50 protein-coding genes, 3 tRNA genes and 3 pseudogenes (2 of these 56 running past the window's edge) are annotated in these 57671 nt (G+C 53.6%); 36 read left to right on the top strand and 20 right to left on the bottom strand.

What is annotated here, in order from left to right:
* A protein-coding gene (locus NMUL_RS08440; RefSeq protein WP_041352494.1) for a flagellar brake protein crosses the window boundary here: on the bottom strand, positions 1-233 show its 5' end (the start). It extends 520 nt beyond the left edge of the window; 233 of the gene's 753 nt are visible here — the first part of the coding sequence; the start codon lies at positions 231-233; its stop codon lies beyond the left edge, outside the window.
* A 1192-nt stretch (positions 234-1425) separates the two neighbouring features.
* Between NMUL_RS08440 and NMUL_RS08430 the strand changes: the two genes are divergently transcribed.
* The gene (locus NMUL_RS08430; protein ID WP_011380933.1) at positions 1426-3492 is read left to right on the top strand and encodes a putative bifunctional diguanylate cyclase/phosphodiesterase; all 2067 of its coding nucleotides are present in this window, start codon (positions 1426-1428) and stop codon (positions 3490-3492) included.
* Positions 3493-3757: 265 nt separating this feature from the next.
* Here the strand turns inward: NMUL_RS08430 and NMUL_RS08425 are convergent.
* Positions 3758-3832 (bottom strand) — tRNA-Val (locus tag NMUL_RS08425).
* Between the two features lie 198 nt (positions 3833-4030).
* On the opposite strand from NMUL_RS08425, the gene gltX reads away from it, so the two are divergent.
* The 5 genes from gltX (at position 4031) to NMUL_RS08405 (ending at position 7251) form a co-directional block, all read left to right on the top strand.
* On the top strand, positions 4031-5428 hold the full coding sequence (gltX, locus tag NMUL_RS08420) for a glutamate--tRNA ligase (protein WP_011380932.1): 1398 nt from the start codon (positions 4031-4033) through the stop codon (positions 5426-5428).
* A 263-nt stretch (positions 5429-5691) separates the two neighbouring features.
* Positions 5692-5767 (top strand) — tRNA-Ala (locus tag NMUL_RS08415).
* Between the two features lie 58 nt (positions 5768-5825).
* Positions 5826-5901: transfer RNA gene (locus NMUL_RS08410), tRNA-Glu, on the top strand.
* Between the two features lie 722 nt (positions 5902-6623).
* Entirely contained in the window at positions 6624-6773 is a 150-nt protein-coding gene (locus NMUL_RS15950) for a hypothetical protein (protein WP_167535568.1), read from the top strand.
* Between the two features lie 169 nt (positions 6774-6942).
* Positions 6943-7251 (top strand): hypothetical protein, encoded by a 309-nt coding sequence (locus NMUL_RS08405; protein ID WP_041352492.1) that lies wholly within the window; start codon positions 6943-6945, stop codon positions 7249-7251.
* A 215-nt stretch (positions 7252-7466) separates the two neighbouring features.
* Here NMUL_RS08405 and NMUL_RS16345 read toward each other — a convergent pair whose 3' ends face one another.
* Positions 7467-7643 (bottom strand): hypothetical protein, encoded by a 177-nt coding sequence (locus NMUL_RS16345; protein WP_176980940.1) that lies wholly within the window; start codon positions 7641-7643, stop codon positions 7467-7469.
* An 83-nt stretch (positions 7644-7726) separates the two neighbouring features.
* Between NMUL_RS16345 and NMUL_RS08400 the strand changes: the two genes are divergently transcribed.
* The 6 genes from NMUL_RS08400 to NMUL_RS08370 all read left to right on the top strand — a co-directional run bounded on the left by NMUL_RS08400 (position 7727) and on the right by NMUL_RS08370 (position 13395).
* A complete protein-coding gene (locus NMUL_RS08400) occupies positions 7727-7912 on the top strand; it encodes a CsbD family protein (protein ID WP_011380930.1) in 186 nt (61 codons plus the stop codon).
* Between the two features lie 308 nt (positions 7913-8220).
* A complete protein-coding gene (locus tag NMUL_RS16340) occupies positions 8221-8427 on the top strand; it encodes a hypothetical protein (protein WP_041352490.1) in 207 nt (68 codons plus the stop codon).
* Positions 8428-8849: 422 nt separating this feature from the next.
* Positions 8850-9263 carry a nitrosocyanin gene (locus tag NMUL_RS08390; RefSeq protein WP_011380929.1) on the top strand — a complete coding sequence of 138 codons (414 nt, stop codon included), beginning with the start codon at positions 8850-8852 and terminating at the stop codon, positions 9261-9263.
* Positions 9264-10156: 893 nt separating this feature from the next.
* Positions 10157-10837: an HNH endonuclease gene (locus NMUL_RS08380; RefSeq protein WP_011380927.1), complete on the top strand. Its 681-nt coding sequence runs from the start codon at positions 10157-10159 to the stop codon at positions 10835-10837.
* A gap of 45 nt (positions 10838-10882) precedes the next feature.
* Positions 10883-12658, top strand: a complete 1776-nt coding sequence (locus tag NMUL_RS08375) for an ABC1 kinase family protein (protein ID WP_011380926.1) — start codon at positions 10883-10885, stop codon at positions 12656-12658.
* Positions 12659-12744: 86 nt separating this feature from the next.
* The gene (locus NMUL_RS08370; RefSeq protein ID WP_041352486.1) at positions 12745-13395 is read left to right on the top strand and encodes a hypothetical protein; all 651 of its coding nucleotides are present in this window, start codon (positions 12745-12747) and stop codon (positions 13393-13395) included.
* 266 nt (positions 13396-13661) lie between these two features.
* On the opposite strand, the gene NMUL_RS08365 is transcribed toward NMUL_RS08370, so the two are convergent.
* Positions 13662-14423, bottom strand: a complete 762-nt coding sequence (locus NMUL_RS08365; RefSeq protein WP_011380924.1) for a GNAT family N-acetyltransferase — start codon at positions 14421-14423, stop codon at positions 13662-13664.
* Positions 14424-14703: 280 nt separating this feature from the next.
* Between NMUL_RS08365 and NMUL_RS08360 the strand changes: the two genes are divergently transcribed.
* The 11 genes from NMUL_RS08360 to NMUL_RS08310 all read left to right on the top strand — a co-directional run bounded on the left by NMUL_RS08360 (position 14704) and on the right by NMUL_RS08310 (position 26634).
* Positions 14704-15012: a hypothetical protein gene (locus tag NMUL_RS08360; protein ID WP_041352485.1), complete on the top strand. Its 309-nt coding sequence runs from the start codon at positions 14704-14706 to the stop codon at positions 15010-15012.
* A gap of 47 nt (positions 15013-15059) precedes the next feature.
* On the top strand, positions 15060-16403 hold the full coding sequence (gene astB, locus NMUL_RS08355; protein WP_011380922.1) for an N-succinylarginine dihydrolase: 1344 nt from the start codon (positions 15060-15062) through the stop codon (positions 16401-16403).
* Positions 16404-16500: 97 nt separating this feature from the next.
* Positions 16501-16878, top strand: coding sequence for a VOC family protein (locus NMUL_RS08350; protein ID WP_011380921.1), 378 nt, complete (start codon positions 16501-16503; stop codon positions 16876-16878).
* Positions 16879-17089: 211 nt separating this feature from the next.
* The gene (locus NMUL_RS08345) at positions 17090-17605 is read left to right on the top strand and encodes an NlpC/P60 family protein (RefSeq protein WP_011380920.1); all 516 of its coding nucleotides are present in this window, start codon (positions 17090-17092) and stop codon (positions 17603-17605) included.
* Between the two features lie 389 nt (positions 17606-17994).
* Positions 17995-21069, top strand: a complete 3075-nt coding sequence (locus NMUL_RS08340; RefSeq protein ID WP_011380919.1) for a monovalent cation/H+ antiporter subunit A — start codon at positions 17995-17997, stop codon at positions 21067-21069.
* Positions 21069-21410 carry a Na+/H+ antiporter subunit C gene (locus NMUL_RS08335; protein ID WP_011380918.1) on the top strand — a complete coding sequence of 114 codons (342 nt, stop codon included), beginning with the start codon at positions 21069-21071 and terminating at the stop codon, positions 21408-21410. Before NMUL_RS08340 ends, NMUL_RS08335 begins: the two co-directional genes overlap by 1 nt.
* The gene (locus NMUL_RS08330; RefSeq protein WP_011380917.1) at positions 21407-23071 is read left to right on the top strand and encodes a monovalent cation/H+ antiporter subunit D; all 1665 of its coding nucleotides are present in this window, start codon (positions 21407-21409) and stop codon (positions 23069-23071) included. The genes NMUL_RS08335 and NMUL_RS08330 overlap by 4 nt, the downstream gene beginning before the upstream one ends.
* Complete coding sequence (locus NMUL_RS08325; RefSeq protein WP_011380916.1) at positions 23068-23556, top strand: Na+/H+ antiporter subunit E; 489 nt, start codon at positions 23068-23070, stop codon at positions 23554-23556. The genes NMUL_RS08330 and NMUL_RS08325 overlap by 4 nt, the downstream gene beginning before the upstream one ends.
* Positions 23553-23834 carry a K+/H+ antiporter subunit F gene (locus tag NMUL_RS08320; RefSeq protein ID WP_011380915.1) on the top strand — a complete coding sequence of 94 codons (282 nt, stop codon included), beginning with the start codon at positions 23553-23555 and terminating at the stop codon, positions 23832-23834. Before NMUL_RS08325 ends, NMUL_RS08320 begins: the two co-directional genes overlap by 4 nt.
* Positions 23831-24181 carry a monovalent cation/H(+) antiporter subunit G gene (mnhG, locus tag NMUL_RS08315; RefSeq protein ID WP_011380914.1) on the top strand — a complete coding sequence of 117 codons (351 nt, stop codon included), beginning with the start codon at positions 23831-23833 and terminating at the stop codon, positions 24179-24181. Before NMUL_RS08320 ends, mnhG begins: the two co-directional genes overlap by 4 nt.
* 80 nt (positions 24182-24261) lie before the next feature.
* A complete protein-coding gene (locus tag NMUL_RS08310) occupies positions 24262-26634 on the top strand; it encodes a Tex family protein (RefSeq protein ID WP_011380913.1) in 2373 nt (790 codons plus the stop codon).
* Positions 26635-26700: 66 nt separating this feature from the next.
* On the opposite strand, the gene NMUL_RS08305 is transcribed toward NMUL_RS08310, so the two are convergent.
* The 3 genes from NMUL_RS08305 to NMUL_RS08295 form a co-directional block, all read right to left on the bottom strand.
* A complete protein-coding gene (locus NMUL_RS08305; RefSeq protein WP_011380912.1) occupies positions 26701-27132 on the bottom strand; it encodes a YciI family protein in 432 nt (143 codons plus the stop codon).
* Positions 27133-27364: 232 nt separating this feature from the next.
* Positions 27365-28453, bottom strand: a complete 1089-nt coding sequence (locus NMUL_RS08300) for a tetratricopeptide repeat-containing protein (RefSeq protein ID WP_011380911.1) — start codon at positions 28451-28453, stop codon at positions 27365-27367.
* Between the two features lie 156 nt (positions 28454-28609).
* Positions 28610-29740: an alpha/beta fold hydrolase gene (locus NMUL_RS08295; RefSeq protein ID WP_011380910.1), complete on the bottom strand. Its 1131-nt coding sequence runs from the start codon at positions 29738-29740 to the stop codon at positions 28610-28612.
* Positions 29741-29884: 144 nt separating this feature from the next.
* On the opposite strand from NMUL_RS08295, the gene NMUL_RS08290 reads away from it, so the two are divergent.
* Positions 29885-30343: an SRPBCC family protein gene (locus NMUL_RS08290; RefSeq protein WP_011380909.1), complete on the top strand. Its 459-nt coding sequence runs from the start codon at positions 29885-29887 to the stop codon at positions 30341-30343.
* A gap of 62 nt (positions 30344-30405) precedes the next feature.
* On the opposite strand, the gene NMUL_RS08285 is transcribed toward NMUL_RS08290, so the two are convergent.
* Positions 30406-30816, bottom strand: coding sequence for a hypothetical protein (locus NMUL_RS08285; protein ID WP_011380908.1), 411 nt, complete (start codon positions 30814-30816; stop codon positions 30406-30408).
* An 8-nt stretch (positions 30817-30824) separates the two neighbouring features.
* The gene (locus NMUL_RS08280; protein WP_011380907.1) at positions 30825-31169 is read right to left on the bottom strand and encodes a hypothetical protein; all 345 of its coding nucleotides are present in this window, start codon (positions 31167-31169) and stop codon (positions 30825-30827) included.
* 347 nt (positions 31170-31516) lie between these two features.
* Between NMUL_RS08280 and NMUL_RS08275 the strand changes: the two genes are divergently transcribed.
* Complete coding sequence (locus tag NMUL_RS08275) at positions 31517-32920, top strand: hypothetical protein (protein WP_011380906.1); 1404 nt, start codon at positions 31517-31519, stop codon at positions 32918-32920.
* A 77-nt stretch (positions 32921-32997) separates the two neighbouring features.
* On the opposite strand, the gene NMUL_RS08270 is transcribed toward NMUL_RS08275, so the two are convergent.
* Together NMUL_RS08270 and NMUL_RS08260 are read right to left on the bottom strand one after the other, a co-directional pair.
* Positions 32998-33459 carry a ferritin-like domain-containing protein gene (locus tag NMUL_RS08270; protein WP_011380905.1) on the bottom strand — a complete coding sequence of 154 codons (462 nt, stop codon included), beginning with the start codon at positions 33457-33459 and terminating at the stop codon, positions 32998-33000.
* Positions 33460-33777: 318 nt separating this feature from the next.
* A complete protein-coding gene (locus tag NMUL_RS08260; protein WP_011380904.1) occupies positions 33778-34089 on the bottom strand; it encodes a hypothetical protein in 312 nt (103 codons plus the stop codon).
* Between the two features lie 181 nt (positions 34090-34270).
* Here NMUL_RS08260 and NMUL_RS08255 point away from each other — a divergent pair, with 181 nt between their 5' ends.
* Positions 34271-35281 (top strand): zinc-dependent alcohol dehydrogenase family protein, encoded by a 1011-nt coding sequence (locus NMUL_RS08255; RefSeq protein WP_011380903.1) that lies wholly within the window; start codon positions 34271-34273, stop codon positions 35279-35281.
* 47 nt (positions 35282-35328) lie between these two features.
* On the opposite strand, the gene NMUL_RS08250 is transcribed toward NMUL_RS08255, so the two are convergent.
* Entirely contained in the window at positions 35329-35883 is a 555-nt protein-coding gene (locus tag NMUL_RS08250) for an NADPH-dependent FMN reductase (protein ID WP_011380902.1), read from the bottom strand.
* A gap of 240 nt (positions 35884-36123) precedes the next feature.
* On the opposite strand from NMUL_RS08250, the gene NMUL_RS08245 reads away from it, so the two are divergent.
* From NMUL_RS08245 to NMUL_RS14945, 4 genes and pseudogenes are all read left to right on the top strand, one after another.
* Positions 36124-36717: a polysaccharide deacetylase family protein gene (locus tag NMUL_RS08245; RefSeq protein WP_011380901.1), complete on the top strand. Its 594-nt coding sequence runs from the start codon at positions 36124-36126 to the stop codon at positions 36715-36717.
* A complete protein-coding gene (locus NMUL_RS08240) occupies positions 36704-37216 on the top strand; it encodes a hypothetical protein (RefSeq protein ID WP_011380900.1) in 513 nt (170 codons plus the stop codon). The genes NMUL_RS08245 and NMUL_RS08240 overlap by 14 nt, the downstream gene beginning before the upstream one ends.
* A 191-nt stretch (positions 37217-37407) precedes the next feature.
* Positions 37408-38511 (top strand): annotated as a pseudogene (locus NMUL_RS08230) (IS3 family transposase).
* A 76-nt stretch (positions 38512-38587) separates the two neighbouring features.
* A complete protein-coding gene (locus NMUL_RS14945; RefSeq protein ID WP_146063207.1) occupies positions 38588-38977 on the top strand; it encodes a hypothetical protein in 390 nt (129 codons plus the stop codon).
* 206 nt (positions 38978-39183) lie between these two features.
* Here NMUL_RS14945 and NMUL_RS16595 read toward each other — a convergent pair.
* Positions 39184-39372 (bottom strand): annotated as a pseudogene (locus NMUL_RS16595) (hypothetical protein); the annotation flags it as partial.
* 397 nt (positions 39373-39769) lie between these two features.
* Here NMUL_RS16595 and NMUL_RS08215 point away from each other — a divergent pair.
* Entirely contained in the window at positions 39770-42979 is a 3210-nt protein-coding gene (locus NMUL_RS08215; protein WP_167535567.1) for an autotransporter outer membrane beta-barrel domain-containing protein, read from the top strand.
* Between the two features lie 149 nt (positions 42980-43128).
* Here NMUL_RS08215 and NMUL_RS08210 read toward each other — a convergent pair whose 3' ends face one another.
* The gene (locus NMUL_RS08210) at positions 43129-43347 is read right to left on the bottom strand and encodes a hypothetical protein (RefSeq protein WP_041352481.1); all 219 of its coding nucleotides are present in this window, start codon (positions 43345-43347) and stop codon (positions 43129-43131) included.
* 20 nt (positions 43348-43367) lie between these two features.
* On the opposite strand from NMUL_RS08210, the pseudogene NMUL_RS16335 reads away from it, so the two are divergent.
* Positions 43368-43609: pseudogene (locus tag NMUL_RS16335) on the top strand (transposase); the annotation flags it as partial.
* A 39-nt stretch (positions 43610-43648) separates the two neighbouring features.
* Here the strand turns inward: NMUL_RS16335 and NMUL_RS08205 are convergent.
* On the bottom strand, positions 43649-47032 hold the full coding sequence (locus NMUL_RS08205) for a hypothetical protein (protein WP_011380896.1): 3384 nt from the start codon (positions 47030-47032) through the stop codon (positions 43649-43651).
* Between the two features lie 400 nt (positions 47033-47432).
* Between NMUL_RS08205 and NMUL_RS08200 the strand changes: the two genes are divergently transcribed.
* On the top strand, positions 47433-47666 hold the full coding sequence (locus NMUL_RS08200) for a hypothetical protein (protein ID WP_041352479.1): 234 nt from the start codon (positions 47433-47435) through the stop codon (positions 47664-47666).
* A gap of 348 nt (positions 47667-48014) precedes the next feature.
* On the opposite strand, the gene NMUL_RS08195 is transcribed toward NMUL_RS08200, so the two are convergent.
* The 5 genes from NMUL_RS08195 to NMUL_RS08175 form a co-directional block, all read right to left on the bottom strand.
* Entirely contained in the window at positions 48015-48332 is a 318-nt protein-coding gene (locus NMUL_RS08195) for a DUF190 domain-containing protein (RefSeq protein WP_011380895.1), read from the bottom strand.
* Between the two features lie 65 nt (positions 48333-48397).
* Positions 48398-48784: a fluoride efflux transporter CrcB gene (crcB, locus tag NMUL_RS08190; RefSeq protein WP_011380894.1), complete on the bottom strand. Its 387-nt coding sequence runs from the start codon at positions 48782-48784 to the stop codon at positions 48398-48400.
* Between the two features lie 22 nt (positions 48785-48806).
* Positions 48807-49829, bottom strand: a complete 1023-nt coding sequence (locus NMUL_RS08185; protein ID WP_011380893.1) for a class I fructose-bisphosphate aldolase — start codon at positions 49827-49829, stop codon at positions 48807-48809.
* Between the two features lie 77 nt (positions 49830-49906).
* Positions 49907-52051, bottom strand: a complete 2145-nt coding sequence (locus tag NMUL_RS08180) for a hypothetical protein (protein WP_011380892.1) — start codon at positions 52049-52051, stop codon at positions 49907-49909.
* Positions 52052-52292: 241 nt separating this feature from the next.
* On the bottom strand, positions 52293-54404 hold the full coding sequence (locus NMUL_RS08175; RefSeq protein ID WP_011380891.1) for a bifunctional diguanylate cyclase/phosphodiesterase: 2112 nt from the start codon (positions 54402-54404) through the stop codon (positions 52293-52295).
* A gap of 189 nt (positions 54405-54593) precedes the next feature.
* Between NMUL_RS08175 and NMUL_RS08170 the strand changes: the two genes are divergently transcribed.
* From NMUL_RS08170 to NMUL_RS08160, 3 genes are all read left to right on the top strand, one after another.
* On the top strand, positions 54594-55538 hold the full coding sequence (locus NMUL_RS08170) for a histone deacetylase family protein (RefSeq protein ID WP_011380890.1): 945 nt from the start codon (positions 54594-54596) through the stop codon (positions 55536-55538).
* Between the two features lie 334 nt (positions 55539-55872).
* Positions 55873-57198: an ABC transporter substrate-binding protein gene (locus NMUL_RS08165; protein WP_011380889.1), complete on the top strand. Its 1326-nt coding sequence runs from the start codon at positions 55873-55875 to the stop codon at positions 57196-57198.
* 4 nt (positions 57199-57202) lie between these two features.
* A protein-coding gene (locus NMUL_RS08160; RefSeq protein WP_011380888.1) for a PAS domain S-box protein crosses the window boundary here: on the top strand, positions 57203-57671 show its start. Its footprint extends 3725 nt past the window's final position; the window shows 469 of its 4194 coding nt (coding positions 1-469); it begins with the start codon at positions 57203-57205; its stop codon lies beyond the right edge, outside the window.

Below are 57671 nucleotides of genomic sequence, written 5' to 3'. Positions count from 1 at the left end.
TGCAATGCCTGCTGGTTGATTTCCTCATTCGGACCATAATCGAGCACCATTTCCCCCCGCTGGCTGTCGAGATTCAAAAGAGCGGTCGGGAAAAAGCTGCCGGCATCACCAAAATAACAGGTGGCTTGCGAATTATTCCTTATCATCACTCGCAGCACGGAGAGAATGCCGCTTTTCGACGAAATGCGATATTTCTTGTTGTTATCAGGAAGGTCGGGTTTGCTGTCTGCCATGATATCTATCCAGGTCCTGCTCATTCCTATTCGGATTTCGCCGTGCTGCTCCAATCACAACTGGTGCAAGCGGAAATATCACTCTTCACCTTAAGTCCTGTCACTGCAACATCGCTTTCGCATCCCGGAGTTTTTCCTGTCATATATGCATGGCGCGATGAGGGATCAAAGGCAGGCGCGCGACAAGTCCAAGGGGTGAGTGATGACTATCCTCGGAATAACGGCGCCAAAACAAAGTAGAGTAGCAAAATAACTTTTTCTTAACAAAAAATTCCGGATATTGGAAGCATATGAACTTGCATCCGCCCAGGGTAAGTGGAAGAAGGAGGCTGGGAATCGAACCTAAAGCCAGGAGGTTTTATAAATCAACGCTCGCGTTTTGCTTGACATTTCGAAATAATCCACATTTTTGACCTGGGACACATATGCAATTCCAGCACTAACCATGAAAAAACCCCAGGTCTTGATTTTTATTCAAGTATTTGATAATAAATATTTTTAAAAAGGGTTCAAAAAATAGTCTGCTAAGAAAAGATGTTACAGAAAGATAACTTACTCATCGTTTACATAGCTTATCAACAAACTTATCCACAGTAATTGTGGATGATCGAAAAGGCGGGGATCACGAGCAATTTTTCCGGAATCTTCCTGCAAAGGATGGGGGCGGTACTTTTGATGGTCGTCAGCAGATCGAAGCGGTAGCACAAGATTCGCTTAGCCGGAATCGATGCTTCCGAGAAGCACAACCACCTGGAGAGCGTCCCGGGCAACCCCTTTTCAATCATCCAGTATAGATTACAGGCACTGCAGTTCTTACCTGTAATATTTTACAGGTAGTTAAAGCATCACTTTCAGGCCTAATATTGTAAAGGTAGCGGCAGGTTTTCAAGATCCTGTTGCAGGCTCCCTACGAAGATCACCGTATTCACCAGGCATAGAGAAATAACCTATTTCCAGGTTTACTCCAGGCCGCTGTAGCGCATTCTTTACGCTAGTCTTTCACTCGATTTTCTGATCTGAAGTTTCAGAAGGACGCAATCCTCAGCAGCACCATTGGCCCACTGATTGAGAAGTAAGTTTTTCGCTTTTGAATGGATCCAGTTAATCTGCAGAGCATTTCTGGAAGCACGCGGATTTATTCGTTCCAATCAAGAAAAGAAAGGAAAATCGGGCATAAAAGAGGCGGAAAAGCATGAAAGAAACGCTGGAACTGAGCCAATCACTCTCCTTGCTGGAGACAGTCTTAAAGGCGACGGCTGACGGCCTCCTTGTGGCGGACAAGCTGGGCAAGGTGCTTTGCTACAACCAGCTTTACGTGAATATGTGGCACATTCCAGGTGAACTCCTGGCTCATGCGAGACACCAGGCAATCCTCGACTATTGCGCCGGGCAATTAAGAGATCCCGAGCAATTCCTGCACTCGACCGAAGAAATTTATGGCACTTGGACACCGGAAAGCTTTGATATCTTCGAATTTTGTGATGGGCGGGTATTTGAGCGGTATACAAAAACCAAAACCCTTGAAGGGTCAAACATGGTTCGCGTTTGGAGCTTCAGGGATATTACTGAACGAAGACAGGGGGAGAGCTACAAAGCGCAGTTAGCGGCAATCCTCGACTCCTCGAACGATGCGCTCATTATCAAGGATCTCAATGGCATCATTAGCGGGTGGAACACCGGTGCGGAACGGATTTTTGGTTACCGTGCGAGCGAAATCATAGGTAGTCCGATCTCCCGACTAATTCCACCCGATCGCCTGGAGGAAGAGGACAGAATCATGAACCTCGTCAAGAGCGGAAAACAAACAAATCATCTGGAAACCGTGCGATGGGGGAAGGGCAAGAAACCGATTGATGTCTCCGTCACGATATCCCCGGTGAAGGATAACGCAGGCCACATTGTCGGTGCATACAAGATAGCGCACGATATCACTCAGCGCAAGGAATCGCTAAAACGTATCGAGTATCTCGCCCATTACGATTTGCTGACCGGGCTGCCCAACCGCGCGCTGTTCACCGACCGCATGAGGATCGCGATCGAGAACGCCAGCCGCTATGCCTTCCGGCTGGCATTACTATTCGTGGACCTCGATCGCTTCAAGCTGATCAACGATTCGCTTGGTCATGCAATCGGCGACAAGCTGCTCAGGGCAGTTGCAGAGCGCATGCAGTCCACGGTTCGCCAGGCGGATACAGTCAGTCGGCTGGGGGGGGATGAGTTCGTTGTCCTGCTGGGCCGGATTCATACAGCGACGGAGGCGGCGCGAGTTGCCGAGAAGCTTATTGCAGTCTTGTCTCAGCCCTATCAAATAGAACAGCATGAACTCTTGCTGACCGCAAGCGTCGGGATCAGCATTTATCCGGATAGCGGTAAGGACGTCAACAGCTTGATGCGCAATGCCGACGTTTCGATGTATTCGGCCAAGGGGCAGGGCAGGAACCGCTACCAGTTCTATTCTGAAGATTTGACTTCCGGCGCAGACGAGCGGCTCAGGCTGGAATACGACCTGCGCAGCGCTCTTGCGCGTGACGAAATTTTCCCGGTCTACCAGCCACAGCTGGAGCTTGCTACCGGACGCGTGGTAGGCGTGGAGGCGCTCATGCGCTGGAAGCACCCCGAGCGAGGGCTAGTCTCCCCTGCAAGCTTTATTCCCGTAGCCGAGGACAGCGGTTTGATTCTGTCTCTGGGGGAGCACATCCTGAGGGAATCCTGCCTGCAGGCACGCCAATGGCATGAGCAGCAGGGATTCGAGGGAACAATCGCGGTAAACGTTTCAGCAGTACAATTCCGTCAGAATGATTTCACGGATGTTGTACTGCGCGCACTTGCAGACAGCGGTCTTTCGCCAGAATGCCTGGAACTCGAGTTGACCGAAAGTGTGGTGATGCATGGAGTGGAATCGGCTACACAGAAAATGTGCTTCCTGGAGTCCCGGGGTATAAAACTGGCTATTGACGATTTCGGTACCGGCTATTCCAGTTTGTCCTATTTGCGGCAATTTGCCATTGACCGGCTAAAAATAGATCGAAGCTTCGTTCGTGATCTCCCCCAGGACACTGATGCCAAAGCTATTATTCGCGCCATTGTGGGAATGGGGCGCAGCCTTGGTTTACGCGTGATAGTTGAAGGTGTGGAGACGGAAGGGCAAGCGGAGTATTTGCGAAGCGTTCAATGCGATGAAAGCCAAGGCTATCTGTATGCAAGGCCCATGAGGCCAGATGATTTTGAGGCTTGGGTAAAAACTAGGAATCCGGTTTAGACGCTCGCGCTATTATTCGTTAACCCTTTTGTGGCGGAAACCGGTTTTTCAAGGAGGGTTGCCGGATCTACTGGATTTGCTGAAGACGGCAAGCGTACCCTGGTTTTGATTGTCGCTCATTCCCATTAAGGTTTCGTCCATTGAGGCGATGCTGATACCTATCGAGCAATTGCAAAATTAGACGGAAGTTTGGCGAGGAAGACGGGCGCACCTGGTTCATATCCGCCAAAATTCCTGGGTGTCTTCAGCTTGCTGGATTATCTTTTGGTGGGCGGTACTGGGATCGAACCAGTGGCTTCCACCGTGTGAAGGTGGCACTCTACCGCTGAGTTAACCGCCCGTTGTGACGTTATCCTGAATTGATAACGCTTGAGGGTGGCGCAATTAGAGCATAAATCGACGATTCCGGTCAACGCATCCCCTTATGCAAGTTGCGCATGCGGGCCGCAGGAATGTTAAGTCACGCCTGACTTACATTCTTGTAAAATGGCGGGTTTCCACAACTGTCGAGCTGATTCCTGTAATCGGCGCCCCACCCATGATTCGCACTCGTTTCGCTCCCAGTCCTACGGGCTATCTTCATATTGGCGGCGCTCGCACGGCGCTGTTTTCCTGGGCTTATGCCCGCAAGCATGGCGGTAAATTCGTCCTTCGGATTGAAGATACGGATCTGGAACGTTCCACTGCTCAATCAACCCAAGCGATTCTGGACGGTATGGCGTGGCTGGGGCTGGACTATGACGAGGGGCCGTTTTACCAGATGCAGCGGCTGGCCCGCTACCATGAAGTAGCGGAGCAGTTGTTGCGCAGGGGGCAGGCCTATTACTGCTATTGCAGCAGGGAAGAACTGGATGCAATGCGGGAGCAGCAGCGCGCGGCGGGATTGAAGCCGCGTTATGATGGTCGCTGGCGTGATTCCAGGGAGGAACCTCCTGCCGGTGTGAAGCCGGTCGTGCGATTGAAAAATCCGCTGGATGGGGAGGTAACATTCAAGGACCTGATTAAGGGTGAAATCACCGTTGCCAACAGTGAGCTGGATGATCTCGTGCTGTTGCGCGGGGATGGAGTGCCGACTTATAACTTTGGCGTGGTGATTGACGATCTCGATATGAACATCACGCATGTGATTCGGGGTGATGATCACGTGAACAACACACCGCGCCAGATCAATATATTGAAGGCCTTGGGCGCGCCTCTGCCGCAATATGCGCATGTGCCGATGATTCTCGGTGCGGATGGCGAGCGTTTATCGAAGCGGCATGGCGCGGTCTCGGTGATGCAATATCGTGAAGATGGTTACCTGCCAGAGGCGTTGGTGAATTATCTGGCCCGGCTGGGCTGGTCGCATGGTGATGAGGAAATATTCAGCCGGGAGCAGTTGGTGGAGTGGTTCGATTTATCCAATATCAATCGCTCACCGGCGAAGTTCAATCCGGAAAAATTGCAATGGCTCAACCAGCAGTACCTGAAAACGGCGGACAACGAGCGGCTGGCGGAATTGGTAAAACCTTTTCTCGCGGCGGACGGCTGTGACGTTACGGGCGGAGGGACCCCCGATTTGCGCAAGGTTATGAATCTGCTCAAGGAGCGCGTCAATACCATTGCGGAACTGGCAGATGCGGCCGTTTATTTCTTCCGGCCGCTGGAACCTGCCGAGGAACTGAGAGCACAGTATTTCTCCGCTGAGGCTAAAGGCCCAATTCTCGATTTGCGGACAAAACTTGCCACCCTCGAATGGGAAGGCCATGCCATCAACGACGCAATCAAGGCCAGCGCTACGGCACATGGCGTGAAGATGCCGAAGGTGGCAATGCCATTACGCGTTATGGTTACAGGAGAAGCCCAGACTCCGGCGATCAATGCGGTGCTGGAACTGCTGGGGAGGGAGGAAACGCTGCGGAGGATGGACAGGCAGCTTGAGTACTTTTTGAGCTGATAATCAGGAATAAATGCCGGGAATATTCCACGCCCCATCCTGCCGCCGTTCCCCTTTTCGCTCTCACCTTCGACGCGCATGGGCCCTAAGCCTGTGGAAAGGGCGAAGAGACGGGACGAGCGGGATGAGGAGCGGTCAGAACAAGCAAGGGGAAAGGATCAATTGTTCGCGGAGCGAGCTCCCAGAGGATGATGGGGATGATATACTTCTACCTGTACATTGACGGGAAAAATAGCGGTCAGTATAATTCGCCTTCTTTTGCCGGGGGTATAGCTCAGCTGGGAGAGCGCTTGCATGGCATGCAAGAGGTCAGCGGTTCGATCCCGCTTACCTCCACCAGTTTATGGCAATATCACAAACTGACGGTAAACAGCTTTAAGTATTTCAAAGTCCTCTGGTCCCCATCGTCTAGAGGCCTAGGACATCACCCTTTCACGGTGAGTACGGGGGTTCGAATCCCCCTGGGGACGCCACGAAATCCTCAGTTTTTAGCTTGATTTGTAATGAATACAGCAGGCTAGGGCTGGAGGAATCCAAATTAATGCGGTCTATCAAGCTGCGCAGCATGTCTCTGGCGATTCTCTGTCGAGTCCGGTAGATTTTCTGCCGCTATCGAGCGCATGGATTGCACATCAGACTCTTTTATCTCACGCAGCGCCTTCGATTGCCTCCGAGTCACTTCCAGTCTGGAAAGCCCATACGCGTCCTCGTTCGATTAGCAAAACTCGGAGGATCGAATGATATTCAGAGATGCCGCCAAACCGCTCGCCAGGAAACAGGAGAGCGAGGTTAGTAACTCTTCTTCCGGAGGATTGGGAATGGTTAAAAGAAGATTGTCGTGATATCAAGTCTGGTAGACCGGGATCGCGCTCAACAGCTGGAGACTCATTATGAAGAGGATATTTACACTGAGATGGATTTGATCATGTTGCTGGGAAGTCCTCAGTAAGTTTATGAGGCAGGAGACAGGAAGTTCCTTATTTATTCTTTTTCCAAGTCTGTAATGGTTCCGGCTGGGGAAGGAAGTGTCGAAAATACGAAGTCATGCCAAACCACCTTTGAAGTTGAGAAAGGGATCGTTGTTGGATCAACCTGAAAGGGAACGCCTGCAAAGCGTAGCATCCACTAAAACAGGATCATCAAACCGCCCTCGGGCGGTTTTTTTATTTAAGTGAATTGAAATAGGAAGTTACATATGGCTATTTTGAATTGGGTGCCGGGCTTGGGGGAAGCGCCGGGATATGAGATAGATGAGAAGCCTGCTGATGCCACTCATGTTGTCATGGCTCGAGATGCGAACGGAACTGTGATTCAAATGTGGCGACAGCTGGCAGGCCGGAAGTAAGCAGGCTGCGACAGCTGTGATTGGGCCAAATGAGACCGTTGAGACAAGGCCGATACAGGAGGCTGTGGCGGTGCAAGTCTGTCAAAAGTAGATCAAGGACAGACTCCCGTTCTACAATCGTTGGGCGGGCTAGAACTTGTAAAAGAAGAACTTGATAAGGAGAAGAAAAATGACAATACAAGATGTGTCGCTGTACCTGGAGAAGGAATATCCAGAGTCGGTTCGAGAGATGATTTCGCAGTTCGGGGACAACGGGAGCAGGCTGGCGAATCGGTGGATGATTCTTCGGCCGGAGAGGGTTCGAAGCCTGCTGGAAACAGGCCAATACGAACGCTTGTTTTGGGTTCAAATGGAAAAGGAGCGCCAGGCGGTAGCGCAGGCAGCTCAACAAGGAATGATCCTGTCTCAGACGGACGCGGCGTTGTGGGCAGGACTAAGCCTGGACCCACCCGAACTGGAGTGCGTTCTGAATCAGTAGCGGCCGTTAGCAATTCCAAACCGGAGAAGTCCTTCTTATCGACTGTTCGGTGAGCCGTCACAGAGGTATTATAGCCATGCGGTTGCAGTTGACTCCAATCTGCCGCCCCAAGCTCCGAAGCACTTCCCTTTTATGGGCCTGGGTTTTTATTTCCCACTCCTGCATCGCCTACACTTTTCCCCTCATCCCCCTTGCTGCGTCCAATCCAGCTTTGGTCAAGAAAGAAGAATCCCGTCCTCCTGTCTTCTTTTCCCTTTCATCAATAACCTTTGGCGCTCATCTGGCAGCGTGATGTTTATCCGCTCCGCCCTGTGATCAAGTTGAGATAAATCGGTGTTGCCCTGTTTCATCCCTCCAAGCGGTTTTTTATTGCTGTGTTTGCTACCGAACATTACTCAGCAATATCATCTGATATTGTAATCTCCATGTTTCTCGTCCACTGTGGATAAGGAAACATCTTTAAGGAGATTTACAGATGAACAAAGATCAAGTTAAAGGTGCGGCTAAAGATATCGCCGGCAAAGTACAGCAGGAGGTAGGAGAATTGACCGGCGACAAGGAACAGCAAGCCAAGGGACTTGCCAAGCAGGCTGAAGGCAAAATCCAAAAAGGATTTGGCGATGCGAAAGAGGCAGTCAAGGACGCGGCTGACAAGCTCTGACGAAATGCCGGGAAGCTAAAAGATCGCTCAATAATAACAATATATTCTCCTCTCTCACTTCCTAAACCCGCCTGCGCGGGTTTTTTATTTTCATGCGTTAAGTATTTAACGGTAGAGATTCCATTGTATTGTTAATCTATCTATTCGCTTCTCCCTTCCAGACAGGAAAGCGATTGCAGTAAACGTCATTCGTCGGGTTTTTTTTGCCAACCTCCGAAGGTCACAAGCATCTCACAGCTGATTCACATCAATTTAATCCCTGATGTAATAACGTACCTTGCCTAGACTCATTAAAGAGAGAGGAAAGGATGAAGCGCGAATACCAAATAGGAAATGATCAACTGATCGATCACATCTTGAAGCTATGGAACTTGGGGTTGGAAGAATCGCAGCGAGCCTTGATTGACTTGATAAGAAGCCTGGACGAGACGACTCGGCAAGAAGTCCTTCAAGTTCTTGAGCAATCAGTGAGCGGCGAGGGGAGAGTAATTGACCGGCTGAAGAAATCAAGATGAACGCCGGAATTTGCACCACTTTTCCCTGGAAACGCACGAAATCGTAAATTGATGTGCCGGATTGTGTGATAAATACAACAGTCCAGGGGCTCCTTAGGTAAATTCGGATCGACCTGCCCGGGCTCTTTCGGGCACGCCGGTTTCTTCCCAGGATCGTGGCCAGGAATCTGCAAGCCTAGAAATAATAAATTCAACTTGTTGATTTAAATATGATAATATTCAGTTCTATTTGCCTGGTATTGTAAAAGAATGATGGGGAAGATTTCTGATAAACGTGATGATGCCGAAATGAGCGGGGAAATTGGTTCTCAAGCCGGAAGTTGATGAGAAAGTGACTCTTGACATTCGGCGTCATCCCATACAAAGTATTGGTTCCAGAAATGCCATTTAATTAAAACCAACTAAACTTCGAAAGGAAACTAATGATGAAAATAAACAAGGCAATGTTTGCAGGTCTGGCTTTTGGCATGCTGTTGACGGGTGCGGTGCACGCAGCAGAACAAAAATTCACGGTGGTTATCAATGCCTATGACACCACGATTCCTGAACTCAATGTCGAAGGTGTTACGGTCAAGAACATCCGGGCTTTCAATGTTCTCAACGAACCGGAAGCGCTGACGGTCAAGAAAGGTAATACCGTAAAGGTCACCATTGAGAACAAATCGCCCATCAGCGAAGGTTTCTCCATCGATGCCTATGGAATCAAGGAAGTAATCAAGGCGGGCGAAACCAAGACCGTCAGCTTCAAGGCGGACAAGGTCGGTGCATTCACCATCTGGTGCCAGCTTCACCCCAAGAACATCCACCTTCCCGGTTCTCTGAACGTCATCGATTAATTGGATTGATCTGACGCCGCTGCTGGAGCAGTATTGGCGGCGAAAGATGCGTTCTCGTTCTGGCGCACAGTTATAATTAAAAACCCGCTGATGAGCGGGTTTTTAATTTGTGCATGTTGTTCGGGAATGTTCTTGCGGCGCAGATAAGATGTATAGGGAAACGAAAGGCCGCACTACTTGCAGCCCATTACGTTTTCCCAAATAGCCTCTTATTACTTGGCTACACACATTCCTTTGCAGTCTAGTCCATCCCTGGTGGGGTCGCAGTTATCCGATGGATCATCGATGCAAACCATGCCACCCGCGCATTTGATTCTGCTGGGGCCGCCGCAAGGTTGCTTGACTTTTGTTTCTTCGCCCTTGCCCGCTACGCACTTGCCCGGACAGTTCAGACCATCTTTGGTGGGATCGCACTTATCTGATGGATCATCCACACAGGACATACCTCGGGGACATTTAATTACGCTAGGTCCGCCGCAGGGCAGTTCTTTTTGGTGCGCCCCATGGGATTTCGAATCGGATTTATGGCCCTCATGCATCCCGTCCTGTGCCTGAACGTTTCCTCCCATACCCACAGCCAGGCCCAGAGTCAATGCAACCAATGCTGTGAATCTGGCAGCCGCGCTAAATACAGAATAAGTTTTCATGTTAACTCCCCTGAAAATGAAGAAAAAAGCAAATGACCGAAAACTCCCTCTTGCTGACACTATTGTTTATTATTGGCGATCAGGTTTCTTACAAAAACACAACCAACGGCAGAAAAACACAACAATTTTAGGAATGGAGAAGCTCTAGCTTCTGTGCGGTGACGCACTTATTGCAGAGGTCGAATTTGCACAGGTGTGAGCGCCGAGTCATAATCCTGACTGTGGCTCGTTAATTGGCAGAAAAGCATGGATGACGTTTCCTGGAGCGATGAAGAACTGAAGGCTTCCATTGAAGCTTACGTTGAGATGCAGCGCAATGAGCGTACGGGCCAGCTTATTGTAAAGAAGCAGTATTACAAAAAGCTGGTGGAAATGTTCGGCCGCAGCGAACGGGTTTTTGAATCTCTCATGCAGAACATTTCCTATGTCCTTTCGCTCATGGGACGCGGATGGATGAGCGGACTGAAGCCGGCAAGAGATATCGGGCCTCTTGTTGCTGCGCGGATCGAACAATTGCTGGAGCAGATCAGTGGACAAAAGGCGGTTCCAGTAGCCGCTTTTGAGATTGCTGTGCGCGAGGCAGCGGAACAGAAAGACCTTCCCAAGCCCAGCGGTAATCCCCGCCCTAAACGCCGACGCATATCTGTTGCGCAATTAGAGCGTGATCCCAACGTGAAGGCATGGGTGTTGCAACAGGCAGCAGGAACTTGCGAATCATGCGAAAAACCCGCTCCATTTCAAGGAGCGGATGGATCACCTTATCTCGAATTGCATTACGTTCAGGGCCTGGCTGATGGCGGAGCCGATGCTGTCTCCAATGCAGTGGCGCTGTGTCCCAATTGTCATCGCGAGATACATTATGGCGCCAATGCTCAGGCTGTGGAAGCGTGGCTGTATGACACGGTCCAGAGACTGGAGCGGGATTAGATAAGGTAAAGGTCGGGTCGAAATCATGAATCCGGGAAAGAGCTGATGCTCTGGCAGGCAATGACCGCAGCGCGGGATCTCGGGCGCCTGCACGAGATTGCTTCAATCCTCATACGGCATGGTTTCGGGGATGTGGTGCGCCGGCTCGGGTTTGCCCACGCGCTGGAGCGCGCGGGACGCGCATTGCGCTGGAGCGAGGCCACCGAACTGGCACAGCTTGAACCTCAGGCGAGTGTGCGGCGCGCCATGGAGGAGATGGGCCCTACCTTCGTCAAGCTCGGCCAGATTCTGGCAACACGCGTTGACCTTTTCGATCCCGAATGGATCGCTGAATTCAGCAAGCTGCAGGACAGTACACCCGCCTCCCCTTATCCCGAAGTCCATCAGCAGCTCACTGAGGATCTGGGGGCTCCCCCCGAGGAAATATTTGCCGCCTTTGAGCCGGAACCGTTCGCCGCCGGGTCTATTGCCCAGGTCCATCTTGCACGACTGGAAGATGGTACCGAAGTTGTGGTCAAGGTGCGGCGTCCCGGCATTCGGGTGGTGGTTGAAGCGGATTTGCGCTGGCTCTCTAGACTTGCCGAACTTATCGAAACCGGCAACTCGGAACTGCGTCATTTTCATTGGCAGGAAGTGGTTGCGCAATTTACACAGTCACTCCGGCGTGAACTCGATTTTGGTGCTGAATGCCGCCATGCAGAACGTGTTGCCTCTAACTTCGCCGGCTACTCGGACGAGGCCTCGCCCATTTTGCCCCTGGCACAGCCTGCCGGCGAGGGTGAATCTTCTTCGTTACTTCCACTCATTGTCATTCCCAAGGTTTATTGGCAATGGACCGGTGAACGCGTATGTGTGCAGGAGTATATTCAAGGTATTTCAGGTCGGGATGTCGCGGCGGTGGATCGGGCGGGTCTTGACCGCAAGGTTCTCGCCCGCCGTGGGGTGGGGGCGGTGATAAAAATGATACTGGTGGATGGCCTGTTCCACGCAGACCCGCACCCTGGCAACCTGTTTTATCTTCCGGGCAATCGAATTGCCTTCATCGATTTCGGCATGATCGGCCTGCTGGGGGAAGCACGGCGCGGAGAGCTGATTCATCTTTTACTCGGGTTGGTTCAGTATGATTCCGCCGCGGTAGCCGGTGTGTTGCTCGACTGGACCGGGGAGGGGGATGTCAACGAAGAAGCGCTTAAGACTGAAATCCAGCTGTTTGTCGATCAATATCTGGGCGTTCCTCTAAAGCAGCTCAAGCTTGGTTCCATGCTTGCAGATCTTGTTGCCATCCTGCGCGGACATCGGCTGCATCTGCCGCCCGATCTTGCGCTCTTTTTCAAGGCGTTCATTACGCTTGAAGGCACAGGAAGAGAGCTCGATCCGGAACTGGATATCGCAGGCGAAGCACTGCCCCTGTTACGGGATGCAATGGCTATCCGTTACGCGCCAGCCGCCATGGCAAAGCGCGGATGGCGCACAGCGATCGAGCTGGCAAGCCTGCTAAGCAATCTGCCTCGCGATCTCTCGCGATTGTTGCGTTCCGCCCGTCGGGGCAAAGTGGATATTCATATCGAGGTGGCGCATCTCAAACACGTTGGTGATCAACTGGACGGTGCAGTCAACCGGTTGGTCGTGGGTATCGTGGTTGCCGCTGTCATCGTGGGTTCCTCAGTCGTGATGGCAGTTTCCACCGGGCCCACTCTATGGGGCGTCCCTTTCTTCAGTCTGCTCGGCTTTGCCTGTGCAACGATTGGGGCAATATGGCTGTTTTCGGCCATTTCCCGCGCCAACAGGGCCGATCGCGAGAGGAAGCCGCGAGGCGATTGATCGCAGGCTTGCGCTTGTTTGCGTGTGCTCGTATTCATAGCTCTCTATTTCATTCTTCCTTTCAGTAGCAGAAACCGGGGTAGAAAATGAGAACAATCGATTTCTTGCAAACCCTTGCTTTGGCAACCGCCATCATACTGCTGGCCGGGTGCTCGACTATGCAGCGCAACACTCAATCATCAAGAACAGCGGTCGAACAACTCCTCCTGAGTGAAGCAGTAAAAAGAAGCTTTCCCAATGAGCCAGGAGAATTTCTGCCTATTCCCCGCGGAGCAGGCGTGGCGATCACCACCGTAGGAATGACACCCGACCAGGCTTTTCTGCAGCAGGTTTTAACCGGATGGCTGGGCCAGCAAGGTTATCTGGTACAGAAAGACGGCAAGGATGCCACGCATCGGGTCGACGTGGTCGTGGAAGCCCTGGGAACGGAATTGTCGGGGACATTCATGGGAATGCCCCCGGTCCAGAGTCAGTTCATTCCATTTTCGCTGCCGGAATTGGCGCTCTACAAATCCCAGTATCAGACCGGATATGCGAAATTTCACCTGAATGTCTTTGGCTTGCCAGCAGGGAATTTTCTTGGCTCGACCTCTGCTTTCCTGGCGGATGCCTACTACAATGACTACACCCTTCTCTTCGTGTTGTCGCATACCTTCACAGATCTTCCATCCGTTCCGGAAATGGGTTCTTTCAACCGCAAGCCCGCCGGTGCCCGGGGGGAGAACAAATCAGAGTAAGCAGGAGCCTTGCTGAAAGGGAAAATATTCACGATATCTACGATCCGTTTGCCTCCCGGTGCATGAGCCCCGGATCTCGAACGGTATTTTGCTGGCGAGGCGACTATGCAAGGGCGGGAAGAGGCAACCGTGACAGCGAGAAAAACCGCTCGTGCACGTGTCCTGCCTTTCTCTGCGAAAGCGCATAGAACACCGGAGTGATATCGACAGACTCAAAGGCTCCAGCCAAATGCCGCATCCCGGATGAGATTCTTCAAGAAGCCAACTCATTTCACTTGCTTTCCAGGCGTTGGAACCCGCGGTTCCTGGGCGCGCAGTTCTTGTACAATATCATGCAGCGCATTGCGAAAATCGATGTCCAGCAGGTGGCGAATTTTCAATGCCACGATAAGCCCATGTCCGTTTCGCGTCCGACTCCAGTTTTCCATCTGCAGGCTTTTTTCGATGGCTTCCGCGCGTCTGGCGTCGGACAGATAGAAAAAATCGCAGCAGCACTTCCGTCCTGAGTCCCGGGCAGGAGGCGTACGGCAGGAAGCGCAGGCATTGAACAACGCCGATGGAGGTGTCGGGAGAGGTTCGAAGCCAAGCCGTTCAGTATTGGCAGCAGAATGTTCATTGGCCGGCTTTACTCCGGTAATTAACGCCGCAAAGCTTTTTGTGGCGGCATCTTCTCCGCTTTTATCCGGAACGTGACCCAGTGTCGCAGCGCAAATTCTGATTTGCAAAAGGAGGTTCTGCAATCCATAGCCTCTCCATTCCTTTTTTACGTAACACATCCCCAGTTCTTTTTCGACCGAACCTGGCAAGTCGAACACACCAGCCCCTGCCATGAAACTACCCACGGCATTCTCTATGACAAAAAACAGACCGTTCTCGACTGCGGCCTTGAATTCATCGTAAGGCCGCCATAACAGGTTTGCGGATTCTTCCCGCGGCAGTTCTGCAACGGCTTGCCGATATTCCGCCAATATGTGCTCGACATCTCCAAGGCGTGCTGACCGGATGGTTGCATGAGTAGTGTCTGGCATCTCGCTCTCCTGTGGCGCTTGTCATATTCCGATGGCAAAAAGGAAAAAGGAGGAGCTACGACAGATTCTGGCAGACACCTCCTGGAATAGCGGCTGTTAGATGGGATCTGTTTCACAGAATTCAATCCCGTGGCCAAATCCGTAGGCTTCAGGTGATTTCTGAACAGGCCATTGCATGTCTCAAGATAATGTTTTGACACAAAAGAGAAAAGAATATATAAATAATTGCGTGCTGCACGGTTGGATGTTTTGGAGATTTGCTAATGAGGTACGGAAAGTAATGGTTACAATAGAGCAGTATCGGCACCTTTGCGCCGAATGGAACGGGGATGCGGTCGAATTTTCCTGGCTGGTTCAGCATGGCGATATTGCGGGAGTTTCGCAGCGTGCCATTGCAGCCGAGTTCGAATTTGCTCCGTCCACGGTTTCGCGCTGGGCGGCGGGCGAGGCGCTTCCTCACCGGCGTGTCCAGAAGCTGGTGGTGGGCGCGCTGGAAAAAAAGGCTCGGCGGCTCGAACAGGCTTGCGCCAGCGCGTTTCTTCCGGTTAAAAAAGGAATAGATTCCGCGCGGTCCCGGCCCCAGGCTTAAGATTCTTCCGTCGACAAAGTGCACTCCGATACTCCATTTGCAAAGCAATGAACGCTTACGAAGCCAATTTTGACGGATTGGTAGGGCCCACGCACAATTATGGTGGACTGGCGGTAGGAAATATCGCTTCTGCAGAGAGTGCCCTGACAAATTCCAATCCCCGCGAAGCGGCATTGCAGGGATTGGAAAAAATGAAACGGCTTGCTGATCTCGGCCTCATGCAGGGCGTTCTGCCGCCGCAGGAACGTCCAGCTGTTTCGGTGCTCCGAAAGCTGGGATTTACCGGGGAGGATGCAACCATCATCCGGTGCGCGGCAAAGGTTGCTCCCGGCCTTCTGCGCGCCTGCTCGTCCGCATCCAGCATGTGGGTGGCCAACGCCGCCACTGTTTCGCCGAGCGCCGATACCGAGGATGGCAAGGTGCATCTTACGGCTGCCAATCTACCCTCGCAATTTCATCGAAGCATCGAGGCGCCTGTTACCAGTGCCGTTTTGAAACGGGTGTTCAGTAATGAGCGCTATTTTGTGCACCACGATCCCCTGCCGTCCAATCTTTATTTTGGAGATGAGGGGGCTGCCAACCACATGCGTCTCTGCCCAAGGCACGGTGAACCCGGGGTGGAGATTTTTGTCTTTGGCCGCTCTGCCAGCCGCGATATTCCCAAGCCGCTGCGATTTCCTGCACGCCAGTCGCTGGAGGCCAGCGAAGCGGTTGCAAGGTTGCACCAAATCAAGCGTGGAAAGGAATTGTTCGTGCAGCAAGGCCCTGCGGCCATCGATGCAGGGGCGTTTCATAACGACGTGCTGGCGGTGGCAAACTGCGATGTCCTGTTTTACCACGAAGCGGCATACCGGGATTGGGAGGAAACCGAAGCTAGAATTACAAAGGCATGCGACTGGCCGATCCACTTCATCAGGACTGGGGAAGAAGATGTCACGCTTGCCGAGGCGGTGAGGACTTATCTCTTTAATGCCCAGCTTCTTACTCTTCCCGGTAACGAGATGATGATCCTCGCGCCCTCGGAGTGCCGGGACTCTCATTCTGCCAGAAACTTTCTCGAACGCGTTGTGCAGGATGCCGCTAATCCCATTGCGCATGTCGAGTATGTAGATTTGCGTCAAAGCATGAAAAACGGAGGAGGGCCTGCCTGCCTGCGACTTCGTGTCGTGCTAACCGAACCGGAACTTGATGCTGTGCAGGAAAACAGCCGCGTGATTCTTGATGAGTGCCTCTACAATGACCTCAAGGCATGGATCGAAAAGCATTACCGCGAGTGCCTTTCACCAACTGATCTGGGTGATCCGGCTCTCCTGCAGGAGAGCCGTGCTGCATTGGACGAACTGACGACTATACTGGGATTTGGTTCGCTGTACGATTTCCAGAGGCCTTGAACCTTGTCTGCATTTTTGGCAGCAATCGGCAGTGGAATCCGGAAGCGCTGCCGAATCTGAACGAGCAACCTCTGCCAACCACCCCTCGGAGGAATTCATGGCCATCACCCTCAATCACACCATCGTACCGGCGCGCGACAAGGAGGAATCCGCACGGTTCTATTCGAGAATATTCGGTTTCCGGTATGTCGGCCCGTTTTCTCATTTCATTGTGGTGAAAGTGAACGACACACTTTCTCTGGATTTCGATAACCGGGAAAAATTCGATTCGAACCATTATGCATTCAAGGTAACGGAGCAGGAGTTCGACGAGATCTTCAACAGGTTGAAAACGGAGAACATCAAGTATGGCAGCGGCCCTTTCGATCCCGAAAACATGAGTATCAACCATAACGACGGCGGGCGCGGCGTCTATTTCCGCGATCCCGCCGGGCATCTGCTGGAAATGCTGACGGTTGATTACAAGATTTCTTGAAACATAAGCGTTGTCCGATATTTTCCGCCTTGCTATCTTTGATAATGGAAGAAGCGCCCCGTCTTCGATATTGATAAGCTGACAAGCAATGTCCTGGAATTCGATGCCTTAAGGAGGAGCATCAGAGCGGCTCTCGTGCCGCTGCCCATAATACTTACTAGCCTTGCGGAATATCGCATGGGAAAACAATAACGTGAAAATTGGGGGTGCTATGAAAAAAAGCATCTGGTTCATGATTGTCCCTCTGACCATTGGATTGGTCGGATGCAGCAGCATACCGGAAAAGGGCAAGAAAGTTACCCATGCACCCGGAATTACTCATGCACCCGGAGCCAAGGTAGATCTTGAGAAGACGTCACTGGTGAAGAAAATGCTGTATGAGCAGTACAACCAGTGGAAACATACCCGATATCGGATTGGCGGCATGAGCAAGAACGGCATCGACTGCTCCGGTTTCGTTCAGGTGACATTCAAGACCAAGCTGGGTGTGATATTGCCGCGCTCGACCGAGTTCCAGGCGCAACTGGGAGAGAGTGTCGGTAAAAGCGAACTGAGAGCGGGAGATCTTGTTTTTTTCAAGACAGGCTGGAGGGGCCGGCATGTAGGGGTCTATATCGAAGAAGGCAGATTTCTCCATGCTTCAAGCACCTATGGGGTGACCATTTCAGGATTGAACGAGGGCTACTGGAAATCCGCCTACTGGAAAGCGAAGCGGCTGGATATGTAAGAAACTCTTCCTGTTGTTTCCGCTGTTATATTACCGCTTCATCATTGCCCTGGAAAATCCAGGACTGTGAATAGAGAGAGGGGAGGCCTTGGCCTCCAATAACAAATCGTCAAAAAATTCTGTCTGATGGTATTATTCAAGCCGGCAGTCTGATGCGTGCCTGAGTTCTGTCTGCACTTGAGCAATTTCTTAACAGTTCTCCCCCTGGGCATGAAAACGCTGCCTATGCCCGGTCCATCCGATCTCACCTTGAGAACTTCCCGGAACAGTCCTTACAGGGTGTGCGCCCAGAGGTTCCTGACTGGTCGCGCTCTTCTCTTGTATCTTTCTTCGGAAAATTTCGATCGGCACGGGTGGGGCTTGTTCGCAGTAACTCATATCGATAGTTCATGTCGTTGATCTGGATAGTTATCCTGCCCTTCACGGGTAGCCTCTGCGCGGCGTTTCTGCCATCCCACGCGCGCAACGTCGCAGCCTGGCTCGCGGGTACCGTTGCGGTGGCATGCGTCATTCTCACTGTCCGGTTGTATCAACCAATAGCTGGAGGGGAGGTGATACGGGAATCGGTGCACTGGATTCCTCAGTTGGGTCTCGACTTCACGTTTCGCCTCGATGGCTTTGCCTGGCTGTTTGCAATGCTGGTTACAGTGATGGGCGCCCTGGTTGTACTGTATGCGCGCTATTACATGGCAGCGCAAGACCCGGTTCCCCGTTTTTTCTCGTTCTTTCTCGCTTTCATGGGCGCGATGCTGGGGGTCGTGCTGTCCGGTAACCTGATTCAACTGGTGGTGTTCTGGGAACTGACCAGTCTGACGTCTTTCATGTTGATAGCATACTGGTATCACCGGCCGGATGCCCGCCACGGCGCCCGCATGGCTTTGACCGTCACGGCGGCTGGCGGTCTTTGCCTGCTTGCCGGAATCCTGATGCTCGGATGGGTAGCGGGGAGTTACGATCTGGATCGTGTGCTTGCCTCTGGCGATCTGATCCGTGCGCATTCCTGGTATGTGCCCATGCTGATCCTGATTGGATTGGGAGCGTTGACTAAAAGCGCACAATTTCCATTTCATTTCTGGTTGCCGCATGCCATGGCGGCGCCTACACCCGTATCTGTCTACCTTCATTCGGCAACGATGGTCAAAGCAGGTGTTTTCCTGCTTGTCCGGCTCTGGCCTGTGCTTGCAGGTACCGACGAATGGTTCTGGATGATCGGTACGGCAGGTCTTCTGTCGCTCGTGCTGGGCGCATACGCGGCGGTGTTTCAGCGGGATATGAAAGGTGTGCTGGCTTATTCCACCATCAGCCATCTGGGTCTGATTACGCTGCTGCTTGGGTTGAACAGTCCCCTGGCGTTGATAGCCGCAATTTTTCATATCATGAATCACGCTACATTCAAGGCATCGCTTTTCATGGCGGCAGGCATGGTCGATCATGAAACCGGCACACGCGATTTATCGCGGTTGAGCGGGTTGCGGCGTGCCATGCCCATCACCGCTACGCTGGCCGCGGTGGGTGCTGCGTCGATGGCGGGTGTGCCGTTGTTCAATGGTTTTCTTTCGAAAGAGATGTTTTTTGCCGAGACCGTGTTTGTCAGCGGACACCTGATCACCCGGATTGGCCTGCCGGCAATGGCTGTGGTTTGGGGAACACTCAGCGTGGCCTATTCGCTGCGTTTTATTCTGCAAGTGTTTTTCGGGCCTCCGGCGGACGATCTGCCGAAAAAGCCGCACGAGCCACCGCGCTGGATGCTGTTTCCCAGCGCGCTGCTTGTCACCGCCTGTCTGGTAGTTGGAATGTTTCCCGCCACGACTGTTGGGTCGTACCTGAACATGGCCTCGCGGTCCGTACTTGGGGAACACACGCCGTTCCACAGCCTCGCGGTATGGCATGGTTTCAGTCTCCCTCTCATGATGAGCCTGGCTGCGATGGCAGGGGGAATCCTCCTGTACCGGGCACTGGGAGAATACCAGCAGGGTACGACAGTAGTACCGCTGATCGAACGTTTCGACGGCAAGCGTATTTTCGAATTCATGCTCGAAAAGCTTGACAGGCTGGCAATGCGCCTTTTGCGATGGTTATCCACCGAGCATCTGCAGGTCCAGATGCTGCTGCTTATCATTGCCGTGTTTGCCAGCGCGCTGATATCGCTTTCCAGGGGCGGCCTGCCCGAGGGCGACAAGCCTCCCCTTCCGGTTGAACCGACTTTTGCGGCGCTGTGGCTGATCGGCGCGGTCTGTGCAATCGCGGCCGCCGCCCAGGCAAAGTATCACCGGCTTGCTGCATTGACCTTGTCAGGCGTAGCGGGATTGGCAACCTGCATGACCTTCGTCTGGTTTTCCGCGCCTGACCTGGCGCTGACACAGCTTATCGTAGAGGTCGTCACACTTGTCCTGCTTCTGCTGGGTCTGCGCTGGCTGCCGCCGCGCGATAAGTCGCTGGACCATGAAACGGTGCCGCTGCCGGTACGTATGCGCGCCGAGGGGCGCCGCTCGCGGGATCTGGTGATCGCGATTTGTGCGGGTATCGGTATCACCGGATTGAGCTACGCAATTCTGACCCGGTCCGCCGGGGAAGGCATTTCGCCTTTTTTTATCGAGAATTCATTGCCTCTGGCGGGTGGATCGAACGTCATCAATGTGATCCTGGTTGATTTCCGCGGTTTCGATACGATGGGTGAGATAACCGTGCTGGGTATCGTGGCATTGACTGTGTTCGCGCTGCTGCGAAGGTTCCGCCCTGCGGCTGAGGCTATGGCCGTGCCGGTAAAGCAGCAGGAACAGGATGAACAGATGGGGGCGTTGCCGTCAGATCCGCATGCTTTGCTGCCCGCTGGGCCAATGATGGTGCCGGCGGTGTTCGTGCAGTTGCTGCTGCCGGTTTCGGGCATGGTGGCGATTTATTTTTTATTGCGCGGGCATAACGAACCGGGCGGCGGCTTCGTGGCGGGGTTGATCGTCACGACAGCGGTCATTTTGCAATACCTCGTGGGAGGCACTGCTTGGGCCGAATCCCGTACCCGTATTTTCCCCCAATACTGGCTTGCAGCGGGGTTACTTGGTGCCGCAGGTGCGGGCATGTCAGCGTGGCTGGTGGGCCGTCCATTTCTTTCTGCGCTGGCATGGCATGGCACTTTGCCAATAATCGGCGAGATGCACCTTTCAACGGTGTTGCTGTTCGATCTGGGTGTCTTTTTTCTGGTGATTGGCGCAGCGGTGTTGATCCTGGTGGCGCTTGCCCACCAGTCACGGCGCGCGCACCGCAAGCATGAAATTGCAGAAGTTGAGACGACGGTAGAGGCGGCGGTGGAGGTGCCGGGTTTGCCGGCAGAGGAAGGCGAAAGCCCTCATGCATCCGCCTCGCTCTCTGTCCCCGTCGCTTCAACGGCTCCGACTGACTATGCGCCTGGGGAAGCCGGAAGGCAAAAGCTTCCCCATGTTTCGCCTCCGAAGGAGAGGGAGGATTGATGGAAGGAATCTATGCGCTTGCTATTGGTGTCCTGACCGCTTCAGGTGTCTGGCTGGTGCTGCGCCCCCGCACCTTCCAAGTCATCATGGGACTTTCTCTGCTGTCGTACGCGGTCAATCTGTTCATCTTTGGAATGGGGCGGCTCATGATAGGAGGCGCGCCAATCATCGAAACCGCGGCAAAGGCAGATCCTTCGTTGTATGACGATCCCGTGCCGCAGGCGCTTGTGCTCACCGCAATCGTCATTGGTTTTGCCATGACTGCACTCTTTCTGGTCGTGTTGCTGGCTTCACGGGGTTTGACGGGCAATGATCACGTCGATGGGGATCCGGAAGCATGAATGGCTGGGTGAATCATCTTCCGATATTTCCGGTAGTGATCCCATTGGTTGCGGGAGCAGTCATGCTGCTGTTCGCCGAAGCGCGGCGTGCTCCGCGCACCATTATCGCCCTTGTTGCCACCCTGTTGAATTTACTCGTGGCCCTCGCGCTCGCCTATATCGCAAGCGATGCCGTTCCAAGTATCTGGCCGGATGGTATCGCGGTATATCTGCTCGGTGGCTGGCAGGCACCCTTCGGTATCGTGCTGGTGCTGGATCGATTGTCTGCTCTGATGCTGGTGCTCAACGCGGTGCTGGCATTGACTTCCCTGATCTACGCTTTGGCGCGCTGGCGCAAGGCTGGGCCTCATTTCCAATCGCTGTTCCAGTTCCTGATCATGGGGGTAAACGGCGCTTTTCTGACCGGCGATCTCTTTAACCTGTTTGTATTTGTGGAGGTGCTGCTGGCCGCGTCATACGGTCTCCTGCTGCACGGTCTGGGGGAACCTCGCGTCAAGGCTGGTCTCCACTATATCGCGATCAATCTTGCAGGTTCGTTTGTCTTTCTGATTGGCGTTTCGCTGATCTACGGAGTAACCGGAACGCTCAATATGGCGGACGTGGCGGCGCGCGCCTCACTGCTCACCCAGGACGAGCGTATACTTTTCGAAACCGGTATCGCCATTCTGGGCAGCGCATTTCTGCTCAAGGCGGGGGCATGGCCTCTGAACTTCTGGCTGCCGTCTGCTTACGGTACCGCTGCGCCTCCAGTGGCAGCGGTTTTTTCGATTATGACCAAGGTGGGGATTTACGCGCTGCTGCGGCTGGGGTCGCTGCTGTCCGGCGCTTCCGGGGCGAGCGTCCCGGCGCCATTCAACGAGGGCTGGCTGTTTGGCATGGGTATCATTACACTCGTGCTGGGAACAGCGGGTATACTCACCGCCAGCCAGCCACAGCGTCTGGTTGCCTATTGTGTCATCGCCTCCGCCGGCACGTTGCTTGCAGCGCTCGGGTTTGGCGGTACGGCCATGAAAGGGGCGGCGCTGTATTACTTGACAAGCTCAGTGCTGGCCACAGGCGCTTTCTTCATGCTTTGTGAGATGATCGACCGTACACGGCAAACCGGCGAGGACCTGCCGCTGGAGATGATGGAGCCTGTCGGACAGGAGCCGGTTGATGCAGATTTTACGGATGAAGTGATAGGTATCGTCATTCCCGCAGCGATGGCATTTCTGGGCATGGGTTTTCTGGCATGCGCGTTGCTCGTGGCAGGCTTGCCGCCACTATCGGGTTTTATCGCCAAGTTCCTTATCCTCTCCGCCACACTAACCGATACTGCGCCGGCGCCAGTACCGGTTACGGTATGGGTACTGTGGGGAGGAATGCTGGGCTCGAGCCTGATTGCAATCATTGCTCTCTGTCGGATGGGAATACATTTGTTCTGGAGCACGGATGAGATCATGACGCCAAGACTGCATCTTGGGGAGGCGGTTCCCGTTGCGGTGCTGCTGCTGCTCAGCGTTGCACTTTCGATAGAGACGGGTCCGGCAATGGAATACTTGAATCTTGCGGGTAATTCACTGTCTTCACCGCAGGTATATATCGATGCGGTGCTGTCGGGCAGCCGGCCACCCGGGCCCCCGGCAGTACCTTCAATTCCAGTGGAGGGAATCAGCCCATGAAACGCTGGCCATCGCTGACACTATTTACTGTCATTCTGTTTGCCTTGTGGCTTCTGCTGAATGATTCCCTGGCGCCGGGCCAGCTTTTGCTGGGCCTGATGCTCACGGTGGCTATTACCGCATCGACTGCGGCAATACGCCCACTGCGCGCGCACCCGCACCATCTGCTCACCGCATTGGGGCTGTTTTTTGTAGTGCTGATCGATATTATCCGCTCCAACATCGCCGTGGCCGGGATCATTCTCGGTCCGGCGGAGAGACGTTTTAATTCGGCTTTCATGAAAATTCCGCTGGACCTGCGTGATCCGTATGGGCTTGCTGCCCTCGCCTGTATAATCACTGCCACGCCCGGTACCGTCTGGGCCGGGCTTTCGCCCGATGGAGGCGAACTCACGATTCACGTCCTGGACCTCCAGGATGAGGAGGCTTGGGTCCGCACCATCAAGCAGCGTTACGAGCGCCGACTGATGGAGATATTCGAATGAATGCAATGCTGCCATGGGCGATATCCTTTGCCCTGATTGCTGTCACACTTGCCACGATTTTTGCGGCGATCCGTCTTCTGCGCGGGCCTGCCGCGGAAGACCGCGTACTGGCGTTGGATACCCTGTACGTAAACAGCATGATCATGGTGCTCATCCTGGGAATTCAGTTCGGATCCCGATTTTATTTCGACATCGCCCTGCTGATTGCGCTATTCGGGTTTGTCGGGTCAGCCGCAATGGCCAAATTCCTTTTGCGGGGCGAGGTGATCGAGCCATGACGAATGGCGTGATTCCTTTCTGGGCCGACCTGCTCGGCTCGTTGCTGCTGATCTCAGGCAGTCTGTTGACGCTGATCGGATCCCTCGGCCTGCTTCGGTTGCCCAACCTGTTTGCGCGAATGCACGGCATAACGTTGGGAAATACACTCGGCCTCGGGTGTGTGCTGCTGGCATCGATCCTGCTTGCTTCGATACACGCGGAGCGGTTCGTGTTTCAGGAGGTGTTGATCACACTGTTCATGATATCGACATCGCCTGTCACCACGATCCTGCTCATGCGCTCCGGGATATACCGCAAGCGTGCGGATACCGAACAAAAACCGCTATCCAGCCAGAATACGAACTGAACCTGATCCTTTCCCCCTTCCGTCCATCTGTTTTACCACTTCCCCTTTTTCCACTGCAACTGAATAGGTGTCCGTCAATCATGCTGCCATCCATTGAACAACGTCTTTCCCTTGAACTCGGCGCGAAGCCTGCACAGGTTAACGCGGCCATTGCCTTGCTCGATGAAGGTGCCACCGTGCCCTTTATTGCACGTTACCGCAAGGAGGTGACTGGCGGGCTGGACGATGCGCAGTTGCGCCTGCTGGAAGAACGGTTGCGTTATCTGCGTGAACTGGAAGACAGGCGCGCCGCGATTATCGCCTCGATAGAAGAGCAGGGGAAAATGACGCCCGCGCTGCTTGCTTCCATCCTGCAGGCCGAGGATAAGACACGGCTGGAAGATCTGTATCTCCCCTTCAAGAAAAAGCGGCGCACCAAGGCGCAGATCGCGCTCGAAGCGGGGCTGGAGCCACTGGCAGATGCGCTGCTTGCCGATCCGACGCTACAACCCGAGGAAGAGGCCATCAAGTACTTGAAGCCGCCCTTCGCTACCGAGCAGGGGGATAATCCCGGGGTACCGGATGTGAAAGCTGCGCTCGAGGGAGCACGCCAGATACTGATGGAGCGTTTCGCGGAGGATGCCGAGTTGCTTCAGTGGCTGCGCGAGTACCTGCTGGACCATGGGGTGGTGGAGTCGAAAGTCGCGAGCGACAAGAATGGCGGTAAGGGTAAGGAAGAGGAGGGCGCCAAATATTCCGATTATTTCGATTACTCCGAACCGCTCAGCGCTATTCCTTCGCACCGGGCGCTGGCGCTTTTTCGGGGGCGACGTGAAGAAATTTTACGCGTTGCCCTGCGTCTGGATTCGGAGGCGGAGAAACCGAAGTGGGATGCACCGCATAACCCGTGCGAGGCGCGCATTGCTGTCCGGTTCGGTATTGCGGACAAAGGGCGGCCTGCCGATGCGTGGCTGATGGACACGGTGCGCTGGACCTGGCGGGTGAAGAGTTTTCCGCATCTGGAACTCGATCTTATGGGTTCGTTGCGCACACGCGCCGAGACCGAAGCGATCCAGGTCTTTGCGCGCAACCTGAAAGCCCTGCTCATGGCCGCTCCCGCCGGGCCTCGCGTGACAATAGGTCTAGACCCCGGCTTGCGCACAGGGGTGAAAGTCGCAGTAGTGGATGCGACAGGGCGGGTCATGGAAACGGCCACCATTTATCCACATCAACCAAGGAATGATTGGGAGGGGTCCCTTCATGTTCTCGGCACGCTTGCGGAAAAATTTCGGGTATCGCTGATAGCCATAGGCAATGGCACCGCTTCGCGCGAGACCGACAAGCTGGCAAAAGACCTGATCAAGCGCCGGCCCGATCTCAAGCTCACCTCTATCGTGGTTTCGGAAGCGGGGGCTTCGGTTTATTCCGCCTCCGATCTGGCCTCCAGAGAGTTCCCCGATATGGATGTGTCGCTGAGAGGAGCGGTTTCCATTGCGCGGCGCCTGCAGGACCCTCTGGCGGAGCTGGTCAAAGTCGATCCGAAATCGATTGGCGTAGGCCAATACCAGCATGATGTCGGGCAAACCCAGCTCGCGCGCTCGCTCGATGCCGTGGTCGAAGACTGCGTCAATGCGGTAGGCGTGGACGTCAATACGGCCTCCGCGCCGCTGCTCGAACGCGTTTCGGGGCTTAACCCGGCTGTCGCACAAAGCATCGTTGTCTATCGCGAGGAAAACGGGATGTTTGCCTCGCGTGAAGCTCTGCACCAGGTGCCGCGCCTGGGTGAGAAAACCTTCGAGCAGGCGGCAGGCTTCTTGCGGGTGATGCATGGCGAGAACCCGCTTGATGCGTCGGCAGTGCATCCCGAGTCGTATCCCGTCGTGCAAAGAATCCTTTCCGACTTGAAGCAGGAAATCAGGTCGATCATCGGCAATAACAAATTATTGAAGTCGCTCAATCCGGCGAGGTATGCGGATGATCGATTCGGCGTGCCGACCGTCACCGACATCGTGAAGGAGCTGGAAAAGCCGGGCCGTGATCCCCGGCCGGAATTCATCACTGCCGCATTCAAGGAAGGCGTGAACGAGATTTCCGATCTGCAGCCGGGTATGCTGCTGGAAGGCGTGGTAACCAACGTGGCTGCCTTCGGCGCGTTCGTCGATATCGGGGTGCATCAGGATGGGCTGGTGCACATCTCCGCGCTCGCCGACAAATTCGTCAAAGACCCGCACACGGTCGTCAAGGTGGGGCAGGTGGTGAAGGTCAAAGTGCTGGAAGTCGATGAAAAGCGTAAGCGCATTGCCCTTACGATGAGGTTGGCAGATGCGCCAGCACCACAGACACAGGAGGCGCGAGGGGCTGGCAAGCGTGAGCAGCCAAGGAATAGGAAGGACCGCTCAGCCAAACCCCAGCAGAAACAGGATTCCAGGGCTGATACGGCGATGGCAGCAGCGTTTGCGAGATTGAAGGGTTGATTGGAATTTAGCTTTACGATCTAGCTGTATCAATAGGGCAGACTAAGTCTGACCCTGTTGATTTCATTACCCCTTCCTTGCGGCTATTTCGGTTCGGATACGCTCTTCCGCTTCTCTTAGTTCAGGGGTAAATTCGGTCCCGAAGTCCTCGGTTTCAAACACCTGTCGAATCTCGATTTCTGCTTCTCCTTCGAGTGGGTTCGGGCAGCGCTTCACCCATTCAATCGCTTCTTCCTTCGATTTCACCTGGATCAGCCAGAAGCCTGCCACCAGGCTTTTCGCATCATCGGGAAAGGGACCATTGATCACGGTGCGGTTCTCTCCGGAAAACTTTACGCGGGCGCCTTTCGAACTCGGATGGAGTCCTTCACCTGCCAGCAGCACCCCGGCTTTCGCCATCTCCTCGTTATATCGGCCCATCTCTGCAAGGAGATGCTCGCTCGGCATTACACCCGCCTCGGTGTTTTTGTCGGCTTTGACCAGGATCATGAAACGCATAACATTTCCTTTTGTTGTGGATTGTTAATTTCCATTCTCGGTGAAGTCCCTCAATTCATGCGGTTGCTTTAACCTCTAAGGTCCAATTTATTGGATCAGTATAACATCAGTAAAACGTTTTAAACTAACCCGGCCATCTTGTAAGTAAGAGATGCATCGCGCCTTGGAGCGTTATAAAGTTGCTTTGTTATAGCAAGATATCCTTTATTTTCGCTGTTCTTGACCGGAACCGTCATGGCCGACCCATAATGTTGCTAAACCACTGGAAACGCGACTGCGCTACCCGCTGCTCCGTTTCGTCATCCGGGGGAAGTCGATCCATTGCGATACGAAGTCCGGCAAGATTATCCCGGGTTATTCTCGCAGTAGGATGGCCGGTGCCCAGAGACTTTTCACAGATTGCCAGTGCCCGTTTGTAAAGGGGTTCCGCCTGGGCATACTGCCCCTGCTTGTGATGGATGAACGCGAGGTTGTTCAGGATAGTGGCGACATCAAGATGATACTTTCCGGCAACTTTTTCAAGGATTGCCAGTGAACGTTCATAAAGGGGCTGAGCCAGTGCATAGCGGCCTTGCGTGCGATAAAGTTCCGCAAGAATGCTCAAATCCTGCGCCACGTCGGGATGATTCCGGCCCAAGGCCTTCTCCCGGATCGCCAGCACGCGTTTGTAGAGCGGTTCGGCCTGTGCGTATCTGCCTTCGTTCTGATGGATCAAGGCGAGATTGTGCAGGCCCGCTGCCAGACCAGGGTGGTCGGAACCGAGCGCTTTTTCCCGTATCGGAAGCAAGCGCTCGTAAAGCGCTTTAGCCGGCGCGTACCGTTCCTGGACGCAATACAGTTCCGCGAGATTGTTCAGCGTCTGCGTGATGTCCGGATGGTCTGGCCTATGGGATTTTTCCCGGATGGTCAGCGCCCGCTTGTAAAGCGGCTCGGCGTCCCCGAAACGGTTCTGGGCGCGGTAGAGTTCAGCCTGCCCATTCAGGGTTCTTGCAACCAGGGAATGGTTGGGTCCAAAGTGCTTTTCCCGGATTGCCGCAGCCCGCTTATAGAGCGGCTCCGCCTGGGCAAACTTTTTATGGTCGCGGTACAATTCCGCAAGGTTGTTCAGACTGGTGGCAGTATCGGGATGGTCAGGGCCATATTCTTTTTCCGCAACCGCGAGCGATTTCTTGACGGCTTCTACCGCTTTGTCATATTCGCCCTTCTTGTAAAGTGATATCGCCTCTTCGCTGAATGTCCGCCACTTTGTCTGCTGCGCATAAGCAATCTGGGTTATGCCGAGCACGAGAGCTAAAAAGAAAGCGGTCGAGAGCGTTTTCATTCGGTTTCCTCTTGTGTCTAGCGGCAGGCATCAGGTTAAGGGTTAAGAGATAGGAGAGAGCAAATGTTAAACCGATATCCACTTCAGGATTCAAACATTTTTTCACGGCTTTTAAACGAAGTATGGTGAAAACGTTTCGGCGCAGAGCTTCTGCTGTTAAATATAGTCCTCATTCCGAAAACTACAAGCGTCATTCATTAAACAGGAGGAATGTTGCAAGGATTTGCAATCGACTGAATTAACCACTGGCAGCACTTCTTCTATGAGTATTCGGTTGAACCTTGCCGGTTCCTCGAAGGGCGGATTATGCGCAGAGTTCTCAAACCACACCAGCCGCTTGCAGGGTGCCTCGATGGTTTCGAAATATCGCTCTGCCAGGGTCGCAGGAACGTGCTTGTCATAACGCCCAAGCAGGAAGAATATGGGTATCCTGAATGAGCGGTAGCGCTCGCTCAGATCGAGCCGGGAGATTTCATTCTCCAGCTGCACAAGAGAAAAGCGATTGCCCTGACCAAACTTGATAAGGTCAATCAGGTTCGCCTCATCGGTATTGAGCGCCGTCCATATCAGCTTACCTGTCGACAGATTGGTATGGAATATGCCGCCGAACCGCTCCACCCATCCGGCAGTTGTCAATCTTTCATCGAGAGAAGCGTAGGGCGGCGGGCCGATCGCTTCCAGTTCCGAAACCGCCTTGGCATTTCCCCTGTTTTTCGCTTCGGACAGGGCAAAACCGTAGGATAAGCGGCGACCTTCGGGCACATCGGCCACTTGGGCAATACCCACATAGGCGGAGATTTTTTCGGGATGCTGCCCGGCATGGATTATCCCTGGCACTGTGCCCCATGAATGTCCTACCAATATTACCTTTTCCTTGTTGAACCGGTGCCTTACGTATTCCACGACCTCATCCAGATCATGCACGAACTGCGCAATGGACATCGATTCAGGAGGTATATTCGAATGAAATGATCGGCCCGTTCCTCGCTGCTCCCAATACACCACGGTGAAATGCTGTTCGAGCAGGGAATTATAATGGCGGAAGAGCGCCGACTCGCTGGCGCCCGGCCCGCCATGCAGGAGAATCAGGGGAGGATTGGAGGTGGATATTCCCCGAAACCAGATGTTTTGAGGAATGCCGCCGATGATAATCGTTTCCATGCTGGCGATACTGCCGGGAATGATATTTCCGGTCGCATCCCGGAATGGGACGGTATGGACGCAACCGCTGCATAGGAGGAGCAACACTGCGGCAGCAGTATGACAAAGAAAAGCGGAGCCCGGCACGATGTCTCTGCTCAGGACATTGTTCTGTCGATATGATGTGGTATATGTTAGCTTAAAAACGACCGGTGCTCAGCCGGATGAAATCTGCCTGAAAAAGCGGATGATAAACCCGCCATCCGGGCGAAAAACAAGAGGAGGATAATCATGCCAAAAGTATACAACTCTATTGTCGTCGATGCTCCAGTCGAGCGGGTCTGGTCCAGAATACGAAACTTCCACGACTTCTCTTGGGCCCCTTCGCTGATCAAGTCGTGCAAAAAGGTGGGCGGGGGCGGTGGATATTCCGTGGGGGCAAGGCGGCTGTTAAACGGGGAATTCCTCGATACGCTGATCGCTTACAGCGAGATTGAGCGTCGGATAATGTATTCCATGGATGAAGGGCCTTCCCCGGTTTCATCAGGGGAGATTTACAATTATGTGGGCAACCTGCATCTGCTCCCGGTGACGATCGATGACACGACCTTCGTGGAATGGTCCGGGTCATGGGAATCCGCAAGCACAGAAGCAGTGGAATACATGAACACTGTGTATCGTTCGCTTCTCGCCGATCTTGCAGCGGAGTTCACGAGCGAATCCAGGAGGTCAGAGTGGATTGATCAATAGAAAGAAAGCTGGCCAAGCGTTAGACCAATCACTCTGACCCCATGAGTCTGATGGACTTCCTTTTACGCGTACCAGCGCAGGAATGCCGCAGCGGTCAGCGCCGTTACACCCAGCAGGCTGAGCAGTCTCCAGGCATCACGGCGCTGTTTGGACGTCCACGCGGTGGATTCGCGTATGTACTTCGCCGTGATGAAGATCCCGCCCACGGCGCAGAGAATCTTGATCAGCAATGCCGCAAAGGCGACGCCGTGCAGATCGGGGAATACTTGGTAATAGTAGTAACTCACTGCACCGAATCCCGCGCCGCTCAGCGCTTGAACCGCCCAACTCAACCCGACTATCCATGCAAACTTGCGGTGCGCAGAGGTTGCCTGCCCTAAGACGTATAACGCAAGGACCGGAAAGCCCACCACGGCAGCGGCGCCGAAATTATGCGCCAGCTGCACCAGGGCGTAGTTGAGATTTTCAAACACCTACGCTTCTACGCTTCTACGCTGACGTTGACGCACTTTTGTGGACCAATGGGGGTATGCGCCTTGTTTACCACCTTGACGCATATTTCGTGTTTCCCCGCTGCAAGCGTTCCCAGAGACTGGCTTCCTTTCAGATTGCGCAGCGTCAGAATTTCCTTTTCATCGATATAGAGATGGGTGTGGTCGCCCTTGTCTCCCAGCGTGATGTCATAGACCAGCTCGATGTCCGTCTGGGGGCTGAATTTGGCACCTTCCGTAGGGGAAGAAATTGCAACGGTTCCTTCGGCGGCAAGTGCCAGCGGAATGGAGCAGGTGAAAGCAAGTGAAGCTGCAAGGGCTTGGAATTTGCGCATAATCATTCTCCTTGAAATGTTGTTATCAATATTGAGTACAGGACTTGAAGAAGCGACTGAGTCATGTCACTCGGCAGACTGCAAAACCTGGTATGGCAAGTCTTCCGGATTCTACCATCCGAAATTATACAACAGCTTCGCCTCCTCTCTGGCTCATGGGAAATGGAACAAGGCTGTCATCTGCATTCTAAAGGAGTCGACGGTGAACTGAACCTGCCCAGTTGCCGGAGGCCGGGTTTCCTTTCCGTATGCCCTGCGCTCGTACGGACAAGCAGGGAAGAAAAGGGTGGATGTTTTCGCTATTGTCGCGCTATAGTTTGATATGATAACGCGTTTGTTCAAATCGAATGGATCAATCGAAGATGGAGTTCAATCAGAATAAAAGAGCCATTTCCTGGGCTCATCTCATGCCGCTCGCATTGGCGCTGGGTGTCGCCGCATGCGGTAATGGAAGCGGACCGGCAACGGGCAGCGGCAGCAGCGGCGGTGGGGGGAAAACCGGAACCGGCCCCACTACCGGCAGGTTGCTGGACACCGCGGTAAGCGGTGTAGGTTATGCCGCGTCATCGGGGTCTGCCGCCAATACGGATGAGAACGGAATCTTCAAATACAGCCATGGCGATACAGTGGAGTTCAAGCTGGGGGGGCTGGCTCTGGGGAAAGTAAAGGGAGCAGGTATCATCACTCCCATGGAATTGGCGGGAGAAAGCGCGAATAAGCTGCAAAACCTGCTTATTCTGCTGCAATCGCTCGATATCGATGGCAATCCCGATAATGGTATCTCCATTCCTCCCAGTGCCGCGGCCGCTGTCTCGACTTCCATCAATCTGGATAGCGATCCGGCTGCCTTTGCAGCTTCTGCTGACTTGCAGAAGGCCAGGGAGGCGGGAGGCGTGAGCGGTGCTGTGAAGACAGCGAATCAGGCCAAGGCGCATTTCCTTTCACAAGGCATTCCCATGCTGAGTTCCAGCATCTGGGTCAAGCATGATGATACGTCCGCCTCTGTAATCCGTATTTCCACCCGCGGAGGGGGTGAGTACTTGAACGGTGAAGCCACGCCAGACGATTCCTGTGATGCCAATCGTGTTTGTGGCGGTAAACTGGTCAGCAAGGCGGGTGTGGAATATGGTGTGGCAGGTGTATCAGAATTTGATACCAGGGGATTCAAATTCGTGAGCAAGCCGGTAATCGATACTAACCTTCAGGCCGGTTTATCCAATCCCCGGGCAACAGTGCGGGTACGCACGGATGGTGCCGACCTGATTAATTCGGACATCGTGACGGTTCAAAGAGAGAAGAAACACGCAAGTCTGTTTGGAGAACTTTTCCACATCGCGGGAACCCTGGAGATCAGTTCGGATAAAGAGCCGATCAAGACGGAGATCAAGGAAAGCCGCTATTCAGCGATGGAAAATGAACCGAAAGGCATCGTTGGCGCGTGGGCGGCAGACCAGACGAATATCAAGACCCAGACTTATTTTTTCTTTTCCAACGGAAAGTTCATGATGGTTGATCCGATCGGCAACCCGGAGCACGCTGAAAACTGCGGACCCGGGGTCGAGTTTGCCTCGTATACGTACGATGCCGGGAGCAAGGCTTTGAGCATCAAAGGGTTTACCTATGACACCAACGGGTGTGCCGGCTTTTCGGAAACCGGTGCGAATTCCTTTAACCTGAATGCCGACGGCAACACGGCCACCTTGGAAAAACAGGATAAAAGCAGGATTTCCTTATACCGCGTATCGAAGTAGCGAGGCTCGGCAGGGAAGATAGTGACGAGATTTCTCTCCACTCGCAGGTAAAAAAGTGGGCTATGCGAACTGCATTTTCAAATCGCTTTGATGCCATGCCGCGCTGCATCGCGCAGATGGCGGACGCGATCATGATTTCTTTTAACACCTTCGTATTGCCTGTCAAGCAGTGCACGCAGATCCAGTGGCATTTCTTCTCTGAGTGCGTTGTCATAGGCCATCACGGCGGCGGCTTCGCCCCGCTCGCATTCTTCAAGCACTGCAAGGTTATCGTTGCTGGTGATGGCCGTCTTCAAGTCAACCCACATGCGATGCAATGTACCGGTAGCGGTACCAGTTGTATCGGGATCTCCGCCGTAACGCCTCACTTCTACGCTTAAATCACGTACCGCTTCCTCGCAACTCTGGGCCCGGTTTCGAAGATACATCTTCAATTCGGGATCATCGATATCATCCGCACAAGTTCTGAAGCCTTGTGCCCCATCGCGCGAAATCTCGATGAGGCCGTTCAACATGCTTATAATTCGTTCGTTATCCATTTTTGTCTCCTGATGAAAGCCTGAATATTGCCTTTAAAAGAGGATAGAGAAATCTTTCCTGCCGTTCTGTACGTTGAGGCACATTTAGGCTTTGGCGGCATACCGTTCAGCAAGCCTGTCCTGAACCTGTCGAAGGATTTAAGCGCCGGTGGATCCTTCAATCTCCAGCAGGTGATCTCGGGGACGGCCCTCCCTCTTGTGGAGAGGGAGTCTGTTCAGGGAAAGGAGGACGAGAGATTCAGGCTCTTCGAAGGGCCAGGGTGAGATTTTTTGGATCACTTCGACAGGCTCAGGGTGATCACAGTGAGAGCCTCGTTCTTACAGTTGCAGCCAGTAAATCACACCGCCGAAATCGACCGGGGCTAGGCGCACAGGTTTTGCATTCGTTCCTTCCAGCACTTTTCTATAATCCTCGAAGTAACTGTTGCGAATGAGGGTCGATCCTCTGTCGTAGGTTGAGACGGAGGCAGCGGCATCAATGTTTCTGGCAAATACTTGCAACGCCTTCAGTTCTTCAGAGTATTCATCGGAGCACCGATAATTGAGTTCCTGTTCGAGCCAGTTGATGCGGGTGAATAAATCCTTCGAATTAATTATGTTGATCGTATTGCTGATCAGTTTTGGGTCCATGAATTATTCCCTTGTTCATTAGAAAAACGGACTCGGCATTTAGTAATCGTAAGAAAACCGGAATCTCTACGGCGAAGAAACTCTGTCTACAACATGGTGTTAATGGTTATTTTGTCCGGGATCAAGTATATATACTAACCATTCTTTTAGACCCAACCAACGCAAGAATGAGAGGCAAGCGATGACCAGCAAGGCAATCTATGTGCAACCGGGCGGTGGATTTGATCATGTAACGCTGGGCACATGCGAACCAACGGCGCCAAAAGCAGGCGAGATTACTGTCAGGATTCGGGCAAGCTCATTGAACTACCATGATTACGCAGTGGTAAGCGGGATGTGGCCACCCCCTGTGCCACGTATTCCAATGTCCGACGGAGCGGGAGAGGTTGTTGCCGTGGGGGAAGGCGTTAACGAATTTGCAATAGGTGACCATGTTGTCAGTACCTTCTTTCCAAGTTGGCAGGAAGGACAACCTGAGATTGATAGCATGGGCACAGTTCCGGGGGATGGCGTCGATGGTTTTGCGTGCCAGCAAGTGACAATGGCCGCTATCGGTTTCACTCACGCCCCGAAGGGTTATAGTCATGCGGAGGCAGCTACTCTTACGTGCGCGGGTTTAACAGCGTGGCGGGCACTAATGGTAGACGGTCCATTGAAGCCAGGCGAAACGGTACTGATTCAGGGAACCGGCGGAGTTTCAGTATTCGCCTTGCAATTCGCGAAGGTAGCAGGAGCAACGGTAATAGCCACTTCTTCCAGTGACGAGAAACTTGCTCGTCTGGAAACGCTTGGGGCAGATCATCTCATCAATTACCGGAAACATGAAAACTGGGGTGATCTGGTACGTGAATTGACGGCGGGACGCGGGGTCGACCATGTGATTGAAGTGGGAGGGCCTGCCACGCTGGCTCAGTCGATGATAGCGACGCGTATTGGCGGACACATCGCCGTAATCGGCATTCTGTCGGGTATGACCGGAACGCTGCCGTTGCTCGCTGTGTTGACACGGCAATTGCGCCTTCAGGGGCTGGTCGTTGGCAGCCGCCGTCAGCAAATCGAGATGATTCGGGCAATCGAAGCTACCGGGCTGCGGCCGGTCATCGACCGTCATTTTCCACTGGAAGAACTCGTGGAAGCTTTTCGTTATCAGGAAACCAATCGACACTTTGGCAAGATATGTCTTGATATTTGAATGTAACCATCATTCCGAGTAAGGAATGAAAAAGGAAAATGTCATAATCAGCCGGCATGCCTTTTCACCCAATCGACATAGCGATTCATCCAGTTCTGCAGGAATTTTCTGCTGTCTTCATTGCCAATGTTCCCATCCTTGTCAAACAGCCCTTCTTTTACATGTATAAACGCTTCCGGCTGGCCAAGAGTGGGGACATCGAGGTAGGCCAGGGAGTTGCGCAAGTGCTGCTGCGCGATGGCTGTGCCAATAGAGCCAATGGAAGCACCGATCACTCCCCCCGGTTTGCCTGCCCATGCATTCTGCCCATACGGACGGGAGGCATGATCGAGTGCGTTCTTGAGCACGCCCGGCATGGACCGGTTGTATTCGGGTGTGACGAACAGCAGGCCTTGGGCTCCGGCAATTTCAGCCTTCAACCGTTTGACCGACTCAGCCTGATTTTCATCGTCGTCCTGGTTGTATAGCGGCAGGTCGCCGATGTTCAGGTGCTTGAATGTAAATTCCGGTGGAGCCAGCTTTATCAGGGCATCAGCTAGTTTGCGGTTGAATGAGTCGCGGCGAAGACTGCCCACCACTACAGCAATTTGATACTGGCCCATGTCGTATCTCCTTGTAAAAGATCGTAATGTGACCGGTTTGGTCACTCCTATAGCCGTACGGGCTCAAGATCATGACGTTTGATCGAGCGCCGCCGGTTCCGGTCTGATGGCTAAAAGACGGGCAGGACATGAAAATATCGTCTATATCGATAATATAGCAGGAAAATTCCGCACGTCGAGCGCCGAGACAAGGAGCTTGAAGAATTCAAGACGGCCATCAGTATTATCGGGAGGGGAAACATGTCCGGTGACGGAAAACGGATAGTCCTTTCTTTTGACGATGGACCGGGGCCTGTAAGTGCGCTGGAAAGCATTCTGGGAACGCTGCGCGAAAATGATATCAAGGCGGAGTTTTACGTTCTTGGCGACGAAGTCAGGCAATTTCCCGAGGCAGCAAGAATGATTGTCGATCAAGGGCATGATATCCAGAATCACTCCTGGAGCCACCCCGATCTCGCGCAGGAGACGGAGGAGGTGCGCCGCGAACTTGAACGAACGCAGGATATCATTGAAGAAGTCAGCGGACTCCGGCCCACCAAAATCCGGCCACCTTATGGGGCGGGTGGTTTTCGAGGCCATTTAGATCCAGAGCTTGTCCGGGTAGCCGGGGAGTTGTCACTCACTATCGTCACCTGGGATATCGATACGGAGGACTGGAAAGCCCCTCAAGGGCTGGGTCAGGAAAAGATAGCCTACATCGAGGAGCAGTTCACGCAGATGCCCCGCAAGGTTTCATTCAATGTCCTCATGCATATACTTGCCGGAACCGCGAGAGACCTGCCGTCTTTTATCTCCCAACTGTGGGAATGGGGATTCACCATTGCAGAGCCGTGATTGCTGCTCCCATTCCTGCGCCAGGTATCTTCCACCGTTTGCGTACCCGACGCTGCTGGTACCGTTGCTGTTCTCTCCGGGGGTTTTAGCCCAGCAAAAGGGAGAGTTCGATTGCAGGGCGGATCTCAAGTATGAGTGCACCGCGGATCAGTGCGAGCGGGTGACGGAGGATTTTCAGCACGAGGAGTCGTTTCTTTATAACGCAAAAACCGGTGAGTTGTCAGCCTGCCTCTGGACCAACTGCTACTCGGCCAAAACCAAAGCTTTTACCGTGAAAGCGGGAGGCGCGATTACTGCTATCGGCAGACTGATCCCGGTCGTTCATCCGAAAAACAAACCCCTTGTCGTCTCCCTGACCATCAAAACCAGCGCAATCGAGGGTGGCGAAGATGAAAAGAAGGCCCCTTTTACCGCTATCTGGGGTTACGGAGGTGACAGACTCACTTTCGATATGGGCGAATGTGTACTCAAACCTCCCGCCAAGGGGAGCAGGGGATAGATCGGAATAAACCGGGAAAGGAGGAGCACTGATCTGATCGACTCATTTCTCTTTTTGAAAAGGAGGATTGTCATGACTATGGGAGCCAGGACCAATTGTGAGATCAAGAGCAGTGATCTGCTTTAGGAATTCAGGACCAGACAGAAAGTGAGTTTTTCGGCAAACTAGACCTTGAAAGGGGGGTGTTTGCCATGAAGAAGAAGCGGTTTTCAATAGAACAGATCGTAGCGGTATTGAAGCAGGCGGAACTGGGGATGCCGGTGGCGGATCTGATCCGGCAGGTGGGGATTTCGGAACAGACGTTCTACCGTTGGAAGAAGCAGTACGCCGGGATGCAGTCGGACCAGGTGCGGGAGCTCAAGCAGTTGCAGGAAGAGAATGGGCGGCTCAAGAAGCTGGTAGCCGACTTGAGCCTGGACCGGGCGATCCTGCAGGACGTTGCATCAAAAAAGTGGCCCGGCCCGCGCTGAAACGCGAAGTGGTGGACTACATCGTGAGCCACCATGACCTGAACATGCGGCGGGCCTGCAGGTTGATGAAGCAATCGCGCAGCGTCCAGTACTATCGGAGCATCAAGGATCCGAAGCAGGCGTTGCGAGGGCGTATGCGGGAGATTGCAAAGACACGGGTGCGTTATGGTTACCGGCGCATCCACGTGCTTCTCAAGCGTGAAGGCTGGCAGCTGGGTAAAAACCAGATGTATCGGCTTTATAGCGAAGAGCAGCTACAGCTTCGCTCAAAGCTGCCCAGGCGCCGCAAGATGGTCGTGAGACGCCAGGCGAAGATCAAGCCGACCAAACCCAATGAAGCATGGAGCATGGACTTTGTGGCGGACCAACTGGCCAACGGGATGAAGTTCCGTACGCTGACGATTGTGGATGTCTTCAGCAAGGAAGCATTGGCAATCGAAGTGGGTCAGCGTCTGCGAAGCGACCATGTGGTCGCTACGTTAAATCGACTGGCCGCGGCGGGGTCCTCCTCAATATCTTTTTGTCGATAATGGCAGCGAATTCTCGGGGCAGTTGCTCGATCTCTGGGCGTACCATCACCAGGCACGGATCGACTTCAGCCGCCCGGGAAAGCCAACGGACAATTGCCACATCGAGACGTTTAACGGATCATTCCGGGACGAGTGCCTGAACTTGCACTGGTTTGAAACGCTGGAAGAGGCCAAAGCGATCATCGAGGACTGGCGGCGGGACTACAACGAGAGTCGGCCTCACTCGACTCTCAATGACCTGTCGCCAGCCGAATTTGTACACCGGGCGGGGCTTTCAAGCTTTGCCCGGGTTTAACCAGCGCCGAAAACTAACTCTCGGAATGGTCCTGGAAACCCAAGCGGATCAAAAAACGAACTTTACTAGATTCCAGATGGCACGTTTTATGGGGAGCACATCACAGGCTCAACAAAAGGATGCTGGTAAAGGGATTGAGCGCATAAGCAAAGAGCTTGGCCTTACTGAAGAACAAAGACCCAAGGTCGAAAGTATTTTTAATGTAGAGAAACAGAAAGTTGAAGCTATTTTCAACGAGGAGAGGCAAAAGCTGCAACTGGTACAGGAAGAGACGCGATCAAGTTTACAGAGTGTGCTTACGCCAGAGCAAATGGATAAGCTGGATAAAAAATGCGTGAGCAAGCTCGTAAAAACAGTGCGCCGAAAAAGTAGACATTCCCATGCGGGCAAAGGACCAGCTCAGATAGAGACCGATTTCTATTCCCGCCAAACCGCTCTGCCTGATGATCTCCATCGAAGGTGGTGAGTAGAATAAGGGCGATTTCATCTTCGCCTGCCGCCCTCGCTGCTATACGGCGATGCAATCGGTAGCTCTCATGGGTGGCGTACCGGCTTATCCGGTATATCCGGTAAAGGAATGAATTCTATCTCTTCTGTGATTTTGGCAAAGCGCTGATTATGCCAGTCCTCTTTTGCCTGTTCGATTAGATCCGGCGGGCTGGAAACGAAATTTCAGGTGAGATAATGTGATCCATCCATTAGCTCGCCGCCTACCAGCATGATTCGTGCCGGGCCTGGTCCCGACGCACACAGTATTAAATTCCTGGCCGGTTTAAGCACAAGCAGCTGGCCAGCTTCAAAGACGCCATCGGCAAGGTCCAATGTGCCCTGCACGACGTAAATGGCCTGCTCAAGGTACTCAGTGGGACTTCGATTCTTGCTCCCGGTTGAAGGAGCACATCAACCGGGAACAAGTCCGACAACGTGGCACAGGAGATCGTTGCCCCTAGAAGCTGCCGGCAATAACGCGGGGCGTCGTGCCCTGATCCTGTAAGCCTGAAGTTCTTCCTGTTTCTCCGCTGTTGCTGGAAATAAGTCATGGAGTAAATGAAAAGCGGGAGGAAGGCCTCTCTTTCGCTCGTTTTGCACGTTCTGCCAGGGCTGTAGCATGCAGTCCTTCTTTTCCTGGGGTATGGACCAGCCGGATGTCCGCATTGCTTCAAGTACCGGCTGGAGCGTTTATTCGATTCGCATCAGGCAGCGGAGCAGATTCAGGAGAATGAGCTTCAGGGCAGGCACATCATCTATTAAGGGCATTATGAAAAAAAAACCACGCTTCACATTATTCGATTTGCAGCTCGTGATTCTAGGCTCTGCGTTATCAGCCGTTTCTCCAAAACCATACGCGCAGCTGATGCTGCCATGGGATCCAGCGAGCAATCTCGTATTTAATGGTTCCCTCGGCAGTGGCGAGGTTGTCGAACTCACCAGTGTTACCGGCGATTTTAGCGGCAGCCTCGGTACAGGTCCGGGACAAGTGCAATGGACCGGCAGTGGAGGGTTTCTTTCGAATGGCTCGAATCGTATTGTCAATATCGGTGGCAGCGGCGGCACTCTGACCTGGGGGAGCGGAAATTTTGTCCCCAGCGGAGAGGCCCTCATTCTCGGCACATCCAGCGCCAACATGCTGGATTTCCAGAATGGAATCGACCTCGGTGGGGTAATCCCTACCATTCAGGTCCAGGGGGGCTCCATTGAGGGACATGCGCGGATTAACGGCACTTTGTCCGGCACGGGAGGGCTTCAGGTGATTGGTACCGGCAACGACATGCTGGAGCTGACAGGGGCCAACACATACTTGGGTGAGACCTTCGTCAATTCCAGTACACTGGTTGTAAGTGCCGACAACAACATGGGCGCTTCCATGGGGTGGCTTAGACTCTCTAATGGCACGCACCGAAATACCGCAAGCTTTACCATGACTCGTGGTGTTTTACTGGACTTTGGTGGGGGTACATTCCATACGGATGCGAATCTGGAAGTGGCTGGCCCCATCCTCAGCATGTTCGGTATGGGTAATCTCACCAAAACCGGTTCCGCCCAGCTGATCCTCAGCGGTAATAATTTCTACTTTGGCGACACCGTGATCAGCGCCGGAACACTCCAGGTTGGCAACGGTGGCATCACGGGCAGCATCACCGGGAACGTGATCAACAATGGCACGCTCGCGTTCAATCGTTCTGATGACACGAGCTATGGCGGCGTGGTTTCCGGGACTGGGGGATTAATCAAGCTGGGTCCGGGAAGACTGACGTTGACTGGTGAAAACACGTATATCGGCGGTACGGCAATTGCCGCCGGTGCCCTGCAAATCGGCAACGGCGGCACCACGGGCAGTATCGCCGGGAACGTGACCAATAACGGCACGCTCGCGTTCAACCGCTCCAATGACATGAGCTATGGCGGCGTGGTCTCCGGAACTGGCGCGCTGAACAAGCTGGGCGCGGGAAGGCTGACATTGACCGGGGAAAATACCTATACCGGCAGCACGACAATTGATGCCGGCGCTCTGCAAATCGGCAATGGCGGCATCACCGGCAGTATCGCCGGGAACGTGACCAATAACGGCACGCTCGCGTTCAACCGCTCCAATGACATGAGCTATGGCGGCGTGGTCTCCGGAACTGGCGCGCTGAACAAGCTGGGCGCGGGAAGGCTGACATTGACCGGGGAAAACACTTATACCGGCGGCACGACAATTGATGCCGGCGCTCTGCAAATCGGCAACGGCGGCACCATCGGCAGTATCGTCGGAGATGTGAATAATTTCGGCGGCATCCTCGAGTTCAACCGTTCGAATAACCTGGGCTATTCAGGGGCAATTTCGGGTTTTGGCACGATCGTCAAAGATGGGGCAGGGACACTGGAACTGACAGGGAATTCAGGAGGGTTTGTGGGTTCGATTCTCGTCAATTCCGGCACGCTCGCCGTCAATGGCATCCTGGGTGGGGTGGTGAATGTGGATGCGGATGCCCGCCTTCAGGGCAACGGGATGATCGGTACGGGAATTGTTGCCGGCACTGTTGCTCCAGGAAATTCCATTGGCACGCTTGGGGTAAGCGGCAATTACACGCAGCTTCCCGGCTCCGTCTATGAGGTTGAAATCGACCCTGCCGGAAACAGCGATCGGATCGCTGTCGCCGGCACGGCGAATCTCCATGGCGGCACGGTTGCGGTCACTCCAGGGGTGGGTACCTATTCCGCCAGCACGCGCTACACCATCCTGACGGCGGCAGGTGGGCGGACAGGAGCATTCGATGCGCTCACCCTTACCCGGACACTGCCCTTTCTGGATGTGGGATTGAGCTACGACCCGAACAACGTTTACCTCGATGCCAACCCCCTCGCATTTTGCGCCGTCACTGTTACAGCCAATCAGTGTGCGGCGGGCCAGAGTGTGGAAAGCCTGGGCTCCGGGCATTCACTGTACGACACGATTACCGGTCTTCCTGATCGGGATGCCGCGAGACGGGCTTTCGATAGCCTTTCAGGAGAACTTCATGCCAGCGCAAAGGGCGTCATGATCGAGGATAGCCGTTTCCTGCGCGAAGCGGTCAATGATCGCTTGCGTCAGTCCTTTAGCTGGCCGGGCGTGACTGTTTCCCGGGCATCGGGGCAAACCCTGCAAGAAAACAGAGCAACTGGCCACGCATTCTGGACCCGTACATTCGGTTCTTTCGGACACCGTAGCGGAGATATGAATGCGGCGCGCATCAATCGGAACATCGGGGGTTTTTTCATGGGAGGCGATACTCTTGTTGCCGACCTCCTGCGTCTGGGGATTGCCGGGGGCTACAGCAATTCGTCCTTTAATGTGAACGAACGCTTTTCAACAGGTTCAAGCGACAACTATCACGTAACGGCTTATGGCGGCACGCGTTGGCATGCCCTCGGTCTGCGTTTTGGCGGCGGCTATACCTGGCATGACTTCGAAACGAACCGCAATATCCTTTTCCCGGGTTTCAACAACCAGGCGAAAGGGGATTATCGCGGCCGCACCGGCCAAGTGTTTGGCGAGCTGGGCTACGAACTGCCGTTCAAGAACGTTTCGCTGGAGCCCTTCGCGGGGGTGGCATATGTCAATCTCGCCACCAAGGGTTTCCAGGAACGGGGAGGCATTGCAGCATTGAGCAGTTCCAGGGATAACGAAGGCGTTACCTACAGTACGGTGGGCATGAATGCGGCGAGCATGTTTTCCACGGCAGGGGGGACGACCACAAGGCTGCGGGGCAGTCTGGGATGGCGTCATGCCTTTGACAGCGTTCCAACCCGCTCGTCCGTGGCTTTCAGTGGTGGTTCGGCATTTGGCATTGCAGGCACTCCCATCGCGAAAGACGCAATGATCATAGGGGCGGGCCTGGACGCAAGCGTTGGCAAGAACGCGATCCTGGGCATTGCCTACACCGGACAAGTATTTAGCAACGTCGTGGATAACGGTGTCCGGGCAAATCTCGACTGGAGGTTTTAGCCCGCGTTTCTCATAAATGGCAGGTGCACGTGGCCGGAATCACGAGTAAGTTCTTTTACAAGAACGACTTAAATCTGAAAGGAAGGGCCGCGATGCAGACGCCTTGTAGCGCAAAAGCAATCTGCGCAGGATGTATTGGAGCTATCAAACTACTGCTCGCCGGCGGCTTTCTTGCCGAGATAGGCTGCTTGGCCCAAGCCGAATATTGACAGCAGTGTTGCATCCACGTCCGGCATGGTAACCACGCGGCGGAATTCGATGTTCTCCATGAATTCGATTGCGGATATGGCATAAATGATTACCGTGAGGATGGTGATCGCCACCATCTGGAAGTCCCCGAGATCGGGCCTGTTGTTATCATCTATCACCGTACGGCAGCCAGCCTTTTAAAAAAGGGGATGTTCCCCGCCGTATCGGTCGCACGAAAGGCGACTTGAATTCAAAACTCCATGCCGTGTGCGACGGCAGGGGCAAGCCTGTTGCCCTGCTGCTCTCCGAAGGACAGATGAGCGATTACAAGGGTGGGCCCTGTTGTTGCCTGCCCTGCCCAGGGCAAAAAAGTTGCTGGGGGATCGCGGCTATGATGCTGACTGGTTCAGGGCAGCCCTCAGACAAAAGGGTATTACGCCGCAATGGAATCTCACTTCATCCCCCCCGCTCCCAGGGCTATTACTGCCCGGTGGCAAAATATTCCAGCAGGAGTAGAAGTCCATAGCCCCCGGACGGCAATGCGATCGCCGCCCCGAATATCGGGTGCTGTGTGAAGGGGAGGAAGGCCCCTCTTTTGTTATTTTTGATCGTGTGAATTGTCCACTCGATCTGCTGCCTCTGCTTTATTTCTTCCGGTGCCTGGCCGGATAGCTGGATCAGCCTGCTCTCCAGACGCCTGATGGCCTCGCGCCGGGCTTTTTCGGCCGATCTTCGCAACGCCAGCGCATTCCCGACAACGAGTATCGCATTGAGGGAGAAGATAATGACCAGCGAGGCAGGAAACCCCCAGTTATCGATATAACCATGGCGCCCGATGATTAGAAGAACAACGATGATAAACGGGAAATAGACGAAATTGCCGATGACAGTCGTGCGTTCGGCAATCAGTTCGATGCCCAACCATTCATCCAGATTCTCTTTGTTGATGCCGCTCTTGCTGGTTATTCTCCCGAGTGTGCCGGCGGGCCAATGGATTTTATTCGTGGCAATGCAATTGACCCAGCGCCGACACAACCTTGTGGCATCCACCACATAAAATATCAGTATCATCATCGCCGTGCCGCTCATGATGAAGAGGCTATTGCTTATCAGGAAACAGCCCGAACCCCGGCAGGGCGTATTTGGAAAGCCGAACAGCATCATCGTCAGCCAGGCGAAACTTAGTGCGACAACCAGCTGCGGCAGGCCCCGGGTTGCGAAATTTTTCAGAGCGCCGAGGGAGACATATTCTCGCCAGAGGCGAACAGCATCGATCTCGTCACTACTTTGGGGACGCCAGATCTGCAGGCCCAGGATGCGTCGAATAGCCTGGGAAAAAATCCTGAATGGAAATCTCTTGTAACGGGCATCTTTTTCGGGATCACATAGGGAAGTATCGGTAAAACTTGTACCTTTATCTTCGAGATCCAGTTCGTGTGTCAGAACATTTTCGTTATTTTTCATCTTCCGCCACGAATACCATAAAAAGAGCAGACTCATGACCAGTGCGAGCAGGCAGATCGCTGCTGTTGGCCATGCGCTGATCCCTTCTGTGAGCACGAAGGGCTCGCTTCCTGCGACATCAAGCGCCTTCCAGGGCACCCATTTGACCAAGCTGTAGCATGCACCGACACCAACCACCAAACCTGCCCAGAATAATTTGGTCATGGCAAGGTTATGAAAAAAATCGGCGATCCTGGTACTGATCAGTATGATGCCAAGAATGAGAATGACGATCGCGGCGAACGCTTCTGCCAGCCACCTGAGATTTCGTTGCGTGTCGAAATAGGCATCCAGGTCTGGGCGGGTCGGATGGATGCTTTCATAAGCTGTGGAAGGTCCATGCGGATCAATGCTGATATCGAATGCTCCGGTCCTTCCGATCTCATACAGCCTCGTTCCTGTATTTGCAAAAAAATTATCCGGCTTGCCATCCCTGTTCATTTCTGCGTTCAGCTTGACGCAATTGGGGCAATTCGGTTCATCTGCATGAACAGGGGTGAGATGTTCGAGTGCCATCAAAGCGGCATAGAACAGGGATGTCTGATAACTATCTCTAAACGGGGGAATGGGTATTTGCAGTTCGGGTTGCAACTCCAATCCAAAATGTGAGGCGATGACAAGATTGTGGGTAAATTCCCACTGGGCAGGATAGGCAAGCCTGGCGTTGAGGTCGGTCGTGAAAAATATGGCGGTTGGAAACTGTGGGCGGAGTGCTTGAAGGATCAGAAGCTTGTCGTATACATCACTTCCCAGCACGCCAATTGCCCTGAATTTCCCATCCTTCGCTTCCTCCTGTTTCAGCGCCGCCGCCAGTCTGATGAGATAATCAATCTGGCTGCGGCCCTCGGGCCTTTGGTTCGCATTTCCCTTGGTCGCCGCCGACCGTCCTTCGTACCATGCCTTGCCTTTGGCCAGAACACCTTCTGTATCTTTATCGTTGCTCCTGCTTTCCGTTTTGCTGCTTTGCGATGCCGGCAGTTCGCCGTCAAGCCCTGCAAGATACGAGTGATGCGACACCCATTCCGGCCATTCGTCTCTCCGCAGCTTATTTATTTCTGTCTCCAGCTCGGGGCCGGATTTGCCGGACCCGGTTTCACTTGACGCTATCCCCACAAAGGTCCGTGGGAGGGCGCGTCCATACAGCGTATCCCACTCTGAAATCAGCGCCACCTTGAATTTGCACGATTCTTTTGTATCTTTTCCGAACTTGGTTCCCGAACAATTCTTCAACTTGAGCTGACGGCGGTTCAGTTCCTGAACCAGATGCTCGGCCAGTACTGCATCAGTGCCAATCGTCCTGCTGAAGTTTTTAATACCTGCGCACGAAAACAGGCCCTCCACAATCGGCAGATTCCCCGCCGTTTCCGTTCGTCCGTCAACCCCATCGCCGGCGAATGTTCTGCCGGGACAACTGCAGAGTTTGTCGATTGCTTCCGCTGCCTCTTTTTCCGCTTTGCTTTTATCTGGGTAGGGCGGATCGTCAAGCAGGAACGTGTCTTCCGCCGTCGCCCAGGGTGAATAAAACCGGACGTTCCTCAATGCATCGAATGGCGGGTTGGGGGAAGGGCACTGTCCGCCGGATTGCCTTGCCTCTTCGCCTAACTTGTCTTTTACTTCCTGTACCATTGCGCGCAGGCCAGTGGAGAACCGGGGACCTAGAACGTCATACGTCAGATTTATCTGATATTTCTCGAAGTTGCTGTCGAGGTGCGTCATCAACTCGCTCAAGGAGGTAAACGGATTGCGGCCGAAGTCCTGCGCTTTCAACCATATGACAAGCACATGTTTTTTGCTTTCCAGTTTTTCCTTGGGGATGAATAGCTCGGCAGGAATGACGACAGATCGGGTTGCTGCCGTCTCTTGCTGCTCGTTCTGCTTTTTCTCTTCTGCGCGATTCCAGATGAAAAAACGGATGTATTCGCCTGATTCCGGCGTGTATCCCGCAGCGCCCAAGGCGGATATCACCGCGTAACGATCGTTGAGCCGGGTTTCCGCGCCGCTGGAGTATGGGCTTCCGTCCACGAACACCGGCAGGACCCGAAGCTGGGAGGAGACGCCGGATTTTGCGAGAACATCGACAAGCCGGGCGAGTTGATGCGGCTCATCAATTTCCTTGCCCGTCTCCTTCGGTATTTTCGTTTCACCCGATTGATAGGCTTCTACCGCCTCGAACGGATCCTGCCAGAGCCGCGACTGGACAATCCCTTCTTCCATGAAAACATGGGAACTGACTCCCTTGCTGAGAGGCCGGGAGGTCTGGAGCGAGATTTCCTGGTAGATGAGAAAGCTGCTGACCATCGCAAATAGCGCAAGGATTCCGGCAAGCGGCAATTTTGGCTTCTCATCCTGTTGTTCCGCCATGTGAGGAACCTTTCAGTTGGCGGGGCAAGCGACGGTAGCCGGTTTCAAGGCCGCGCCATAGCGAGTTGCGGGAGTCGGCAGTTGCAATTATGTATAGCACAAACGCCCTTAAATGCTGAATGCGTGCATCCAATCCAGCGATTGATGCCTGGGCCCTGGGCAGAGGGGCAGGGAAACCGGTAATGACAGGACGTATGCGATGCCTTCATTCACCTGACTGGAAGTGTTCCCTCATGAAGATATAAACGTGGCTATACCGCGGGTTGTACTTCGGTCCAATAGGCAAAGCCGTTCAAGCTGGTAGTATGCAAACCGGGGAAGCAAGAGGGAATCGGAAACAGAGAGCTTCTCCAGCAGTAGTAAACGAGGTAGAAGTAGAAGTAAAAGTCATGTACATGTAATGAGTAGTAGAAGCAAACGCCACCGCGCCCGGCCGCAGGCCTCCTGCGCCGGGCTTTTTTTGCAACTTTATGACCTTATCATTCCATTCGAGATGGCCGATATGCGTGTGAAAATCATAATTGTTGCGCTGGTGATAGGGCTGGTATGGGGAGGAGGGGATTCAGACAAGGCCGGCAGCAAGGAGAGCACCTCGCCCTTTTTTATCACTGCGTATCTGAAGAGCAGTAAATAACGGAAGGCAGCAAGGGCGACAGCCGCTATTCCACATTATCGCCGTGGATGCTTATCAATCGAAGGCGGAGTTGGCGCAGATCGAATAGGATCCGGTTTTAAGAGCTTCAAGCAGGCTCGACGGGCGCAATGACAATCTTGTGGCGTTGCAGATCAATGCGCGCATAGTACCTGTAAAAATGAGAATGTCGGATGGAAATGACAGATCGAACAGCATGACCGGGTGGTGAGCAGGAACAGGCGGGAAAATCTGGAATCAGATGGAGTGCAGTTTAACTTACCTTTAGGGGGGCGATACTGATGTACTGGCGTTTCTGCTTCTGTATATTGTCTGCAGCGGAACTTACACTTACTCCGGCAAAAAACCATACTCGACCGGAAAATTGACGTAAAAAAGGTCGATGTTTTCCGCTTGCAGCAGATGCATGAAATCTTCGGCTTCTTTTTTACTGAGTACAAAGCTGACTTCCACAGGAAGATCTGCCGCCAGTTCAAGAAAGGTTTCCGTGTGCAATACGCCATGCCGACCGAAACCGGCCAAGGCGCGGGTTGCGGTACCGCCATTAAAGCCGCTTTTTTTTGCGCGCTCCAGCAGCCACTCGTACAGCAGTATGCCGTTATGCTCGCGGTATTCGCTTACGTAGAATTTGAGAAAGACTCCTTGCATATCCTCCTCCGTTTGCTTCTCTCATTCCCTGTATCATTTTTCCGGCCGGACTTGGAAATCCTCTTTCAATGCTGCGCCAGCCATTTGACTGTCATTATTCCCAGTATAGTCATCACCAGAGAGCCAGTCAGGTGTGAAAATATGATGACAAACGTCCAGGCATATTGGCCGCGCAAGAGCAGCGTAACGGTTTCGGCCGAAAAGGTGGAGAAGGTTGTCAATCCACCGAGAAAGCCGGTGATGGCAAACAGCCGTGCCTCGGGCGGGAGAAAGCTGTTGTGATGAAAATACTCGATCGCGGCCCCGATAAGATAACCTCCGGTCAGGTTAGCAGCGAGAGTACCCAGGGGAAGAGTCGGAAACAGGGGGTTTAACGTCATCCCAAACCACCAGCGTAACCAAGCGCCCAGCGCCGCACCCGCGCCTATCGCCGTTAATGCATAAAGACCCATGGCTTACACCGTGTGCGCAAGTTCAGCTGTCTTCCATCGAGCGGTTATAAAGTCCTTCCCGCGCCAAGCCATTTAACTGGCAACGTCTGGAAAACACGCGCTGTGCTTCGGCCACATTTTTTTCTTCCCCCTTCCAGGCAGCAAGAACCGGTTCCTGGAGTGCGCGCCCATAAGAAAAGCTGAGTTGCCAGGGGCAGTTTCCCCTTATGACGTTCATGGCATTCAGGTTATCGGTCGCTTCCTCGGGACTCTGACCGCCCGAGAGAAATACGATTCCCGGCACTGCCGCCGGGACATAACGGCGCAGGCAGCGGATCGTTGCTTCCGCAACTTGCTGAGAACTGGCCTGGAGTGCGCATTTCTTTCCCGGAATGACCATATTGGGCTTGAGCAGGGCCCCTTCGAACACTACGCCATGAGCGTCGAGTTCTCCGAACAAAGTCTCGAGCATGGCGGAAGTGATGCTTTCGCACCGTCCGATATCGTGCGCGCCATCCATCAGAACTTCCGGTTCCACAATGGGCACCAGGCTGGCTTCCTGACAGAGAGCGGCATAGCGAGCCAGGGCGTGACAGTTTGCGCGGATGGCATAGGCAGAAGGAAGCGAGTGCTCATCGATTTCCATGACTGCCCGCCATTTGGCAAATTTTGCACCCAACTGTTTGTATTCCGCCAGGCGGTCGCGCAAACTGTCCAATCCTTCGGTGATTTTGTTCCCGGGCTGCAGCGCCAGTGGCTTGGCGCTCTTATCCACTTTGATGCCCGGTATGATTCCCCGCCCCGCCAGTACCTGCGGAAACGGTACCCCCTCCTTCGAACTCTGCCGTATCGTTTCATCATACAGAATGACGCCGCTGATGTGGCGTTCGATACCTTCTGCGGTGAAAAGTAACTCGCGGTAGCGGCGCCGGTTTTCCTCGGTGGATTCAACGCCGATCGAAGCAAAACGTTTTTTTATGGTAGGACTGCTTTCATCCGCTGCCAGAATTCCTTTCTCCCTGGCGACGATGGCTGCGGCCACTGACTTGAGTTCATCGGTATTCATGGGCTTTTATCCTCCTTAAGCAAGCATAGATTCAGGACAGGCGGTCGGATATGCGTTTTTTCACCTTCATTACCGGGCTAGCGGATGGGTGGCGATTCAAAAACTCCTAGGTGCCACATGATGAACAGGAGAAGAAGGATTCCGATGGTTAAAAGATAGAATGGCCACACGGTTTTTTTATCCTCGTATGGATCCGCCAGTGAGCGGCGCGCTCCTTCCGGCAAGCGGGCCAGCCTGGTAAGTGACGTTCCAAACGGAATATTGATGCGTGCACGGGCATTGATGGCCCATCCATTTGCATCCAGAACCGGACCGAGGTTGCGTTTTTTCAGCTTGAACCATGCTATTAGCATAGAGGGCCCGGAAACCAGCAATATCAGGCCGATGATGGCGAGCGGTATCTGCCAGAATTCAAGCCCCAGTATACCCGTGACAATGGAAGCAACAACCCCCCCGATTGCGCCGAGGGCCAGTCCAATCGCTGCAAATATCCCGGCGAATTTACCTACATCGAATGGTTGCGCGGAGGGCGGTGGAGGGGTACCGGGAATGGGTGGGACGCCGACTCCCGCTGCCGCCGCAGTCAGTTTCTCATCCACCTCGGCGGCTTTTCGGCTAGCCATTTTTTCCAGTTGCTCATTGATGAATTTCACCAGCTTTTTGTAGGGGGACCAGAAAGCCTGACGAATGCTGATGGGGTGATCGATGATTCGCACGATCGTGGCATCCCAATCCTGGCCTTTTCGATCATAGAAGATGCCGTTCCGCCCGATCATCAGGAAATCGGAATCACCGGCGGTAAAGGCGGCTGCAATACTCATTTTCTCGGTACCACCCTTACGTATACAGTCGCAATACGCCAGATAGATTCCGCTCATGCTTGCAAACTCCGCATGCTTGGCAATGTCATCCACGATTACACACAGATCACAGCTTCGTCCATCGAGGTACAGTGTCCCCAACTGGAAGAGTGCTCTATCCCTGCCCGTATAAAAGCTCCGGAAGGATACGAAATTATTGACCAGATTGAACAGGTCACGGTGGTAGCGCAGCAGTTTTTCCACCGAATGGATTGCCTTTACTTCCTCTTCTACCGCTTTATCCTGGCTGATCAGCCTGCCGATTTCCTCCTTGTGCCTGCCGGTGGAAATTTCGCGCAAGCGTGCGTCTCCAAGAGGTTCGGCAGAGCAGGCAGGCTTGGTCGCCTGCCAGGCTTCAAATGCTGCAAACCTGTCGCATAGTGCTTTCCATTCCGAGGCTGATAAGTTTTCTTTCTCGCCGAGTGATGGTACGACGACCAGGCTGCGGAATGCATCGATTTCCTCCTGCCAGGCAGGATTGATTCCCGCCATTAATGGCAGAGGTTTTTCCGGCTCCACGGTGGCCAGAGGAAAGCTGGCGATATCTTCGCTTTTTGCCGATAGTGTTTGTGCGGCAATGCCCTTGTAGTCATCGGCGGAGCGGCTCAGGGGCACGGCTGAGCGTATGTCATAGGCAGCCAGCCGGCAGCGCGTGAAGTAATCATTGATTTTGTCTTTGACTGCGTGGAAGGCCGCCGCTGCCGCCTGCGTTTTGTCTCCCAGGAAACGTATATCGCAGTCACTTTCCCCCTTGGCTTGCCAGTTGGAATAGGCCGCAACTTCGGCAAAGAACGCATCGCTGATTTCCTGATTGATGCCCGGCTTTCCGCTCACGTCGGTTGCTGATCCACGGCACTTCATGATGTCTTCCACGGTTGCACGCAGTGCTGCATCGGGAATCTGGCTCGGGGTGATTACCCCATCGCCATTGAAATCCAGCCCCGCGACAAACTTCTCTATGTCAGCCATATCGGCAAGAGAAATTTCGGGCGCATCGGGCTTGCCCAGGCTGCTCAAGATGTATTGTGCCGATGCCAGCACCTGCTGCCCCTCGCTAGTGCTGCTGTCTATATCCGCCAGGGCAACACTGCCGGAGCCATTGACCAGCAGATCCGGATTCCTCAGCAGTTTGCCTGCCCAGGAGATCGCGGCGAGCACTTCATTTGCGTGTACATGCCCGTCATCATCATGGTCGATCAGGTCGAGTGTTTTCGTGTCAAATTCTATGCCGCGTGTGGGACAGCTCAACGCTACCCACAATTTCTGATCCAGGTCTTTTAATGCCAGCAGGTCGGCGCCGGTGTCAATTTGTACCTGATCAAAACCCCCTGCCCGGAAAAACTTCCATTGATGAGTAGTCATTGTGTCTCCTTTATTTTTTTTGGTTTTATTCCTGAACTACGTTTTTATACGAATTAATTTATAGGCATAGCATGTTTGTATCGCAAGATGTGAACGGATAGCGTTGAAACTGAAAAGTCATCCAAAGATGAATTTGGTGGCGACTGCAGGTATAACCCCGCTCCGGGAAAAGGGTCACGTTCCGATTGGACGCGCAAACCCAATGTCCCCGTTCACAACGCCGTACTTTTGAATCAAAAAGCTATTTTATGCCCTTGCCGGCCAGACCGTCGAAACCCAGTTTTATCAATGCCTTTCGCTCGACTTCATTTTGGACACCGAGCGCGATCACTTTCATACCCAAGGCATGAGCCTGTTCGCACAGATTTTTCAGGAATTTCTGGTTGGTTTTATTCTGGTTAATGCGGTGAATGAACCTGTCGGTTACTTTAAGATAGCTTAGCCCTGCCCCGGCGAGACTTTGAATGCTGTCGAGATGACGTCCGAAATCCCTGATACCAACGTGACAGCCCAACTGCCTAAAAATGTGGCAAAAATCGCGGAAGGCTTCAAACTTGCGAAAAGCGCCATACTCCGACACTTCGATCCAGAGTCGGCGGCACAGTTCGGGATGGGGGTGCAGCAGTGCGTCAAGTTTATTGCGGAAACGATAGTTAGCGACTGTTTCGATCGATAAATCAACCGCGACCTCGCCGGTATTCGATTGGAGGAATTCCAGTGCGTGACGCAATACTGCTACGTCAATGGGGCCGGTAATATTCAGACGAGCGGCGATGCTGATAAAGTCGGATGCCTCCAGCCACCCGCCTTCCGGTTGAGCTTGCATGCGTGCAACGCTTTCCTGATGCAGGACTGCGCCAGTGGGATCGATAACAGGGTGGAAAGCCAGCATGAAGCGGTTGGCAGTCAAAGCATCACTGAAAATGTGGCGCCAGTCGGAGATATTGAGGGAGACTGGAGAAGTCTGTCCCGATGACGGGGCCGCGAGATGCCAAGCGTTTGCCCCGGTCTGCTCCGCCGTGGCCAAGGCTGCGTCTGCTCTGGAAAGAAGCTCGCTGAGGGTATCACCCCGTCGATAGGGCACTGCTCCGATATGACAGAAATCAGCGATCTTGTCACCGTCACGCAGGGGGAGCGCTGCCAGCTCCTCAGACAAGCGCCTGGCAAATTTTGCCGCATTCCTGATATCAGGAGCAAGTAGGGCGAAATCCGAGCCATTCAGGCGTGCAGCAAGCGGCGGAGAAGATGTGATTTCCTCGAATTCCCCCGTGATGCCGGCGATCAGTGAGCCAACCCGATGAAGCAGTTCGTTTGCGCCAGCTCTGCCGAGTTTGCGGTTGATTTCTTCCAGATTATTGAGGCGTATAAGAAAAAAAATTCCCCGTGTGCCTTGTACCTTTCCCGTGGCCGTATCTGCATCGGTTGCAGTCGAAGCGAAAGCCTTTTCCTCGTGCAGGAAAACCTTGCCGTGTTCACCCGTAGGGCGAAATTCTCCCCCTCTGGCCTCATCCTGGACCGTCTCCCGCGCTGCTTCGCTGGCAGTCGCGGATTTCTGTTCTATTTCATCGCCTTCTTCCCTCCCAAGCAAAATCTGGCTAAGCTGGTTCATGAAGTGCTCCCGCCGGGCCAAGCCTGTGACCGGGTCGAAATTTATTCGCTTGTGCAAAGCTTCCAGGCGCTTGGTTTCTTCGATGCCGCGGTTATGCAGGCGTCTGATCATGTCATTGGTGGCACGCGCCAGACTGCGCAGTTCCGGTATGCGGGGTTCTGAAATGGTAAGAAAGCGGCGTTCTATGATCTCATCGGCCTGCTCGACCATTTCCGCAAGCGGTTTGTGGATACGCTGCAATATCATCGCCCCGATCAGCACGCATACCATCGCTGCCCCCAGAAACCAGAGCATCAGGGTTTTCGCCTGCTCCCAAAGTGCCTGATACGCGAGTTGAGCCTGGCTGACCACCTTGATCACTCCAAAATGCAGTAAGGCGTCCGATATCTGGGCTTGACCCGGTGCTGCACTGATTGGAAAGAGACGAGTGAACCATCCTGGAACAGTCGTTTCTATCTTGTTCTGCACGCGTTCTGTGATCAACTTGCCATCGGCGGAGGTGATGGAGATTGCCTGGTATTGGCCACTATCAAAAAATGCAGCGATTTGAAGACCAATGGTGATAGGGTCCTTGCGCAGTTGGGAAATCGAATATGCGAGAGAATTCGCGCTATCGATGTTTTTACGGTGAAGCTGTTGCTCCAGATAGCTTCGTGTGCCGAGCAGACTTACAAAAAGACTACCGGTAAAACTTGTGATGGTCACCAGGATAACGGCTAACCATAGTTGTCGAAAGAGAGACATTGAACGCCTTATTGTTTTAGACAGCGTCTTCAGGAAAATGTCCTGCGCAGGTGCGATGGCGGCGCGTCACGGAATTATCAACCTGGGGTGGATTCCTGAGCCATGAGATTAGCACGGAGTGGACAGGGGTTCAATTTGCAGAAAACACATCCGGAAAAGGCAACGAGACGACATCAAGAGAGGTAGCCCATGCGACCCGCTTCCCATACCGCTTTCATTTCCCATCCGGATTGCCTGTTGCACGAAATGGATTTTTATCATCCTGAGAGTCCAGCGCGGCTGAAGGCGATCGAGGACGAGCTGTCTGCTTCAGGACTGATGGATAAACTTAGACGCTATCAGGCGCCATTAGCGACTGTCGGCCAACTGGAGCGTGTGCATACACGGGAGCATATTGCAAGGTTGCACGCTGCAGCATCCCGCGCGGCTTCGGGAGGTTTCGTCTACCTTGATCCGGATACCGCCATGAACCGCCACAGCCTTGGAGCAGCTTATCGGGCCGCGGGGGCTGTTGTCCTCGCTGCCGATCTCGTGATAGAAGGAGCGGCGGAAAATGCATTTTGCAGTATTCGTCCCCCGGGTCACCACGCGGAACGCGGATACCCGATGGGTTTCTGCCTGTTCAACAATATTGCCGTAGCGGTTGCTCACGCGCTTGAAACACATGCTCTGAAACGTGTCGCGGTGGTGGACTTCGACGTGCATCACGGCAACGGTACGGAAGATATCTTTCAGCACGATCCCCGCGTCATGATGGTCTCGACATTTCAGCACCCGTTCTATCCATATAGCGGCATCGCAGGCCGTTCAGAGCGAATGGTCAACATCCCGCTGCCAGCGGGGAGCAACGGCAAGGTATTTCGCAAAGCAGTGGATGAATTCTGGTTGCCGGCGCTGGAAAGGTTTAAACCGCAAATGTTGTTTGTTTCTGCTGGTTTCGATGCTCATGCCGATGATGAGCTTGCTTCTCTGAATCTGGTGGAAGACGATTACGCGTGGGTAACTGAAAAAATCAAAGAGGTTGCCCGCGCTTATGCCGGGAAACGTATCGTATCGGTGCTGGAAGGCGGGTATGCGTTGGCTGCGCTGGCACGAAGCGTGGCAGCGCATATAGAAGTCCTTATGAAGCCCTGACAGCTCAAAACGCGCCTTTTCAACGCCCACTCTTCCCGGCACCCCTTCGACCCTTCCGGTTTACCTGAGAGTCCTTCCTCGAGCATCTCTTGCGCCCCGCCAAAGGGAATGGGGAATGTCCTGAGCCGAGCCTATCCCGACGCCGAAGGCTTCAGGACGAACGGAGAAGAGGGATACAGGTCAAAAGGAGGAGAATCAGGTTGAAAACAGGAAACCTTGTTTTCAACAGAATTTCTCCGAAGGCGTTTCGCCATCCTCCTATCAAGTCTATGATGGAAATAGCGATGAAGGGATCAGATGCGGTATTTTCCGGCTCCTATCGAAGAGGGTGGCATTGAAGGGCAACCATAAACTGGGTATTCCCCTGATTCTGTTAATTGTTCTCGTGATCATGGCGGCGGTGGTATGGCAGTATCTTGCTGGAAGTAAGCCGAGCATCAGGATAGGCGTGCTCCACTCCCTCTCCGGGGTCCTAGCTGCAAGCGAGAAGCCGTTGATTGATGCAATACAGTTGGCCGTTGAGGAGGCCAATGCGGCGGGAGGAATCCACGGTCATGAAATTGAAGCTGTGGTAGCGGATTGCAGGTCAGACGCGGGTCATTGCGCCCGGGAGGCCGAACGCCTGATTCTCGAAGAGAGAGTGGAGGCATTATTCGGTTGCTGGACTTCTACCTGCCGCAACGCGGTGAAATCGGTTGTAGAACGACACGATCACCTGCTGTTTTATGCGCTGCGGTATGAGGGTATGGAACAGTCGCCTAATATCATCTACGGAGGTGCAGTACCAAATCAATTGGTGATGCCTGCTGTGTACTGGGCCCTGGAAAATCTAGGTAACCGGAAACATGCACGTCATAGTGGCAAACGGGTCTATCTAGCAGGATCAGAGAATGTTTTTTCGCGAGTCGTGAATATTCTTATCAAGGATGTTCTGGCAGTAAACGGCGGAATCGTAGCGGGGGAATATTATCTGCCTCTTGGTTCCCAAAACATGGAATCTCTTGTAGAGGATATCGTGGATCAACAGCCCGATCTGATATTGAGCACGATTGCGGGCGCCTATAACGCCGGGTTCTTTCAAACATTGAACAGGAGGGGAATCACAGCGGAGAGCACCCCGGTATTGTCGTTCAGCGTTACCGAAGTAGTGCTGTCGGGACAGGATAAGATACCAATGACGGGACACTTCGCTGTCCGGAATTATTTCCAAACCATTCCTTCGCCGGAGAATCAGGCATTCGTCAAGCGGTTCCACGACCGTTATGGGGAGCAAGCAGTCGTTGACAGCCCAGCGGAAGCCTCCTACGTCAACGTGCGCATGTGGATCCAGGCCGCCGCCGAGGCGGGCTCAGGTAACCTGGCAAAGGTACAAAGATTGATCCTGCGTCAAAGCCTTCCTGCCCCGGAGGGGATCGTCGCGCTTGATCCGGTTACGCGCCACGCATGGAAAGTGGCCCGGGTTGGCAAAGTGCGGGAAGACGGCCAATTCGATATTGTGTGGGATTCCACGCGACCGCTGGAACCATCGCCATTCCCGTCCTATCGGTCGCGTGAAGAGTGGAACGTCCTGCTGGAGAAGGTGCTGAACACGCCTCCGATCCTGCAGACCACACAATTCAAGGGAAAACCCGCCGGTGCTTCCCCGAAGCCGGGAGGGTGAGACGATGATACGCTTTACCTCGCTTACACAGCGTTTTGCTGTCTGGTTTGTAGCCGTTTCCTTGCTGCCTATCCTGATCATTGGTTATGCCCTGTTGGGCACCTTTGAGACGGAGGCGGAAAAAAGCGCGATTCAACAGGTATCAGCAATCGCCGACATGAAAGCGGAACAGATTGACAGCTATCTGCGCGAGCGTTTGCTGGACGCGAGGGTGATCCAGACAACCAGTACGACACGCATGGCTATACAGGACTTCAGCCGGGTGTACGTGAAGAGTGGAGTGGACTCCAATGCCTATCGGCAACTGGATACATTTTATCGCGAACATTTCAAGCGCTTCGTAGAGGATGCGGGGTATTACGATCTATTCCTCATCTCCCCCCAAGGTGAAATCGTCTACAGCCAAGCCCATGAATCGGATTTTGCGACGAGCTTGATCACCGGCCCGTATCGAAACAGCGGTTTTGCCTTTG

It is taken from the genome of Nitrosospira multiformis ATCC 25196, from assembly GCF_000196355.1.
Taxonomy (GTDB): domain Bacteria; phylum Pseudomonadota; class Gammaproteobacteria; order Burkholderiales; family Nitrosomonadaceae; genus Nitrosospira; species Nitrosospira multiformis.
This window is presented reverse-complemented; position numbering and strand designations above follow the sequence as displayed.

Coding starts and splice junctions, on each gene's coding strand:
- crcB (WP_011380894.1), bottom strand. CDS start 48,784: ATGGGTCTTTATGCATTAACGGCGATAGGCGCGGGTGCGGCGCTGGGC.
- NMUL_RS08270 (WP_011380905.1), bottom strand. CDS start 33,459: ATGGATAACGAACGAATTATAAGCATGTTGAACGGCCTCATCGAGATT.
- NMUL_RS08350 (WP_011380921.1), top strand. CDS start 16,501: ATGGCCATCACCCTCAATCACACCATCGTACCGGCGCGCGACAAGGAG.
- NMUL_RS08185 (WP_011380893.1), bottom strand. CDS start 49,829: ATGAATACCGATGAACTCAAGTCAGTGGCCGCAGCCATCGTCGCCAGG.
- NMUL_RS08400 (WP_011380930.1), top strand. CDS start 7,727: ATGAACAAAGATCAAGTTAAAGGTGCGGCTAAAGATATCGCCGGCAAA.
- NMUL_RS08260 (WP_011380904.1), bottom strand. CDS start 34,089: ATGGACCCAAAACTGATCAGCAATACGATCAACATAATTAATTCGAAG.
- NMUL_RS08370 (WP_041352486.1), top strand. CDS start 12,745: ATGAGAACAATCGATTTCTTGCAAACCCTTGCTTTGGCAACCGCCATC.
- NMUL_RS08345 (WP_011380920.1), top strand. CDS start 17,090: ATGAAAAAAAGCATCTGGTTCATGATTGTCCCTCTGACCATTGGATTG.
- NMUL_RS08320 (WP_011380915.1), top strand. CDS start 23,553: ATGAATGCAATGCTGCCATGGGCGATATCCTTTGCCCTGATTGCTGTC.
- NMUL_RS08250 (WP_011380902.1), bottom strand. CDS start 35,883: ATGGGCCAGTATCAAATTGCTGTAGTGGTGGGCAGTCTTCGCCGCGAC.
- NMUL_RS08280 (WP_011380907.1), bottom strand. CDS start 31,169: ATGCGCAAATTCCAAGCCCTTGCAGCTTCACTTGCTTTCACCTGCTCC.
- NMUL_RS08290 (WP_011380909.1), top strand. CDS start 29,885: ATGCCAAAAGTATACAACTCTATTGTCGTCGATGCTCCAGTCGAGCGG.
- astB (WP_011380922.1), top strand. CDS start 15,060: ATGAACGCTTACGAAGCCAATTTTGACGGATTGGTAGGGCCCACGCAC.
- NMUL_RS08245 (WP_011380901.1), top strand. CDS start 36,124: ATGTCCGGTGACGGAAAACGGATAGTCCTTTCTTTTGACGATGGACCG.
- NMUL_RS08300 (WP_011380911.1), bottom strand. CDS start 28,453: ATGAAAACGCTCTCGACCGCTTTCTTTTTAGCTCTCGTGCTCGGCATA.
- NMUL_RS08405 (WP_041352492.1), top strand. CDS start 6,943: ATGACAATACAAGATGTGTCGCTGTACCTGGAGAAGGAATATCCAGAG.
- NMUL_RS15950 (WP_167535568.1), top strand. CDS start 6,624: ATGGCTATTTTGAATTGGGTGCCGGGCTTGGGGGAAGCGCCGGGATAT.
- mnhG (WP_011380914.1), top strand. CDS start 23,831: ATGACGAATGGCGTGATTCCTTTCTGGGCCGACCTGCTCGGCTCGTTG.
- NMUL_RS08340 (WP_011380919.1), top strand. CDS start 17,995: ATGTCGTTGATCTGGATAGTTATCCTGCCCTTCACGGGTAGCCTCTGC.
- NMUL_RS08380 (WP_011380927.1), top strand. CDS start 10,157: ATGGATGACGTTTCCTGGAGCGATGAAGAACTGAAGGCTTCCATTGAA.
- NMUL_RS08180 (WP_011380892.1), bottom strand. CDS start 52,051: ATGACTACTCATCAATGGAAGTTTTTCCGGGCAGGGGGTTTTGATCAG.
- NMUL_RS08200 (WP_041352479.1), top strand. CDS start 47,433: ATGAGTAGTAGAAGCAAACGCCACCGCGCCCGGCCGCAGGCCTCCTGC.
- NMUL_RS08255 (WP_011380903.1), top strand. CDS start 34,271: ATGACCAGCAAGGCAATCTATGTGCAACCGGGCGGTGGATTTGATCAT.
- NMUL_RS08195 (WP_011380895.1), bottom strand. CDS start 48,332: ATGCAAGGAGTCTTTCTCAAATTCTACGTAAGCGAATACCGCGAGCAT.
- NMUL_RS08170 (WP_011380890.1), top strand. CDS start 54,594: ATGCGACCCGCTTCCCATACCGCTTTCATTTCCCATCCGGATTGCCTG.
- NMUL_RS08275 (WP_011380906.1), top strand. CDS start 31,517: ATGGATCAATCGAAGATGGAGTTCAATCAGAATAAAAGAGCCATTTCC.
- NMUL_RS08365 (WP_011380924.1), bottom strand. CDS start 14,423: ATGCCAGACACTACTCATGCAACCATCCGGTCAGCACGCCTTGGAGAT.
- NMUL_RS14945 (WP_146063207.1), top strand. CDS start 38,588: ATGGCACGTTTTATGGGGAGCACATCACAGGCTCAACAAAAGGATGCT.
- NMUL_RS08335 (WP_011380918.1), top strand. CDS start 21,069: ATGGAAGGAATCTATGCGCTTGCTATTGGTGTCCTGACCGCTTCAGGT.
- NMUL_RS08325 (WP_011380916.1), top strand. CDS start 23,068: ATGAAACGCTGGCCATCGCTGACACTATTTACTGTCATTCTGTTTGCC.
- NMUL_RS08375 (WP_011380926.1), top strand. CDS start 10,883: ATGCTCTGGCAGGCAATGACCGCAGCGCGGGATCTCGGGCGCCTGCAC.
- NMUL_RS08430 (WP_011380933.1), top strand. CDS start 1,426: ATGAAAGAAACGCTGGAACTGAGCCAATCACTCTCCTTGCTGGAGACA.
- NMUL_RS08330 (WP_011380917.1), top strand. CDS start 21,407: ATGAATGGCTGGGTGAATCATCTTCCGATATTTCCGGTAGTGATCCCA.
- NMUL_RS08175 (WP_011380891.1), bottom strand. CDS start 54,404: ATGTCTCTCTTTCGACAACTATGGTTAGCCGTTATCCTGGTGACCATC.
- NMUL_RS08360 (WP_041352485.1), top strand. CDS start 14,704: ATGGTTACAATAGAGCAGTATCGGCACCTTTGCGCCGAATGGAACGGG.
- NMUL_RS08310 (WP_011380913.1), top strand. CDS start 24,262: ATGCTGCCATCCATTGAACAACGTCTTTCCCTTGAACTCGGCGCGAAG.
- NMUL_RS16340 (WP_041352490.1), top strand. CDS start 8,221: ATGAAGCGCGAATACCAAATAGGAAATGATCAACTGATCGATCACATC.
- NMUL_RS16345 (WP_176980940.1), bottom strand. CDS start 7,643: ATGTTCGGTAGCAAACACAGCAATAAAAAACCGCTTGGAGGGATGAAA.
- NMUL_RS08390 (WP_011380929.1), top strand. CDS start 8,850: ATGATGAAAATAAACAAGGCAATGTTTGCAGGTCTGGCTTTTGGCATG.
- NMUL_RS08215 (WP_167535567.1), top strand. CDS start 39,770: ATGAAAAAAAAACCACGCTTCACATTATTCGATTTGCAGCTCGTGATT.
- NMUL_RS08305 (WP_011380912.1), bottom strand. CDS start 27,132: ATGCGTTTCATGATCCTGGTCAAAGCCGACAAAAACACCGAGGCGGGT.
- NMUL_RS08205 (WP_011380896.1), bottom strand. CDS start 47,032: ATGGCGGAACAACAGGATGAGAAGCCAAAATTGCCGCTTGCCGGAATC.
- gltX (WP_011380932.1), top strand. CDS start 4,031: ATGATTCGCACTCGTTTCGCTCCCAGTCCTACGGGCTATCTTCATATT.